Source organism: Solimicrobium silvestre (assembly GCF_002976435.1).
Taxonomy (GTDB): Bacteria; Pseudomonadota; Gammaproteobacteria; order Burkholderiales; family Burkholderiaceae_D; genus Solimicrobium; species Solimicrobium silvestre.
Window position 1 is genome coordinate 57,672 of the sequence record NZ_PUGF01000013.1, and the last position, 57,671, is coordinate 115,342.

A 57,671-nucleotide genomic window follows, 5' to 3' on the forward strand; every position below is an offset into this window, starting at 1 on the left:
AGGTAACGTCATCCATGCCTGAAATCGGTGCCGCCGCGTAGGTTGCAGATTACCGGCACGGAAGATCCGCGCCGGAATTAACCCATTAATTAATGCAGCAACGCATTCACTTGCGCTAAATCTTCTTGTTTCAACGACGACGCCGCCGCTTTTAAACGTAAGCCGTTCATGATCGTGTCATAACGGGCTTTAGATAAATTCTGCTGCGTTGTATATAACTGCTGCTGCGCGTTGAGCACGTCAATATTAATCCGCACGCCAACTTGGTAACCCAGCACATTCGAATCTAACGCCGATTGGGAAGATATTTCTGCCGCCTCATAGGCTTTAACTTGCGCCAAGCCGCTATTCACACCTAAGTACGCTTGCCGCGCTGCCAATGCTGCGCTACGTTTAGCGGTCTCAAAGTCATTGCCGGCTTTATCTTCTAAAGCAATCGCTTCTCTGACTTTACTGGTTACTGCAAAACCGGAAAATAACGGTATGTTTAACTGAATACCGATATTGCGTGAGGTATCTACAAAGGCCGGTTGCTGTTCAATCGGAATCGCCGAGTTATTGGACCGGTTAACGTTGGCGACTAAATCCAGAGTTGGTAAATGTCCGGCACGGTTTAATGAGATCGTGCGCTTGGCAATTTCTTGTGTGACTTGCGCGCCGACTACACCATAATTATTGAATTCTGCTGCACTTACCCAATCATTAATATTGGTAGGTTCTGGAGCACTTAATTGCACGCCTTTATGTAAGGGTGCCAAGCCATCTGGCTCATGCCCGATGATTTGTTGTAAGGTGCTACGCTTGATTTCCAAATCATTTTCTGCGGCGAATTCTGAAGCTACCGCCAAATCGTAACGCGCCTGCGCTTCATGTTGATCGGTAATGGTGGTCGTGCCGACTTCAAAATTACGCTTTGCAAACGAGAGTTGCTCGGTAATCGCGGTTTTATTGGCGCGCACCGACTCTAGAGTATCTTGCGCGGATAACACATCAAAATAAGCCTGGGAAACACGCACCATCAAATCGAGTTGGGCTTGCCCAAATAACGCTTCACTGGCTAAGACTTGTAATTTACCCTGCTCATATTGCTGCCAATTTTCCCAATGTATTAAGGGCTGGGTTAATTGCAAGGTATAGTTGCCGTTGGTGCTTTTTACGCCATTCACAGACACACCGCCGCTTGAATAATTGGAGCTTGAAGATGTGGTGCTACCAGTAATGCCAATTGTCGGCAACAAGAGCGCACGGCCTTGCACCGATTTTTCCTGGCCTGCTGTTAATGAAGCACGGGCGCTGGCGTATTGCGGATCATTTTGGAGAGCTTCCTGATAAGTTTGCAGCAGATCAGCCGCCGAGGCTGGTGCGGCAAAAATGCCACTCGCTATAAGTGAAGCAAATAAAACTGAGTAAATTACGATTTGATTTTTTTTACGCTTAGCGTTATTCATAGATTCGTTCATAGTTTCATTCATAGCAGCTACTCCGCAGGAGTTGTTCACCAACATGGATTTAAAAACGACCTTGGCCGGACAGCCCAAAGCGAGTGCAAAAAAAGCTCCGAGGAGCTTTACATTTAAATTTAAATAATCTACGCAGCACTGTAATGAAACTCGCATTCGGTCGCCATGAAAATGCGACCAATTGCATTATTTAAGGGCTGAGATGCAGAAAATACAGGGCAAAGCACCGTAACACTGAAGAGCGATACTTAATAAGTTTCCATTGTCGTGTCAACCTGCACGGCCCAGGCATGGATGCCGCCGGTAAGATTAATGACATGTTCAAAGTCATGCTGCTTTAAAAACCGGGCGACTTGCATGCTACGAGCGCCATGATGACAAATACAAACAATAGCCGCGGCACTGTCCAATTCATTCATCCGGGGCGGCACTGAATGCATAGGTATATGTAGACTTGCGGGTATCTGACAGTGTTGCAATTCAGAAAGTTCCCGCACATCCAACAAAACCGGTGGCTGGCGATTAGCATCTGCTAACCAGTTGGCTAATTCGGGAGCACTGATACTAATCACGTCCATAATTACCTTTTAGAATGAAAATGTTGAAGGATGCTCAGCATGCGGTACCGCAGCAATGCTGGTTTCAAACAACGGCTTGGCAACGAACTCGGTTTCGCTACTGCGTGTATAAATGAACGCCGTCATGATTGGCGCAGAACCCAAAATGACAAATAAACGGCCGCCTACTTTAAGCTGCTGCTTTAATTCTTCCGGCAATACTTGCAAAGAACCTGTCATCACAATCACATCATAAGGAGCCGCTTTAGGCCAGCCCTTGGCTGCATCGCCTAATTCCAGACTCACATTGGCAACGCCTTCGTGATGCAAATTTTGTTCTGCAACGAGATGTACTTCAGGAGAAGTTTCTACACACGTGACGTGCCTGGCATGGAAAGCCAACAACGCTGGCAGGTAACCAGAACCTGCGCCAACAATTAAGGCGCTCTCATGTTTTTTAACGGCGACTTCCTGCACAATACGTGCTTCCATTTTTGGGCTGAGCATCAAACTGCCGTCTGGCAACGGAAGTTCCGTATCCATAAAGGCTAAGGATTTTTGATTTGTAGGCAGAAATTTTTCACGTTTTACAATAGTCAGCAGCTCTAAAACACCCATATCCAATACATTCCAAGGGCGGATTTGTTGCTCTATCATATTAAAACGGGCTTGTTCAAGTTTCATTGTAGGTACTCGCAATCGGGCAAAAACGTTATTCTAGCAAAGGCCGTGCTTAGGCGGCAGATAGTATTGCAGTTAATTAATTTTTTAATAAACCAGCAAGGATGACTTCAATATATGACCGGACATAATCGTCTCTCACAATCGCATGTGGTTCGCAGCAGCTAAATGTATTACTCCAAAGCATTAGCATAACGATGGGGGCAGTGACAATTTTGGGCATCACACTTAAATCAAGCTGCCTGAATTCACCGCTTTGCATGCCACGCTCTAATAACTGAATAATCATCAGTTCATTTCGATTAATGACTTCTGCATAGTAAAATTCGGCTAGTTCTGGGAAATTACTGGCTTCTGCAAACATCAGCTTACAAATTCCAGCTAAATTAGGTGCGCTAATTTGCTCGCACCAATGCGTAATCAATTCGATAAACAGCTCTTTGGTACTGCCTTGGAATTCACTAATCAATTGTTCGGCTTGAGCAATATTGGGCACGATGGTGTCACGCACTACCGCTTTAAATAGCTCTTCTTTATTTTCAAAATACAAATATAAAGTGCCTTTAGAGACGCCCGCTTTACGCGCCACTTCTTCTAAACGCGTAGCAGCATAACCGCGCTCCACAAATATCTCCAATGCCGCAGAAAGTAATTCTTGCGGTCTTGCATCCTTACGGCGCGCCCAACGTGGCTTTAAACAGATTGACATGGCTCATTCTTAAAAAAACTAACTAACTTATGAGTCATTAATGTAACGACCTACGCTGTACAGGTCAAGTGATGGCGTACTTGTTATGTCGGAATAGAATCTTATTTGGATTTTTTAAAAGTAAATTCACACATAAGAAAAATTCAAGGTGGGAAATGATCCAGATTTTTTGGTTCAATAATATCTAAATCATTATGTTCGGCACGAAATTTTGCCGACATTTCGTAAGCAGCCTTACGAATGCGCATGATTGAACCAATGGGGCGATGCGCAATGATGCCGTGCCAGGGACTAAATAATATTTTATCGTCAACTGCTTTGGAACGTTCAGCACTCCACGCAACCTGTGGCCCGGCAATAATGCGGGCAACGGTCAGATAGGGGCTGCTTTCTTCGGGCCAGGAAACTGAGGCATCTTCAATTGGCATACTTGCCAAATCTGTGCATAACTGAACCCGCAAATCCCATTCGGCGGTATCGTGCGCAAATAATTCGACTACTGCGTCGCGTAGGCCATTTGGCTTGCCATTTACGTTGAGTGGCGTGTCGGTGAGTTTTTTGAGATTGGCAGAAGTTGGCACAATTGAAATCTTTGCCATATACGGGCCGAACAGGATTGGTGCCTTGCTGAAGAATGTTTCTCCCAGTATGTGCGTTTCAGGATGTCCACCTAAGCCGATAACCGTGGCACTTTTACCGCCAAGCGATTCAATCACTTTTTCTGTCCCGCGCATCACCGCGGACAACGCTTTTTTTAATTTTGGCACTTTATCGGTGGTAGAAGCCAGCAGCTTCAGCCCCCCGAGAAATTTTTTTGCATTCGGTGTCGAAAATTCCGCCCCGCAATTAACTAGAATAAAATCTTGGGTGACGTCATTTTCACTGCCTTGTAAACGGGTACCTTCAACGCCGATAACTTTGAGGGCGAAGCCGCGTGGTGTTGAAACACTGTCATCGAGCATATCGCCTGGCACAGTAGAAAGACGAATCAGCACCGGCCAATCGCCGGCTTTGGCGAATATTCCCTGTGCCAAAACCGCAGGCAAGCCATCCAACACGTGCAGTTCGCCGCGCAATAAACCATGACTTTTTGCATGTACGCTACGTGTTGCATGCCCTGAATCTTTCAATGTTACTTCCGATATGTGCTTAAGCGTTTTCAATAATTCGTTTTGTGTTTCGGTTTCGCCATCTTCAGGGACTTCAAAACTTGCTTCGTATTTTATAGGGGACTTGGGAGCGCGGTTAGGTGAGTGCATGACAGATCCTTCGTTTCGTTTTGATTCGTTGCGTAAACTGAATTTATACAGCCCGGCAAAGATTCTCCGTGCGGTGTCACACACAAAGGCAACCATTTTTGTGATAACGCAGGTCGAATTGAGTGACGCGAATGTTTTCAAGTAAGGTGCGATAGCGCACAGATCAACGCGATTCTTGAAACTATAGTTTGTCTTCGCATAACCGGGATAGGTAACGGTTTAGATATTGCAAAGGAGTTTCGATGTACGCACCGCCACCTCCCTGTTCACGTTACGACATAACAACCCTGTATGAAATTGAGCCGGAAGCGCAGATCGGCTCTCTGGCACCGGATTTTTACCTTCCAGAACGATTCCAACATCGCCATTTCAGCGAGCTGCGCGGTACGCCGGTGATCATGGTTTTTTCGCCTTCTGTCTGGGATCCATCTGCGGCAGAGCAATTATCTTTCCTGAAAAATCTTCTGGCTTACTGTGCACCGACCTACGTCAATCTACGTGAGCTCAGTTTTGAAAATGAAAACTATTTCCTGAAATTCGATTTGCCGCAAGCCTCGACGATGATTGCTGTATTGCATGACTTTGACCCAAGCGGCGGCATCGCCCATGCCTATGGTGTATATGGTGAGCGCGCCGTGATCGTGGTCGATGCAGAAGGCTTCTTGCGTGAACGCTATGTGATTCCTGTCGGGACGATGCCGCGCATAGATCCTCTGAGGCAAGCGCTCGAAATACTGGGCAATGATTACGGCAGTGTGGCAACGGGGAGTACAGGCCAGATCATGCAGGTCAATCGCCGTCAATTTCTGGCGTCGGCGATTGCTGCATCATTGACGCTCTGGATCTGGCCGAACATTGCACTGGCCGATACGCCAACTGGCAACCCCAAATCGAAGAGCAATGCGCTCATCCCACCAACATCGCGCGCATTGACACTAAAAATTAACGGTGAATTCCACACACTTAATCTCGATACCCGCGTCACCCTTCTCGATGCTTTGCGTGAAAATCTTGGCCTGACCGGAACCAAAAAGGGTTGCGATCAGGGAACGTGCGGTGCCTGCACAGTACTGGTCGATGGTCGTCGCATCAAAGCCTGCCTGACACTCGCAGCGATGGAAGAAGGTAAGCAGATCACCACCATCGAAGGACTTGCGGAGGGCGGTCAGCTACACCCAATGCAACAGGCCTTCATTGATACCGATGCGCTGCAGTGCGGCTACTGCACGCCAGGTCAGATCATGTCGGCGGTTGCGTTGATGCACGAAGGGCATGCGGGCAATGACGATGAGATTCGTGAATGGATGAGCGGCAATATCTGTCGGTGCGGCGCCTATGCCGGAATCGTTGCGGCAATCAGCAATGTGGCAAAAGGAGTCAAGACATGAACCCGTTTCAGTACAGCCGCGCACAGTCGATAGATCAGGCAATTCAGTCAATCCGCGCAGCAGATGGCGGCAATGCGCGATTTATTGCAGGCGGCACCAATTTGCTCGACCTGATGAAAATGAATGTCGAGCAACCTGGCCAATTGATCGACATCAATTACTTGCCCTTGTCCGAACTCCATATCGACAACACCATGCTGTCCATCGGTGCATTGGCGCGTATGAGCGATGTGGCTGCGAACACCGAAGTTGCGCGCCGGTTTCCGGTGATAGCGCAATCGCTGCTGGCCAGCGCATCGCCGCAGTTACGCAACATGGCCAGCATCGGGGGAAATATGATGCAACGCACACGCTGCAGCTACTTTCGTGACACCGCTTGTGCATGTAATAAGCGTGAACCGGGCAGCGGCTGCGCAGCGCTGGGCGGCGACAATCGCCGACACGCGATTCTTGGCATCAGCCCGCACTGCATTGCCACCCATCCTTCTGATCTGGCGGTGGCGTTAATGGCATTAAGTGCACGCATAAAACTGCATGGGCCGAATAGTGATCGCACTGTCCCGATTGATGATTTTTTTCTGGTACCCGGATCGACGCCCAATTTGGAGCACAATATACAAATCGATGAGCTGATCGTCGCGATTGAGGTTCCTGCATCACCACTCGCAACACGCTCTTTTTACCTCAAAGTACGCGAACGGGCCTCGTTTGAATTCGCTCTGACTTCGGCAGCGGTTGCGCTGGATATCCGAAATGGCGTGATAGCAGAGTCGCGCATCGTATTGGGTGGTATTGCAACCAAGCCGTGGCGCGCCCGGGATGCAGAAGTTTATCTCGCCGGAAAGCCGGTACAGGAAAGTCATTTTGTTGCCGCGGCACACATTGCGCTTGCGCAAGCGCAACCGGGCAAGGACAACAAGTTCAAGGTCAAGCTGGCGCAACGAACCGTGGTACGCGCGTTGACGACGTTAGCTGCGGGAGAGATCGCGTGATGAAAAATATCGGCGACCCTATCGCCCGCGTCGATGGTCGACTTAAAGTAACTGGTGCGGCGCTGTATTCAGCTGAAATTCCTTTGCTTAAAACGGCATACGCAGTGCTGGTCACCTCAACCATCGCAAGCGGTCGTATTACCGTGTTGGATGAAGATAGAGCGCGCAGCATAGCAGGCGTAATTGCCGTATTTTCCTACAAAAATGCGCCGCGCCTGAGTCGACCGAAAATGATGCCCGCCGGACAAAGCATACCCATCTTGCAAAGCCCCGATATCTATTACGGTGGGCAAGTTATTGCAGTGGTACTGGCGGAGTCGCTGGAAAGCGCAACCCATGCCGCGTCACTGGTGACAGTGAGCTACAGCACGAAAGTAGCCGCCATCGACATGAACGCCCACCTTGCCAGCGCCTTCGTTCCGGCCAAGCGTCAAACCGGTGAAGATCCCTCGTCGAAACGGGGTGACACTACTGCCGGGTTGGCACAGGCCGACATCAAACTTGATTTGCTCTATACCACGCCGGTGGAACATCACAATCCGATGGAGCCGCATGCCACCACTGCAGTTTGGGAAGGCGACCAGCTGACGGTGTACGATGCCACGCAGGCCGTCACTAATTCTGCCCATTCGCTCGCGCAGATATTGGGAGTACCAGTGGCAAATGTGCGCGTCATCTCACGTTTTCTTGGTGGTGGGTTCGGTTGCAAGGGAATGAGTTGGCCGCATGTAGCAATCGCGGCAATGACCGCGCGTGAAATCAAGCGCCCTGTTAAGCTGGTATTGACGCGCCCGCAGATGTTTACCAGTAACGGGCACAGACCAACTACCCGGCAGAGTATTCATATCGGCGCAAACCGTGACGGGAAGCTAATGGCAATCAACCATCACGTCGACAATCACACATCTGCACTGGATAATTTTACTGAAGCGTCCGGCAGTCCGACTGAATTTCTCTACGCATGCAACAACGTGGAGATATTGCACCGGCTGGTGCGTCTCAACACCGGCACACCGACATTTACCCGCGCACCCGGCTTTGCATCGGGATCGTTTGGATTGGAGTCGGCCATGGACGAGATGGCCTGCAAACTCGACATCGATCCGGTGGAATTCCGCCTACGCAATTTCGCAGCGCACGACCAAGCAGACAACCTGCCTTGGTCCAGTAATTCATTACGCGAATGCTACGCAGCCGCCGCCGCACGCTTCGGCTGGGAGAAACGCAAAGCGACAACCGGCTCACAACGTGACGGGCGCTGGCTTATCGGATATGGAATGGCGAGTGCTACTTATCCGGCGCATTTCCAGGCTGCGTCAGCCAACGCGACGATCTTCGCTGATGGCAAGGTGCTGGTTCAATGCGGGACTCAGGACCTTGGCACCGGCACCTACACAGTGATGTCGCAAACCGCCGCTAGCGTGTTGGGTGTTGAGGTAGAGCAGGTACGTTTTGAACTCGGCGATACGCGTCTGCCGCCGGCACCTGGCTCCGGCGGTTCTACAACGGCTGCCAGTGCCGGATCAGCTGTTTTCAATACCGTTCAAAAATTGCGTGACCGCTTGATCCAACTCGCTGCGACCGATACGAGTTCGCCGCTTCATGGTATTGATGAAAAACTGATTGTGATTCGCGACGGACGTCTTTCGTCAACTGGCGTGCCAGGACGTAGCGAAACATTGATCAAATTGCTGTCCCGACAATCGCAGCCCAGTGTCAGTGTCACATCCAGTACCGGCCCTGGCCCGGAACAAGGTTACCCAACAGCGCAGACGCCGGGCAATGTGCCGGGGGAAAAGCCGAAAAGCCATCATTCATATAAAATTTTCGGCGCGCATTTCTGCGAAGTACGGGTCGACCCTGAATTGGGTGAAGTGAAGGTAACGCGGATGGTTAGCGCCTTTGCCGGCGGTCGAATTCTGAATGCACGTACCGCACGCAGCCAATTGCAGGGCGGTATGATTTGGGGAATCGGCATGGCATTGATGGAAGAGACGCGTATCGATACGCAGCGCGGCTTTTTTTCCAACGCCAACCTGGCCGATTATTTATTGCCGGTGAATGCCGACATACCATCCATCGAAGCATTGCTGGTGGAGGAAGTCGACCCGTATGTCAATCCGATTGGCAGCAAGGGCTTGGGCGAAATCGGTATTGTCGGGGTTGCAGCCGCCGTTGCCAACGCTGTTTACAATGCGACCGGCAAGCGGATTCGCGATCTGCCTATCACTGTCGACAAGATCATCTGACCGTAGCAGGACATCACCGAAATTGATATCACGCTATGTACTTTTCCCAGTATCGATACTCGAACTAACGTCATCAGCAAAAAATATCAATCTACAATTTTATTTAAGGAGGGTATGCATGATGGCACAACGCGAAGAATGAGTAGTACGAATCAAATGGTGAACAGTAAAAACTTAATGACAAAAAAGGAATTAAATCATGAATAAATACAACTATCAAAATCACGTTACGTCGATGTTAAAGATCTTGCTACTGGGTTGTTTTCTGGCAGTCGGGGTAGGTGCTACCAATGCAGCAACAACGCAATTGACACTAGTCGGTGCAGCAGAGACGCCACCCGTTAAAACTTCGGCGACAGGCACCGGTAGCATCACCGTCAATGCCGACAAAACGGTAAGCGGTTCGGTGACAACGACAGGGCTGGTAGGAACAGTAGCGCATATACACCTGGGTGCTGAAGGTAAAAAAGGCCCGGTAATTATTCTTTTAACCAAGTCTGGTGAAAATAGCTGGTCAGTGCCAAGTGGTTCAATACTCACCGATGCCCAATTTGCCAGCTATAAAGCTGGAAATCTTTATGTGAATGTCCATACTGCAAAAAATATGGATGGAGAAATTCGCGGGCAATTGATGCCTTAATTGAATAGAATCGGCGAAAACCGCTGAAAAATCGGGGGCTGCTTTAGCAGTCACCCTGTCATTTTCCACATGACACTTCTATTCGACAACAAACATAGGACCAACATAATTCACTTACTGGGTGCGCTGCCGTACTGACTTTATTTATTTATTCCGTCATTCTGATATCTAGGTTAATCCTTGAAAGAAATCCAATGACTTACGGTGAAATCGACGCGTTAGAAAGCGTTAAAAGTATTGGTAAACATGGGTCACGTCATGTCTTAATGGGCGCAAATAAATTAATCGGCAATAAAGTAAACAATGTCCAAGGTGAGCCTTTGGCCGACATTATGGACATTATGTTAAACATGGAAAACGGGAATATTTCCTATGCAATATTGGTGAAAAAATCTGTGATATTGATTGATGAAAAATTATTCGCCGTACCTTGGAATTGGCTGAAGCTAGATACCGTAAATCATCAATTTATTCTCAATGTTGATAAAGCTCAATTCGACAATACACCAGGATTCGATCCAAAACATTGGCCTGACACGGCGGTTCAATCGTGGATCGATGATATTCAACGTCATTTCTGATTAGTGAAAAGCTATGCGCCGTCCCTTGGAATAGGCGAAAACCCCAGAAATTGACCGACCTTTGTGTTGACGCAATTCGTCAACGGCACTACTGATAATTATTTTTTTGGGGAAAATTATGGCTACCATCATCGCATCGAGATTTCAGTTGAAGGAACAGGCTGAATTAGTTGTCGAACAATTGATTCAAGTAGGTTTCGCAGCGGGAAAAGTCACTTCATTCTATGTAAATCCAGCAGGCCAGCACGATGCCTATCCGATTGGAGGTGACCGCTATCAATCTCCGGGTATGACTCAGTTTGGAAAGAACTTCGCAGTGGTGGAAGCCGTTATTGGTGTAAGCGCACCTAAAGAAAATCACATGGGAAATCATCCGTACCAAAGAACTGGTCAAGCTAGCAGTGAGCATGCTACTGTTGCTGACAACTCTGTCCATCCAGATGATATAACCCCGATACGTAAGGCCGGCATGTTGGTGGCAGTCGAATTAGAAGATCAGAATTTCCAGGACCGGGCAATTTCTTTTCTAAAGAGACTTGGCGCAGAGAATATTGAAAAATTAGAAGGTGAAATTATTGAAGGTGAATGGCATGATTTTGATCCATTGAGTGAGCCGTCTTATTTATAGCCATTTTTAGGGTTTGATGCCGGGCTCTATGCAGTAAAATTTAGCAAGCTTGAGCTTTTCATAAGTCTATACAAATTGGCATTTGCGTGACACAGTTCATCATTCAAAAAAAGAAATGTGATGGCATGGATTTGAACCGCGTTATTACAGAAAGCTGAATTTTAAATGAATAAACAAGATGAATACGCCGTCAGTGCTGAGGAAACTGATAAAAACTTTAGAATTCAAGTAACCGGTAACGAATATCTGCCACAAAATCTACCCGCCCGAAAGTTGACATTGATCTGTGAGGGAGGCGGCCAGCGCGGGATATTTACTGCCGGCATTCTTGATAGTTTCATGCAACAAAAATTTTTTCCTTTCCACGCCTTACTTGGTGTTTCATCCGGGGCACAAAATCTAATTTCCTACGCTTGTGAGCAATCTGGTTATGCACGGGATGCCATTTTTCATTACTCCACTAACAAGAAATTTTACAACCCATTGCGTTTTGCGCGCGGTGGGCATTTAATCGATCTGGATTGGTATTTCGACGCTTTAAACCAGGATATGCCGTTAAATATTGAACATGGCTTACGTAGGCTTGCGGGCCGGTCATTTCACATGTGCGCCAGTCGTCGTGAGACATTGGAGCCAGACTATCTTTCGTTCCATTCCAATGATGTGGTTCAGTCTCTCAAAGCCTCCTGCGCGATACCGCTATTTTATCGTCGACCCGTGGTATTGGATGGCGTGGATTATTGGGACGGCGGCGTGGCGGATTCATTGCCGGTGCAAGCCGCACATAGTTGGGGTAGTGACTGTATTGTCGTCATTCGAACTCAGCCGCGTGAATCTATAATTCCTCTGAACAGGTTGCCCCGGAATTGGCGTCTGAGGGGATTGCAGAAACTGGGGAGCCTGGTAGAAAGTTATGTGGAAAATTATAATGCCGCGATGAATTTTATCGAGAATCCACCTGATGCAGTAAAGGTCATTGATATTGCCCCGATCAAGCCACTTAAAAGTCGTTTGCTGGGTAGTAGCTTAGAAGTGCTTCGGCATGATTATCAGTTGGGTCGACTGTGTGGAGGATACTTTTTGGAAAACTATGCCTCGCGGTTTTAATTTAAAATTTACTTTTATGCACAATAATTTTTATGCTTACCAAGTCCACTGATAACCAAGGTACAGTGAGCGCTGATTAGTTTGATTTATATTGGTAATGCCTTTTCCAATTGAAAACAGCAAATGATTATGTTCATCAAAATTATAATTTGCGCCCACATTGAACCCCGAACTTGCGCCTCGGCCTTGAACTTGTTCGGTGTTATAGAAAATCTCACCACCTAACGTGAGTTGTTCCGAAATCTCCTTTTGTAGTTGCCATCCGTAAAACCAATGATTTTTTGCATCAGGGGCATGATTAATCCAATAGCCACCGCCGCCATAAGTTTGCCAACTGCCCCATTTTTTTTGCAGCCATATGGGTAGGAATACTTGAGTTTTACCATTACCCAACCCCTTTTCGGCATCGCCGCTAGGCGTTTCAATCAGTGGGAAAACCCCAATCATCGGCATGCTGTCTGTTTCCTGTATAAACCGATATTTTGCACCAAGTTCAATATCGCCTAAACCGAGTTGTCGTGAACCATTGTTAGGGCTATTGAATTCGTATGGAATAATAATATGCAGTTGTAAATCAGGTGCAGCGCCGTAGTTGTATTCAATGTGGGGAAGAGTTCCTGTGGTGCCATTGCTTGTTTGAGTTTGCATTGTTGAAATGTAGAGCTCGGAATGCTGATATTCAACTGGCTCAGGATCGTCCGTGAGAAACGGCGGTCCAGCATTAGCCAACAAAGACGCAAATAGCGAAATCCAAAACAAAAAGAGGGCAATAAAAACTCGGGGATAGTGGGTCATTCATCACCTGTATCGATAAGCATTGCCATTGATACGCGTTTTAACGTAACTTTCGCGTTTTATTCATTTGTCGCGGATCGAAAGTATGGCTTCTTTTACCCGCGCCAGCCCAAATCGCCATACTTGATCAATGTGAATATGCGGCATAGAGGGCAATTCTGCTGGATCAATAAATACATTCAACACCGCAGGGCCAGTTACTGCAAATAATTGATTTAACCCGCTTTCTAGGTCACCTGAATTCTGTACCGTAAATCCTGATACGCCACAAGCTTTTGCAAATGCGGCAAAATCGATATTAGGGAATTTGCTTCCTTTATGTGCGGGTAAGCCAGCCACTTCCATTTCAAGGTGGACGAGACCCCATTCTTTATTATTGAAAACAATCACTTTCACTGGTAAGTGATGTTCTACGCTGGTCATAAACTCACCCAGCAGCATGGTAAATCCACCGTCACCTACCGCAACAATGACCTGCTTGTCGCGATTAAGTGCCTGTACGCCATTTGCCTGCCCTAAGCTGGTGCCGACTGCCGCATTATTGAATGACGCTAAAATCCGCTGTTGACCGGACTGCTGTAACCAATTGCCGCACCACAGCGTCACGATCCCGGTATCGACGATGAAAGTGGCGTCGCTTTGCGCAAAACGACTGATGCCTCGTACCAACGCCTGTGGATTGATATGTTCCAAACTCTCCCTCAACAGCGCTTTTTTATCCAGCATCTGGTCCCATTTTTTGCGCGCAGCAGTAACTTTCTGCAAAAAATCACCATCTTTCCGTTGCGGTAATTGTTCAAGCAATTGCGTAATTGTCGGTTTTATCGCGCCGACAATGCCCAATTGCACCCCGGTGCGACGTCCAAGAACTTCCGGTCGCAAGTCGATTTGAATGACTTTGCCGTTTTCGGGTAAAAACTCGGTATACGGATAATCCGATCCCAGCATCAGAACCAACTCCGCATCCTGCAGGGCGTCGACACCCGGTGCCCCACCAATTAATCCGACCCCTCCTATCCAGTGAGGGTGGTTGTAAGCCACCATATCTTTGGCACGGAATGTATGCATGATGGGAGACTGCAAACGCTCTGCCAATTGCAGCACTTGCGGTATCGCAGAGCGGCAGCCGGCGCCGGCAAAAATTGCGATGTTCGCAGAGTGACCGATCAAACGGACTGCCTCGGTCACATCCTTCGGATCAGCCGCCATTTCGGGAGATTCACGCAATGTGGCAAGGCTCGCCATTTTTGCACCGGTTTTTGCCGCAAACACTTCCGGTGGAATATTTAAATGGGAGACCCCGCGCATGCCGTAAGCATGGGCGATCGCCTGATGAAATACATGGGAAGCCTGATCTGGGTTAGCAAGCGTTTGCGTATAGACGGTGACGTCACGAAACAGCAAATCGGGGGTATTTTCCTGCAGATAGTCGTTGCCCCGTTGGGTAGCCGGTACGCCACCGGAGATTGCCAGTACCGGAGCATGATCTTTGTGCGCCTCATATAATCCCGCGATCAGGTGGTTGGCGCCTGGGCCAGTGGTACCGCAACAAACCGCGAGCTTGCCGGTCAATTTAGCTTGGCCTGCGGCAGCGAGCGCGGCTCCCTCTTCATGTCTTACACCTATCCATTGCATTCCCCCATGTCGTCGTATGGCGTCGGTCAACGGATTAAGTGCGTCACCCACCACACCAAAAATCTGACGGACACCAATTTCGTGTAGGGTAGCAACCAAAAGCTCAGCGACGGTTTTTTGCATTGTATTCTCCAGGTCTGGAACGACTACACTATTCGGTCGATGTGTCGCCTCCCTTTATGAGGTAAAAGAATGGCATATATTTATACGCAAGTAAGTACGTCAGCACACATAAAGAAATTTAATTTTGTGCATTTTCACTGCATAAAGCGTCTTGTGAAAGCGGCTATTGATAGCCAATGCGATGTCGTCATATCACAATAATATTTAACGCAAGGATAGTTGTAAGCGCCGGGCTCCAACCCACTAATCGACACTCAATAACTGTTAAATCGAACGTTCATTGTTTAGAAACGCCAATCTTTGCTGAAACAGGCTCGTTCTTTCGAACAGCCCTTAAATTCAGAAAAAACAACCCGATCTGTAATCCAATGAGCGCATAGGCACCATCGTGCCAACCCCAAAGCACCCATAATGCATTGCTCAGGATAAAACACCAAAACCCTAAACTTCGCTTTCGTTTCGACTGAGACGCAACAAGCCATGCGGCAATCAGCGTTGCAACCATAGCGATCCATGGCAAAGTAATTAGAGCAGAATCAAGCAAGCGAGCTTCTCCTGATACTTATTATTTTTTACGGATACGGTAGTCGAAATGCACGAGAATCAGTCGCAAATTAACCAGTCACCAACAGCGGCAATAGCCAATGCTTTTTGGTCAAGCTCAAAAGTTAAACTCAAGATGTTGCACTGATTCTTTGCCAATTCTAGAATGACACCCTTTACATGCAACGGAAAATGCTCGCTGCCATGCACCAGATCAGCTATCGAATTCGTCGTTATACAGCCTTGCATCAATTTCCCATCGAAGACCGCAAGCCTTGCGTTTGGTAGGGTAGCAATACATGTAATTTCGAACGCGTAGGCCACGATATCCCTCCTTCTTGTCGGTGACGGGCTATTGCAAAGACTGAGCGCAAAAAAATATCCCGTCTGTTCGCTACCGTACCGTACTTGCGAGAACACCTGTGTTGTACTCGCATACTTACACTTTCATGACTGCTCGCTCAATCACGCTAGCATGGTCATGCCTATTGCTCACAATAAAGGCCAGGCTTATCGGACGGCAACAGAAAAATATGGAAACGTTAAGCAGGAATTTTTGACGCTTTCAATTACCCAACAGCTCTGTAATGGCTTCCATCCCCTCAATATGCTCCGATACGACCTTGACCAACACGATGATAGGTATGCCGAGCAACAAGCCCCAGGCTCCCCATAGCCAGCCCCAAAAGAGCAGTGCGATAAATACGCCGGCAGGATTCATTTTGGCGATTCTCCCTGTCATCCATGTAGTAACGAACACGCCCACAAAAGTAGTAATACCCAGAGAAACGCCAGCGACCATGAAAGCAGTTGAGAGCGAATTGAATTGCATAAATGCCGCGAGACCCGTAACAACCGCGATCAATACAGTACCGAAATAGGGAATGACATGCAAAAAACTGCTGGTGAGCGCCCATGCGCCGGCGTTGTCTACGCCAATTATTTTGAAGGCAATCCAGCTGAGAATACCGACCAGCGAATTGGTCACCAGAAGCATGAACATATATCGCTGAATGGATGTATTGATATGGTTCAAAATTAATACGGTTATTTTTTTCTTATGCAAAGTTGGCCCGGCCAACTTAACCAGTTTACGTTTGAACATATCGCCGGACAACAATAGAAAAAATACCAAAAACAAGACCATCGTTGCTTGTCCAAGAAAACCAAGCAGACTCATTGAGCCCAGGAACAGCCACTCTCTCAATTTGATAACGGATTGATCGGTTGGCGCTAATCTGCGCAGCTCCACCTTATTTCCGGCAGCCTCGGTGGTGGCCCTCTCTAATTCCGTCGCTGCGTCCTGCACCTTTTCAATTAACGTCGCTTGACCATATCGACCGTTTGTCAGTTCGACAGATAGCCTGTGTGTTACGGCGGGTAATTGCACAAGTATTGAATCGAATTCCGCAATCAACAAATTAACATGCATACCTGTCGCCAGCATGATGCCGCCGATTAGCATCGATGTCGCCACTATGCGAGGCAATTTAAGACGTTCAAGTGCGCAGACTAGCGGGTTTAACGTATATGCAATAAAAATTGAAAAAATTAAGGGTATTAGAAATTTTTGGGAGAAACTCAAGGCAAATACGAAGGCGACTATACCGACAGTTGTCAATGCCCAGCCATGCTTTAAAAGATGTATGCGCAAAGTGCGCGGAGAGAAATTCTTGTTGTGCACTTCTTCCGCTTGCGTATTTTCCGTCTCGCTCGCATCGTTTGGTGGAGAGATTGAAGCCAACCTTTCCATCTCCCTTGACTCAACCACAGAAGGCGGCGGTTTTTGCATGCTAGGCACTTATGCTCACCTTTAGCCGGTAGAGATTGAATCCCAGAACAACAGGGAGTAACGACGATAACTCGCCACAAACGTTCCGACTATGCGGCGAGATAAGGTTTAACAGGAACATAATGATCATTTCTTGCAAGCGCACATACATCAGGTTACAAAACGTTCATTTTTCTCAGTAATTTATCGACCTCTCTAAGCCAAGCTTGCAATTTGTCTTTTTCGCTTATAAAGGTAATATCAATTCATATTCGACGACTCCCGACGACTGGTGATTCCTTTATATTCTTCCAAGCAAAAATAAAATCAATACAATCACCAATATCAAGCCAACCCCACCGCTTGGACCGTAACCCCATCCTCTGCTGTGAGGCCAGGATGGAATTACGCCCACTAAGGCCAGCACCAAGATGATTAGAAGTATCATTCCTATGCTCATTTTTCTCTCCCATTCGTTTCAGAAACTGTTTAAAACACGATTCACAACACTGAATTTAAACAATAACGCAGCAAACTTCCGTACGGCGCCACACATAGCGGTGTGTATTTTACGAAAATGAACTTTCGTGATGAATGGGTCTTCATGTAGATCGTTTGGTCGTCACACTTTAAAAATTCAAGTCATTAATTTGGATATAAAAAGAATCAACCCTTTTGATTCTTTCTACTAAATCTTGCGTTAATCCAGTCACCAATCGTACTCAACGCATTCGGCTCGAAAGTCTTCTTGATCTCTTCGTATTCTGCGATTGCGCCGCTCTGGGCGATTGGCCGCTGACGTGATTACCTTCAAGCGACAGCAAAAAGCACCTGAATGGCTATGCAGCACCATCATAAACAGGGAGTGATACGCCGGACTGCAGCAAAGCTGCCAGAGCTGCTGCTACAACCGGCCGACTCAAATAGAAACCTTGGCCTTCATCACATTCCTGGGCCAACAAAAATTCGTACTGTTCTTGCGTTTCGACGCCCTCTGCAATGACTCGCTTGTTAAGGCTCTTGCCCAAACTAACGACAGAGCAAACGATGGTGGCATCGTCCTTGTTACTAGTAATATGGTTTACGAAAGATTGGTCGATCTTCAAGGTATCGATCGGGAACCGTCTCAGATAACTCAGGCTGGAATAGCCCGTTCCAAAGTCATCGAGCGCAAGTTTGGCCCCCAAGTCATGCAGCGCAAGTAGTGCAGAATTGCTTGATTCAGCATCTTGCATGAGAACACTTTCGGTTAATTCGAGTTCCAGGTAACGCGGCTCCATGCTCGTTTCAACTAGGGTTGCGCGGATATTTTCAAGGAAATCCATCGCACGTAATTCGAGCGCCGAGGTATTGACTGCGACAACAATCGGACGTAAGCCGGCCTGCCGCCAAGCTAAAGCCTGAAGACAAGCTTCGCGCAGCACCCAGCGACCAATCGGCAAGATCAATCCACAGTCTTCTGCGATCGACACGAATTGCTCCGGGGATAGCAGCCCTCGTTCCGGATGTTGCCATCGGATGAGTGCCTCGCAACCGACAATGGCGCCGCTGCGCAAATTTACTTTCGGCTGGTAATACAGTACAAATTCCTGCCGCTCAAGTGCAAGTCGAAGGCTTGCTTCGACGGATTGCCTTTGAACCGCCCGATCATTCATTTCCTGTTTAAAAAATTTAAAATTCTCACGGCCACCTTCTTTGGCATGGTACATCGCAGTATCCGCACTCTTGATCAAGGTTTCTGCATCGAGACCGTCGTCGGGGTAAATGCTGACGCCGATACTTACGCTGATATGAAGGTTATGCTGATCAATCGAGTGAGGCAATGTAAACGCCGTAATAATTTTTTGTGCGCAATGTGCTGCGTCATTTACGTGCTCGATAGACGGAAGCAATAAGACAAATTCATCTCCGCCCTGGCGACTTACTGTGTCTGAATTGCGCACGCAAGCAACGAGTAGATGCGCAATCGATTGCAACAATAAATCGCCAACCGTATGGCCCAATGAGTCATTGATGTATTTAAAATGATCCAGATCTAAAAACATTACCGCGAGCTGTTTTCCTTGACGACGGGCCAGCTCAATCGCCTGGGTAAGTCGATCCAGCAGCAATATTCGATTGGGTAAATCAGTGAGGACATCGTGATGTGCCAAATGATCCAGCTCCATTTTCGCTGTTTGAACTATTTCGACTAATTTCTGCGATTCAATGGCAGCAATAACTAGATGTTCGTTTGCTTGTCTCAAGACAATCGAGTGGTCACTGGATGGCCCGGGTCCGCAGATTTCCTGTTCACGCAACGTTACCGCACTTTCCCGAACACGGGCTTCTCTTTCACGCGCTAGTGCCGTTCGTTCGCGCATATGCGCAGCGTCTTCCCGCAAACCGATCGCATTTTCTCGCAAATGAGCGGCATCTTCCCGAGAGGAAGCCAATTTCTCCCGGTCTCGAACAGCAATCTCGTCGTCAACGACCGCACTTTCCCTGCTCGTGATATTTTGCTCATCAACGGGTGGCGAGGCACCTTTGTGCAGGCTTGTCACATTTGATTGGTCTGAGTGTTCGCGATGAGAGGTCAGGCCATTGTCATCGATGCTCATCGCCGTTTTCCACCATCTGGCTGCACTAGTTCCGAAGTAAGCCTGGGACGGCCCGTCATGATTCCGGCATAGTCAGATAAAGGAGCTCCAAGCATAATGCCATCGTCTGTAACGTCAAACAACCGAATCTGCTTACTGTGCTGACTGCCACGCACCTTAACCACTGAAATGGCGCGTTTGAACTCACCTTCGATTTCAATATAACGCTGCACGATAATCGCGTCGGCTAGAAACGCACTCCCAAAGGGACTGAAGCGCAAATCGGTGTAGCGATCTTCGAGTTCCGAAGTCATGAATATGGTCACGCCCAAACCAGTCAATTCAGCAATCATCCTATACAGCGATCCGCGAAAATCTTCCTGGAATTCCGGTGCGAGCGCTAATTCAAATCCAGACAAAGAATCAATGACGACACGTTTGGCCTTCATTCGAGTAATCATGGCAATCAAATCATGCAAAGTTTGATCAATCGATAAATCCAGGGCACGCGTTTCGATTACACCAACTTGCCCGGCCTTGATCAGCGCATTGAGCTTATTGCTGAGCAGTTGACTCGGGCTTTTCTCAAATGCCGCGATCACGCTCGTTTCACCCTTGCGTGCACCCTCAGCAATAAACTCCGTCGCCAATATTGTTTTTCCAGAACCAGATGGCCCTACCACAAGTAGTGAATAGCCTGTCGGTAAGCCGCCGCCAAGCATGTCATCCAGACCGGGTACGCCCATCGTGACACGCTCCTCTTCAGCCGGTACACCGGTTGTTGAGTCAGTCGCTGCACCGGCATTCACAATCGCTCGTGGATAAATCTGAACTCCATCATTATTAATACGAAACGTATGCAGACCTGGCGCCTGGGCCTGGCCTCGAATCTTGACCACTTGAATCTTGCGCACGAGTGAATTGCGGTGTAAATTCTGCGCCAGCCATAAAATACCATCGGCAATAGTAAAGACGGGGCTCGACTCTGATTCTGGAATTAAATATTCACCGATTAAAAAAGAGGTAGCCTGCCAAGTCGCCAAATGCACACCCAGCTGCTGTACGAATCGCTCCAATGCTGCTTCTCCTTCCGTCTTGTTCATCACAGAATGAACAATGGAACGGAATGAATCCACAAAAACAAGGCCGGGAGAATAATTCTTCACTTCTTCAATAATTCGCTCTAAAACGCGATCAAAATTACCATTCACGAGCTCTGTCGACAAGTTGAAGTAATGGATGGATTTTTTGATTTTTTCGGGATCAAAAAAAGGAAATTGCTGCTGATATCGAAGCATCTTTAACGTTGGTTCGCCGAGCACTGTAAAGAATAATGCCGGACTGGCGGGAGTTGCCAACGCGAACATAATCTGGTGAGCAAGCGTAGTTTTGCCACTTCCGGGGGAACCTGCAATCAGGTTAAACGAAAATTCCGGCAGACCTCCGCCCATCAAATTATCCAGACCGGGTACGCCCGTTTTAAGTCGGCGTATTTTTACCTTCTCATTCATTTTCTAACTCCTTGGTACTATTATTTTCGGTTTTACTATTACCCATAGCAGTATGTAAGATGACTACAGTTATCTGCTCACCAATTAGTGAAGCCAGAAGGTCCGTAAACGTGATTAGAAGCTGATTATTTGCCGCGTTGGTTTGCGCGATCGATTGTTCTTCAAAGCGCAATCGTAATTCGACGAAGCGGCGACCATTCTGTGGCAAAGGTGGGCCGACCACTAGCCAAGGGAAAGTTACCTGAGTAAGGCTGATACATCTTTCATAAAGTAATTTAAAACCACCTTCGCCAACGAGAGCAACGATTTCAACCGCCATCATCTCCCATAAAACAATCAAACCATCTACGTCTTTTTTGGCGTACAGAGCTACGTAGTTTTTAATTAGTTCGTACCGAAACAATTTGCTCGATTCCATTTTTTATTTCCATATAACCGGTCAACGACTTCGCCTTTAGCGACAATATCCATTATTAAAACGTTACGACTAAAGAAAGCAGCGTTAGTTTATTTTATGAATTGGCACAATCATCTTTGCGGGTAGCACTTAGTTAATCACTATCTGTCTGATACTTTTTACACGGATAAATCCCGCACATCTGTACGACAACGCACAGATGTGCAGCTAATATTGAAACAACAAAGTAAAGATGTGCTTAACTCAAACAAATTCAACATGGGAGCATGCGATGACTATCGAAGCCATTCTTTTAATTGCTTGGGTTTGGTAGGTGCCATTCCAACTTGGCCGCACAGTCGCGGGTTGGAGTTATGGTCTGATTGGTGGTGTCCGCCAGGTATGAATAATCGTATTGATTTTATACTGCCAGTTTTTCCTGATTTTGCTTCTCTTTCCAACAATTAAGATACCGGACTTTCCCTGAAATTTAGTCTTCCATAGTTAATGTTAAATTAATTATTAAAGACAAGGAATGAAAAAGAGACCGAAAGAATCCTGCACTGCAAAGTTCAAGTAACGTGCGGATAAACGAGCAACTGTTGGGGCACTCATTCAAGAATTTATTCTTTAGGGGTGCGAAACTTTACTGGATTTGCTTCTTATTCAAGAATTTGCAGAATACTTTCACTTATGGAGCCGCAGGTTCTGGAGCGCATGGTTGAACCATTTTTTAAGACCCAAATGGGGCAAGGCACCAATGGACTTGGGATGACAATCGCCTACAATATTGTCACGGGTATATTCGGCGGGCAGATCAACGTAAAGATGGCATCGCCACGTGGCACCATTATTGAAATCATCGTACCCAAAGTGGTTCTAACGCCTTAGCACGCGTGATACTAATTCGGCGCATAAGTTATTGCATTCCATTTATCTCCGGCTTGAAAATCAAACTAAACTTATGTCAGCTTCATAAAAAATCGCAACATTTCAAAGCTGGCATCCGGTCCCTTTGGGTCAGTAAAATTACCGTCAACGCACCCACCAGACCAAGCATGACCCGCGCCATGAATTATCCATTTTTCAGCCAGGTCTGCGCCATTCGCATCCTTATAAATCGTGCGCGTATGGCTGTAATTTTTTTCGGACTCGTGATGACTGTGTTGCTTAAAAAATTCTTGCTGATGATGATACGCCATCAAGTCGATAGCGTTTTGCGCATGGACTACCTGATCATTATCGCCATGAAAAATAATCAAAGGCTGAGTGATGCGTGGGGCTAATTCTTGCTCAGTTATTTCACTAGTTTGACCGGCCTGCTCAGAACCTGCTTTCATCGCTGCCAGCGCCGAAAAAATGTTGTTCACGCCACGATATAACAAACCTGAATGTACACCAATGGCAGCAAAAATATCCGCATACACACTACCCACAATATAGGCCATTGCCGCGCCTGAAGATAGGCCGGCAATATACACTTTGCGTGAATTTATTGCATATTCCCTCATGATTTTTTTGGTCATCCCGGCGATTACTGCAGGTTCACCCATGTTTCGATATTGATTGGCTGACTTAAACCAGTTCCAGCATTTATTTGCATTTGCCGCGCCCGATTGCGCTGGATACAGCACCATGAAACCGAGTTGTTCGGCATGCTCATTCATGCGCGTTCCAACAGAAAAAATTTCCGCATCTTGATTACAGCCATGCAGCATCACCAATAACGACATGCCAGCATGGTGATTTGACGGGATAAATAAATGGTAACGCAAGCTGCCGGAAAAATTCGTGAAAGAATCATTTAAGAATTGGCTTTGGCCCAAGTCGTCTAACTCATTCTTGCGCCTCAGCACCGTGTTGAAAAATCGTTGCTTGAGTCCCAGAAACGTGCCCAAGAACCGCGCTGCTGGCTTATTCCATGTGCGTCGCCATATAATTTGCTTAGCGTCTTTCAAGTTGTACGGCAACTTGCTACTTAAGCTATCTTTCATCATTTACCCCCAAAAGATATATCTAAATCAATTAAGCCTCGTGCGGTTTATGCAGTATCACACATATTATGCTGCATTGCACAATAATGGCTTGCGGGAGTGAGACGGCAGCGAGAGCTGTACTCAGAATAAAAGATCGCCCAGAGATGATCTTTTACTCTGAGGCAAATTGCTGTTAAGAGAATAATCGCTGAGATAATCATCGCGCTCGAGGTTTCGGATGAACACGAGCTCACACTGTTCAAGCTCCGATCTTGCCGTTGATCAGGTGATTTTTACATTCCGAATTTTTAGCTTTACCCTGCTATCAGCGATCAAATCCCATCCTAAGCGACGGCGTATTTCAGCCGTAGATGGCGGTGGTAACTTTTCAATCTGTCGTTCTTGCATATAAAAACGAATTTGTTCTTTTGTTGGCATGATAGCCTCCAATTTAGCTAACTAAAAATTGATCCACAAGCTCACTTTGCAGCACCGGGATATTTATAGTTAGCTTAATTGGTTGGATCAGCGAGTTCTATGCGTTAGCACACATAAAAATAATAAATCACTTACGGTGTATTAATCCACTCTTGGCACCAGCAACGCCAAATGATGTTCCTCTAAATAACACCATTCACCCTCTTCCAAACCAAGCTCAGCCAGCGTTAAGTTACCAACGGCAACCCGCTGCAGCGCTGCACAATGGTTGCCTGCAGCGGCTAACATGCGCTTTACTTGATGATATTTACCCTGCTCCAACACGATCTCGCACTGGTTTTCAGCTACTTTTTTGCAGACCAACGCCATCAGCGGCTCAGGTTCGTCGTGTAATTGCACGCCAGCTAATAATTGCGCAACCAATTCATCGGTAACCGGCTCTTGGGTCGTTGCCAGATACACTTTAGGAACATGGCGTTTAGGGGAAGATTGCGCATGAATGAACGCGCCGTCGTCCGACATCAACAACAAGCCAGTCGTGTCATGATCCAACCGCCCGACGGGCTGCACGTCACGCCAACTGCATTGCTCGGATAATAAAGTGAGTACGCCTGGGTGATGGCTAGGCTTGCGCGAACATTCAAAATTGGCGGGCTTATTGAGCGCAATATAAACGTGCTCACGATAACGCCACACTTCATCAAACAGCTCAAATTCCAAGCCGGTCGGATCAAAACTAGTGCGGTAATCGGTAATTACTTGTCCGCCGATGCGAATTTCGCCATCAGCAATTAAGCTCCGGCACCATTTTCTGGTACCAAAGCCCTGCGATTGCAGGATACGGTCTAGGGTTAATTTAGTCATGGGGCGAACTTTAGCAGATGCATAGAGTGCCGCCAAGTAATCTGGGAGTGGTTTTAATCTAGCAAATACGCATTCTTATTATTTATTCACTAGTCGAATACGCAATTTTAAATAAGCCAGACAAGCCATTAATCGTCGAAATAAAGGGGTAAATTCTCATAAAAAATAAACCAAGCTAAATCAAGCCAACGCCACACCTTCTTCGTCACTATATTCCGGCACTGCAGCCGATATTGGTTTGCCGGCAAACACTTGATTTCGGCCATTATTTTTAGCTTGATACAAAGCTTGATCGGCCTTGGCAACCAACTCTTCAAAACTTTGCTGTACGCCTTGACGCTCTGCTACGCCAATACTGACGCTGAATTGGCGCGGCAGTTCTGGTAGAGCCATATCAGCGATTGCGGCGCGTATCCGTTCCGCCACTTCACAAGCGTGTTTTAAACTGGTGTCTGGCAACATTACCAAGAATTCTTCCCCGCCATAGCGCGCCAAGATATCTTCGATCCGCAACCCTGCTTGAATTTTATTCGCCATCGCCACCAAAACGGCGTCACCAATAGTGTGGCCAAACGTGTCGTTAATATTCTTAAAATGATCTGCGTCGATCATTAAAACGCTAATTAATGTACCGCGCCGATTACTGCGGGCAATGTCGCGTTCCGCCATTTTAGCCAGAGCGCGCCGGTTAAAGGCATTGGTAAGAGGATCACGCGTTGCTTGTTGCTTCAATTCCATTTGCAAACGATGGCTGGTAATAACCAGCAACATAAATGTTTGCGCAAAACTTAACACCATGTTGACGATTAAAGCGCCGCTGTGCCACATGGAATTTTGTAGGGGATTACTTAAATCGGCTGGAGACGCGCCGAGTAAATGAATATATACGCTAATTAAATAAGCGCCGCTCATCACCGCAACCAACAACAAACTAGCGCGTAATTCGTCGCGTTGCGCGGTATAGCAGCAGTAAATCGAATAGCCGTAAAAAATGCTGGCGGCGATGGTAAATAAAACAATTCCGCCCACGCCTTGCATACCAACAACATAGGCCAGTAAATAAGCCAGGTAGAAGATGCCGCAAATTATCTGAAACAGACGCCGCATAGGGCGCTTCCCGGAAACCAGCGCCACACCAAAGGCTATATGCATCGTGCCCCAGATGATGAGCAAATAAGATAACGTGGAAAGTAAGGCTGGCGCAACGATTTCGCTCACGACCACTAAACACAATCCCAATGCAACCAGCGCATTACCGCGCGCCCATTCAGCAACATAGCTCGAATTATTATGTACTTGACGCACGTAAAACATGAGCAAGGCTTGAGTAATACTCAGCACAGCAAGCACTAAATAAATGGTGCGTACATCTAAATTTACAAACATCTACTTGCCTCCACACATCACGGAATTGTTATGACGCGCGATTACCATACAGCTATGTCACCTAATAATTTGAACTTCTAAATTACGCCACATAATACGCGATTGATTTTTCCTCGCGACAACTACTTTATGAAATTCAACATTTTTACAAATATTTATAAGAAACACACTATCGATAGTTAAAAACAATCAACTCAATTCAATTAATCAATTTTACTAATTTAGCCGAATGTCCTACTATTCTTACTCCTCACCACAACTTGAAAAGGAATTCATCATGTCTTTAATTAACACTGAAATCAAACCATTCAATGCAACCGCATACCACAATGGCAAATTCGTTCCAGTTAGTAATGAAACATTAAAAGGTAAATGGTCTGTTTTTGTATTTTATCCAGCCGATTTCACCTTTGTTTGCCCGACTGAATTGGGTGACTTAGCAGATCATTATGCTGAATTCCAAAAACTGGGCGTAGAAATCTACAGCGTTTCAACTGACACGCATTTCGCCCACAAAGCATGGCACGACACTTCCGACACTATCCGCAAAATTAACTACCCAATGGTGGCTGATCCAACTTTGGCGTTGTCACGCAATTTTGAAGTGCTGATTGAAGAAGAAGGTTTGGCTCTGCGCGGTACTTTTGTTGTGAACCCTGAAGGCCACATTAAAGTAATGGAAGTGCATGACAACGGTATTGGTCGCGACGCTAAAGAATTGCTGCGTAAAGTACAAGCTGCTCAATACGTTGCCAGCCATCCAAACGAAGTTTGCCCAGCTAAATGGACACCAGGCGCGCATACATTAACGCCTTCATTAGATTTGATCGGTAAGATTTAATCAGTAAAGTTTGATCTGTAAAACGCAATCTCGCAGCAAGATGTAATTAAGTAGCGCGATGAAATGGGCATGCAGCACTGCATGCCCAGCAACCCCGCAGGACTAGTAAAAAAAGGAGCACATTATGTTAGATAGCACTCTGAAGACTCAATTAAAAGCGTATCTGGAAAAAGTAACGCAACCTATCGAGCTAGTGGCAACCCTTGATAACAGCGATGTTTCACGCGACATGCGTGCTTTGCTCGACGACATTGTGAGTTTATCCAACCAAATTACGCTAACGATAAGCACTGACGCCACCCTGCGCGCACCGTCGTTTAGCATTAACCGCCTGCATAAAGAACAAGGCGAAGTCGGCATCCGCTTTGCCGGCATCCCGATGGGGCATGAATTTACCTCGCTGGTATTAGCCTTGCTGCAAACCGGCGGACATCCACCTAAAGTGGATACGGCTGTGATTGAACAAATTGTGCAATTGGATGGCGACTATCAGTTTGAAACCTATATTTCCTTAACCTGCCAAAACTGTCCGGAAGTGGTGCAGTCATTAAACTTGATGGCGGTATTAAATCCACGGATACGTTCGGTTGTGATTGATGGCGCGTTATTTCAAGAGGAAGTGGAACAACGCCAGGTTATGGCCGTGCCAACCATTTTCTTAAACGGTAAAGTTTTTGATCAGGGCCGCCTCAGTATCGAAGAAATTTTAGCTAAATTAGACAGCGGCCTAGAAAAACGCACTGCTGAAAAACTTGATGCGAGCGCATCGTATGATGTATTAGTCGTCGGCGGTGGCCCGGCCGGTGCTGCAGCTGCTATTTATTCAGCCCGCAAAGGCATACGCACCGGCGTGGTCGGTGAGCGTTTTGGCGGTCAGGTATTAGATACGATGTCGATTGAAAATTTTATTTCAGTCACTGAAACCGAAGGGCCTAAATTTGCCGCCGCATTAGAGCAGCACGTTAAAACCTATGACGTTGACATCATCAATTTGCAGCGCGCTGAAAAACTCATTCCAGCCAGCGCAGCTAATCCACTGACTGAAATCAAATTAGCCAGCGGTGCGACCTTAAAAGCAAAAACCGTGATCATCGCCACCGGCGCACGCTGGCGTGAGATCAACGTGCCGGGAGAACGTGAATATCGCAACCATGGCGTCGCATATTGCCCGCACTGCGATGGCCCGTTATTTAAAGGCAAGCGCGTGGCAGTAATCGGCGGCGGTAATTCCGGCGTAGAAGCCGCGATTGATTTGGCAGGTCTGGTTAGCCACGTAACGCTCTTGGAATTTGGCGCAGAATTACGCGCTGACGAAGTATTACAGCGTAAATTACGTAGCTTAACTAACGTCACCGTTCATACCAGCGCACAAACCACTGAAGTAAAAGGCGACGGTAAAAAAGTAAACGGTATTGATTTTAAAGACCTAACTTCCGGCGAATTAAAACATGTCGAACTCGAGGGTGTTTTTGTGCAAATTGGCTTAGTGCCGAACACCGAATGGCTCAAGGGTACGCTGGAATTATCACGGCACGGCGAAATCATTGTTGATGCACGCGGCCAAACTTCGTTACCGGGCGTGTTTGCAGCAGGCGACGTCACCACTGTACCGTTTAAGCAAATTGTGATCGCGGTTGGTGAAGGTGCTAAAGCGGCATTATCAGCGTTCGATCATTTGATACGGTCTTAAAATGCGGTCTTAGTAGCATGTGAGCTTATTGCTCACTCAGCCAAAGCCCCTCTTACTTTTCATCAGTAAGAGGGGCTTTTAGTTTATATGGCCAAGCTCCTAAAAAATGCCCTATTTAGGGTATAGACAAACAATGAGTATTACCTCACACTCACCGGCGATTCTCAATAGAACGTCAACAAACTCACTAAAAGGTTCTGACTATGCGCTTACTTATTTCCCTGATACTCCCTTGGCTCACCTTCTTCACAATCGGCCGCCCGATTGCAGGCATTATCTGCCTTCTTTTGCAAATAACCCTCATCGGCTGGATTCCTGCAACGATTTGGTCGGTGTATGCATTAAGCCAATATACGACCGATAAGAAGATTGAAAAAGCGTTAGCGCAACGGGGTTAATCTGTAACCGACTCATCAATCATGCGTTACCGGGTAATTATCAATAATTAATTCAGTATCATCAAAAACGATTGGACTAGTGCCTTAACTAACCCAATCGTTTTTTAGCAAACTATGAAATGCTTAGGGCATTAACTGCATTGGTAATACTCATTCAGCACCGCAACAAACTGCTGCGCAAAAGTATGCACATCCCCCGGCCAACGTCCAGAAACATACGTCCCGTCACGCACCACCCATGCAGCTTGTGAATTATTAAGTCGATCGCGCACCAACCCGCTGGTTTTCAGAAAGTGGTGCTGGGTACCCTTGGGTACATCCAAAAAATCGCCCTCTTTTGCCAATGCACGTTTTATTTCTTGCTCGACACTCCAATAACCGACCGCCTCATTGCCTGATTCTAAATAAGTGCGGTAATAATTAGGGTCCCAAAAACGAGCCAGGTATTTGGTTAAATTCCACGCCGAGCTCTCCAGCTTCCAAGTAAGTGCCGTGGTCTTTTTCCCATACAGTGCCGATTTATTAGTCTTCTTGGAAATCGATCGCGCTGCCAATAAAACTCCGTGACAAATAGCGGCAATTGGTTTGTGTTGTCCTGTCGCGTCGCATGTGTCGAAAAAATCGGCGACAAAGTTCTGCAGCCTGGCATTTTCAAGATAAGGCTTCATGCCTTGCGCATGACCGCCGGGAAGTACTAACGCATCGTAATCAGCAACAGCCAGCTCTTCAAAACGCTTGGGTTTTAAAAATCGGGCATCTGCTTCTAATTCGCGATAAGCCTCTCGACCAAAATGATCTGCCCGCAGAAACAACCCCACCAAACGAATCTTATTGAGCAAAGGGATCCAGCCCCAAGGGTCGAGGCCCTGCCCGCTAATCATCAGCGGGTCTGCATAGCCGCGCTTACCATCCACAGTAGCGAAGTCAATTTCACAACCGGCGTCGCGCAGTATTCGCCATGTCACCGCTACTTCAGTGGGATCAAAGTCATGCTGAGGAAGTGGAATAATGATGTGGCGCTTTTCCATGTTCAGATCTGCATCAGTTGTCGCCGCTGTCTATCCAGGTCAGGTAAAAATGCAGCCAGTAATCCAATCAATGGCAGGAAAGAACAGACGTGATACACGTAATTAATGTCGGTCATATCAGCTAATTTGCCGAGTGCCGCCGCGCCAAGTCCGCCCATGCCGAAAGCAAAACCAAAGAACAGACCGGATACTGTGCCGACTTTTCCGGGTACGAGTTCTTGTGCAAAAACCAAAATGGCAGAGAACGCGGACGACAAAATCAATCCAATAATTACTGTCAACACGCCAGTCCAAAACAGATCTGCATAAGGCAGCATTAAGGTAAACGGCGCGACACCTAAAATCGACACCCAAATCACCAGCTTACGGCCAATCCGGTCACCAATTGGCCCGCCTAACAGAGAGCCGGCAGCGACTGAAAACAAAAATATGAATAAATGAATCTGCGCCGCTTGTACTGATAAGTGAAATTTACTGATCAGATAAAACGTGAAATAACTAGACATGCTCGCCATGTAAAAATATTTTGAAAAAATTAACGTCAACAAAATGCTAATTGAAAAAATAATTTTCTTACGTGGCAAAACAAGTTGCTGATGCTGGGCTTTGGCCGGTTTGTTTTTAATTTCCAAACGCTTGCGCTTGTACCAGTTACCGATCTGCAATAACACTACAATCGCTAATAAGGCGGCTAGTGAGAACCAGGCAATACTTGATTGTCCGTGCGGAATAATAATATTGGCTGCCAGCAATGGCCCCATCGAGCTACCCGCATTACCGCCCACCTGAAAAATCGATTGCGCCAAACCGTGCTGCCCACCAGAAGCCATACGCGCAACCCGCGAAGATTCGGGATGAAAAATCGATGAGCCAGTACCCACTAAGGCCGCAGCCAATAGCACCATGCCGTAATTAGGCGCAACGGATAAGAGTAATAAACCAACCAGCGTGCATCCCATGCCCAGTGCCAGAGAGTACGGTTTAGGGTGTTTGTCGGTATAAATACCGACCAGCGGTTGCAAGATGGATGCAGTCAGCTGATAAGTCAGCGTGATTAAACCAATCTGCGCAAAATTAAGGTGAAAATCGCCTTTTAATAAGGGATAAATAGACAGTATCAGCGACTGAATCATGTCATTTAAGAAATGCGCAAAACTAATTGCACCTAAAACACGGAAACCGGTTTTTTCGTTGTCGTGTGCACTTTTGGTGGGGGAAAGCTGATCGATGGCAGTTTGCATAGGGATGTCTTAAAAATGAAGCAGTGAGTGTGTTTATCTACGTGATGAGATAAAGAACTGTTTCAAAATAGAAAGACATATTTTATCGTGATTCCGAAAATCAGGTTGACGACCAAGCGAAATGCGGTAGCTAGCGTGCCTGAATACAGGTTGCTAGCTACTTATTTACGAGGGGAATTACTAAACAAATTAATGCACGCCATGCATATTTTTCAACATCCATTTATTCAATAACAGCACGATTAATCCTGCTGTTATAGGAATGGTCGCAAAGATTAAAAAGAAGCTGGCCAGTGAATAAGTGGTCGAAATATAATCAATATAACTACCTAATGAACCAGCCAATTTATTGGCGATGGCGGCATTAATAAACCATACGCCAAACATCAAACCCAACAGCCGCGATGGTGCCAGTTTGCTGATGTAAGACAAACCGACGGGCGATATACACAGCTCGCCCATCGTATGTAGTAAATAAGCCAGTACCAGAAATGCCATGCTCACCGAAGCGGTGCTTGCACCACTGGGAATACCTAATGCGCCATAGGCTAATACAGCAAAACCCAATCCTAATAAAATCAAGCCGACGGCAAACTTAATCGGGCCACTCGGTTGCCAGTATTTCTCCCACAACGTCGAAAATAACGGTGCCAGAATAACGATAAAAAAAGCGGGCAACACGCCGAACCAGGAAGCTGGAATGCTGGATTGGTCATGTGAAAAATCGCGTTGCAGCATCCAGATCAACAAACCCCAGATTATGGTAAAACAGGCGAGTAATAACAGGCTGGAGAATAAATACCGTTTCACACTGATCATCACCAGCTTCATCAATACCCACGACAAAATCAAGGTTGGCACGATGCTCATCAAGCTGTTAACGACTTTAAACACCATGCCGCTATTACCCGCTAAAACTCGATCGGTATACGACGCAGCGAAAATCGTCATGGAACCGCCGGCCTGTTCGTAAGCCAGCCAAAAGAAGATAGTGAAAAAAGAAAGCACGCAAATTACTTTTAAACGATCCGCCACAATGTGCGGTGTTTCGTCAGGTGGTATGAGCGTTTTGTTTTTTGTGAGTACGCCAATATTTCCAAAAATATCTTGAATAAAGTAAAACTGAAGCGCGCCCATCATCATAAAAATACCTGCCAGTGCAAAGCCATAGTTCCAGGCTATATTTTCACCAATATAGCCGCACAATAAAATACCGAAGAAAGCACCGGCATTCACACCCATATAAAACAAGGTATAGCCGCTGTCACGCAGAGCCTGATTATCTTTGCCGTATAACTGACCGACGATGGTAGAAATATTCGGTTTAAATAAGCCCGTGCCTGAAACGATCAAACCCAACCCAATATAAAACAGCACGGGGGTATTGAACAGCATGCAGGCATGTCCTGCAGCGATGATAAAACCGCCCCACACTACCGCACGGCGACTACCAAGAACCCGATCAGCCAGATACCCACCGAGAATGGGCGTTAAATACACCAGCCCGGTGTACCAGCTATACAGTGTCAACGCTTCGGCACGATTCCAGCCCCAGCCACCTTTGGTCGTTTCCGAAATCAGGAATAGCACCAGCAAGGCGCGCATGCCGTAGTAGGAAAATCGCTCCCACATTTCAGTGAAGAATAAAGTAAATAAACCTGCCGGGTGATCGAGGATGGTGGTTGTTGTTATTGTTGTTGCGCGCTGCATTATGTCTCCTGTTTTATTATTGTGGTTAGCGCTTAAAGAGAAGGGATATCTCCCTCCAGCATCCCAAGCAAACGCCACATGATGTGTTCGCCGTCAGTGTGAATCCCATCGTGAGCAAATTCGCTGGTGATCCAGCGTTTGATGCCGCCCAATCGATTTGCGAAGTCGATTGAATAGTCAAAGCCGCAGCAAAGGTCGTCATAATAAACCACAGCGGCAATCGGAATGGTGTTGGCTTGTAAGCGACTGGCATCGTAGAGCGGTTCCCAATCTGATTTTTTCGCCAAAATTTCCGCTACCTCAGCTAATTGCGCACTACCGGGAAATTCATCGGCCATCCACGGATACATATGCTCAGCGGTGAGTAACAAGGTAGTGCCGTCGAATTGATCAAACTGGGGAAATTCTTTTCGTATCCGCTGTGCAGACCAATTGGTAGCTTGCCCTGCTCCGTCGGCATAAATTGCCTCATGCAGAAGTAGAAAAAACGGATTGCTCGCAAAAGTGGCGAGTAACGGTGTAACGGCGCTAAGAAACGCATCGGTACAAACTGGTGCCTGATCGCTCCCGTTTGGGAATGCCCGTTCCAACAAATACGCCAACGTATACGCACCTTGCGCCCGATACAGTTGCAGGCCAAGTGACTGCAAGCCTCGTACCGTCAAAATTCCACCATTGGGTAATTTTGCAGGTTGCCTGCTCAACAATTCTGCCAGCCTGGTAAATTGAATTTGAAGCGCCGGAATGCGTTCATACAAATGCAAACTTGCCCGTTCTGCCAGACGATAGGTAACGCGATACACATCATCAATCTGCCAGCCAACCGGAGGTAACGCTCCGGTTAAAATGACTGCAGCGATACCTTCCGGCGCGTGCGATAAATAGGTAGCGGCGCAAAAACCGCCAAAACTTTGCCCGATCACCAACCACGGTTTTTCTTTAGTTAAGTGTTTGCGAAACGCCTCAGCATCGCGCACGATATTGTCTTGCCGATAGTGGCGTAACTGTTCGGCTTGCTGTTGTGGCGTGCCAATAGCCGCGATCTGTTTGGTAGAGAGTGCCGAGGAGCGTCCGGTGCCGCGCTGATCCAGCAAAAAAAGTCGGTGTCCTATCAGTATTGGAGTAAGCCAACCGGCTCGCCCCATGGGACGCGGACTTTCAAACCCTGGGCCGCCTTGTAAAAATAAAGCCCAGGGTAATTGTGGAATGTTGGCCTGTAAACGTAACACCAGTTCGCGGCCATAAATTCGAATTTGCGGCCCGTTAGGTTGCGCATAATCAAGCGGCACAGTAAGCCAGTGATCGATACAAACAACATCGTCCATGCGGAATGAATCTGACATATTACATCCTCTTATTCGGCAAAAAAATGAGCGCGGTACTCCACCGGCGGCATGCCGATCAAAGCTTTAAACTGGCGACTGAAGGCGCTATGGTCGGTGTAGCCGCAGGCATAGGCAATATCGGCAATGCTACGCTGATCACCTGATTCGATAATGGCGAGCGCCGCATTTAAGCGCGATTGCAATAACAATTGACGTGGGCTGAAATGGAATACTTTCTGGAATAATCTTTCCACCCTTGCTAACGGCATTTTGGCATTTTCGGCGAGTTTGCTAATTGAAATATCCTGATGATAATTTTCACGAATGGTGTCGGTAATGCTGGCAATCTGACGATATTCAGGATGGGTTTTATCCGGCAAACCCAGGTCTTGTGAAATACCGACCAAACCCACTACCGCGCCGGACGTGTCACGTAACGGGATTTTATGGGTTAGACACCAACCGCGTTCACGCGTTTGATACAGATGCAGTTCCAGATGTTTTTCCAACGCGATGCCGGTAGTAATCACCATCTGATCTTGCGCATTAAAGGATTCGGCCAATGGTTTGGCAAAAACACTGTCAACCATTTTTCCGATCATTTCTTCCTTGCTACGCAAGCCGCAGCGTCGCACCAAGGTGTTATTAACAATCAAATAACGGCCTTGTTTATCTTTGACGAAAAAAACCACATCCAGCAACGCATCAAATAACGACTCTACAAAACCAAGGTCGGCAATACGAATCGACGGCTCGCACCCCAACAGACTTTGCAACATGGTTGATGAAGGACTATTTTTTGCCGCGTTTGCATGATTGATCATTGCGCCAGCCTTTGAGAAATGAAGGGTATAAAAATAAAATAGAAACTACCATAGCATTATTGGATTCGTCTTGCAGGTGAATAGTTACTTCCTCGATGAAATCAGCACAATCAAAAATAAAACTATCCAATGCTATGCTGTTTTTAATCAACATTTTCACTAAAATCGTCAAGACTGAATTGCTTCCTAAACGTATCCTCTGTACTAACCCATCCCTATAAGATAAGCACAGGAGTTACCATGCAAACCATTCAAATTATTGATTCCCATACCGGCGCCGAACCAACCCGTTTAGTGTTGCAAGGCGGCCCAGAATTAGGGAAAGGAAGCATGGCGGATCGACTAAGCAATTTCAAACAAAATTTTGATGCCTTCCGGCGCGGCGTAGTGTGTGAGCCGCGTGGGTCTGACGTGATTGTCGGTGCCCTGTTATGCACTCCGTTTGACCCGAGCTGTTCGTTGGGCGTGATTTTTTTTAATAATACCGGCTACTTAGGTATGTGCGGCCACGGCACGATAGGTTTGATTGCGTCGCTGGCATATAAAGGCATGCTGCAAATCGGAGTACACCGAATAGATACACCTGTAGGCGTTGTGCAAACAACATTACACGAAGATGGCTCAGTTACCGTAGTCAATGTTCCGGCCTACCGTTATAAAAAAGCAGTCGAAATTAATGTCCCCGGACTAGGCGTCATGGTGGGTGATGTTGCTTGGGGCGGCAACTGGTTTTTCCTTGTGAATAATTATCCGGCACCGTTGCAGTTTAAAAATGTGGCGGAACTAACCCATCATGCGGAAAACGTTCGGATTGCCTTGGTTGCTGCCGGTGTTACTGGCGCAAATGGTGCCGAGATTGATCATATCGAATTCTTTTCCGCCAGCGACACGCCAGGCTGCGACAGCCGCAACTTTGTACTGTGCCCCGGTCTGGCTTACGACCGTTCACCGTGCGGCACGGGTACCAGCGCCAAATTAGCTTGTCTGGCAGCAGACGACAAACTCGCGGAAGGTGCGCTCTGGCATCAGGAAAGCATCGTCGGTAGTATGTTTGACGGCAGTTACCAGCGCATCGATGCAGAAAAAGTACAGCCCAGCATACGTGGCCGCGCTTATGTTATGGCCGAAGCGACATTGCTCATTGACCCACAAGATCCTTTCCGCTGGGGCATTGCTGCGTGAGCACGGATGTACTCGTAATTGGTGCCGGCATCGTCGGTGCGGCGTGCGCCAGAGCCTTGCAGCAGCGCGGCCTGTCAGTCGCCTTAGTGGATGCTACAACACCCGGCGCAGGAGTAACTGCGGCAGGCATGGGGCATTTAGTGGTTCTAGATCACGACGAAACTGAGCTGTGTTTATTCTCGATGCGACTGTGGCGCGAATTTAATGACGCACATCCTGAAATCGGCGAATTCAGCCGTTGCGGCACCTTATGGGTGGCAGAGAACGAAACGCAATTGCAAGAGGCGCTGCAACGTGCAGAACGCTATAGCCAACGAGGTTGGAATGCCGAATTCATCCAGGGGAAAAACATGCGTCAACTGGAACCGCAATTACGTTCCGGTTTGTGCGGCGGCGTGTTGGTAAGCAATGATGCTGTGGTATTTCCGCCCAAAGTGGCACAATTTCTAGCTATGCAATGCATGCAATTCGGCGGCAAAGTACATCTCGGACAACGCGTTGTTGCATTGACGGATGGTGCAGTCGAGTTAGCCAATGGCGTGAGTTTAACTGCCAAACATATTGTGCTGGCTACCGGCGTAGAAACAGCGCAATTACTGCCGGAGGTGCCAGTATTTGCCCGCAAAGGACATCTGGCGATTACCGATCGCTATCCCGGACTATTGCAGCACCAGATTGTGAACATGAATTACGGGCAGATTGAAAGCGGCTCAGATAATCTTGCCGTCGCTGCTAACGTGCAGGCGCGCCCCAATGGACAATGGCTGGTCGGCTCTTGTCGGCAAGATGGGCAACTGGATACCAAACTTGATTTTTCCGTGCTATCCAAGGTACTGCTTTCAGCGATTGAACTACTTCCGTGTTTGTCCGAAATGCGTATTCTGCGCGCCTGGGCTGGCATGCGCCCCGCCACGCCGGACGGCCATCCGCTAATTGGGCCACATCCGTTTCGCCCTGGGTTATGGCTGGCAACCGGTCATGAAGGACTGGGCATAACAACCGCTTTTGCTACGGCAGAAATACTGGCTGATCAAATAATGCGACAACCCGGCTCCTTCGATGCATCGGCGTATTTACCCAGTCGTTTTTCAATGAAGGTAGACCATGCCGCATGATGCAACGATAACGGTCGATGGAAGAGTAATCTTAGCCGATACCCAAATGAGCGTAGCAAGTGCAATTGCCTTGACTGACCGATTATTAACGCGCCGCTCCGTCACTGGCGAAGCCCGTTTTGCCGTGTGCGGTATGGGTGTTTGTCAGGAATGTCGGGTGACGATTAATGGCGTTCCGCATCGGTTGGCCTGCCAAACCCGCTGCCTGCCAGACATGGTGATTTTAACTGGCCGCGAGGAACAACGATGAAGCAGATCCAACAACATACAGACATTCTGATTTTAGGCAGCGGCCCAGCCGGATTAGCGGCAGCAGATGCCGCAGCAAGTTCAGAGCAATCTGTAACGGTATTGGATGATAATTTTGCCCCCGGCGGGCAAATCTGGCGCGGTGGCCCAACGCAGTGGAGCGACGCACGCGCCAAGGTTTTATGGCAGAAATTAATAACCTGTACGAACGTCCATTTTTTATATGAAGTCAAAGTAGTAGCTGCGCCTCGCATCAACACCCTGCTGCTAGAAACACCTCAAGGCGCTTGCAGCATTACTTATAACCGCTTAATTATTTGTAGCGGCGCACGCGAGTTGCTGTTACCGTTTCCCGGCTGGACTTTGCCCGGAGTTACCGGAGCGGGCGGCTTACAAGCCTTGATCAAAGGTGGTTTGTCAGTTGCCGGAAAACGGATTGCCATCGCTGGCACCGGCCCTTTATTACTAGCGGTTGCGGCAACTGTGCAGCGTCAGGGAGGACAAATTGTGCTGATTGCCGAACATCGCAGCACAATGGAATTAACGCGATTCATACTAAACCTGGCGCGCTCACATCGCGGCAAATTGATGCAGGCGATTCCCTTGCTCGCACGCTTGTGGTCATGCTCATATCGCCACGCAACTACGGTGCTTCAGGCACATGGTGATAATCAATTACAGAGTATTAGTTACCTGCAAAATGAAAAAACAGTACAACTCGATTGCGATTATTTAGCCTGTGGTTATGGCCTGGTCCCAAATTTAGAATTGGCGAAACTGCTCACCTGCGAGGTGCAAAATAACCGCGTAGTCGTTAATGATAATCAGCAAACTTCACAAGCGCATATCTGGGCGGCAGGTGAAGTTACCGGCATTGGCGGTGTTGATAAAGCGCTTGCAGAAGGCCGGATAGCTGGCCTGTCAGCGAGCCATCAAACCGCTTCAGATAAAGAGCAAAAAACACGCAACCACACCCGGCAATTTGCGGCATTACTGGAGCACAGTTTTGCACCAACAGACGCATTGCGCCTGCTCTGCCAACCCACTACCTTGGTGTGCCGCTGTGAGGATGTGGGAGCGCAGCAGCTTACGATACATCCAGATTGGCGCAGCGCAAAATTGGCAACGCGCTGCGGCATGGGCGCTTGTCAGGGGCGAATCTGTGGAGCTGCGTGTGAGTATTTATACGGATGGCAAGCACCCGGTTTGCGGGAACCGCTTTTCCCCAGTACAGCAGCGACGTTGGCGTATGAGCCAACATGCCCTTGATAATTAGCGACGTGTACCTTCGGCAGTCCAGCCATTTACACGGCAGTTCATGTTGCAAATCAACTGAACTGCCAATACATATAAGCCTCACTTCCCCCCTTAAAACAACCTGAACACTGGTAAATCTACTTAGCGACCAAGGTATATTTCAGGATTGTGTTTGCTTAATCGAAAAACCACCATGCAGAAGCACACTACTTGCGGCTCGATCTTATTGCTGCCTTATGTCGCTCAGGGAAACAATATGTGATCTCCACAAATGATGTGCATCGGTAGTTCAATCTAACTGCAACCAGTAAGGGGAGAAACGATGAAGCTGCAAAATAACAAGTATGAAAGTGCTCACAGGTATGCGCCTGAAAAATTTCACATCAAGATCGGGAAAGTAATCGGTTTTTGCATGTTATGCGCGGCATTACCGGCGTGGGCAGTAACAGGCTATTTGCGTATCAATCAAGTCGGTTATGAAACAGACGTCGCAGCACAAGCCTACCTGATGACGTCATCACCGGTGAGTGATGTAAGTTTCCATGTAATCAATTCAAGCGGCGACACAGTAACCAGCGGCACCGTCGGTGCAAAAACAGGAACGTGGGGAAGTTACACTGTGTACCCTGTCAATTTCACCGTAGCCGACTCCGGCAAATATTCAATCTCAGTGTCCGGGCCAGTCAGCACGTCTTCTCCCGTTTTTACTGTTGATACCTCAACTAATCTGTATTCACAGGCATTGGTTAATACGCTCAGTTTTTATCAAAACCAACGGGATGGCTCCAACTTCATCCCTTCCGCCTTGCGCACAGCTGCGGGACATCTCAATGACGCCAACGCAACCGTCTACAAAACACCACCGATTACTAACGACAACATCACCGCAAAACTTTCGCCTACCGGCCAAAAAATAAACGCCGAGGGCGGATGGTGGGACGCTGGGGATTATCTTAAGTTCGTGCAAACCCACAGCTATACCGTCGCACTAATGCTGACAGGAGTCAGGGATTTTCCCAATCAGATGGGAGCCGGATCAGCCAAATCCAACTTTACTTCTGAAGCCGAATTTGGGCTGAACTGGCTACAACAAATGTGGGACGACAGTACCCAGACTCTTTACTATCAAGTTGGTATAGGAACTGATTTCACCGTCAACTCCGATGTCAGTGACCATGATCTTTGGCGTCTGCCGCAGGTGGACGATAATTACGTCCCGCCCTCCGCAACCGGTTTAACCGTGGCGCAGATTCCGTACATTCGCAATCGCCCAGTATTCGTCTCTGGCCCGGCAGGTTCAAAAATCAGCCCGAATCTGGCTGGCCGGCTGGCTGCTGATTTTGCGCTGTGCTATCAAGTTTTTAAACTCAGCAATCCAAGCTACGCCAATAAATGCCTGCTGGAAGCCGAGCATGTTTTTGCGCTAGCCAATACATCACCAGGCACACTGTTGACAGTAGCTCCCTATGATTTTTACCCAGAAACAGAATGGCGCGACGACATGGAATTAGGCGCAACAGAACTGTACTTTGCGCTGCAGGCGGGTAGCCTGCCAGCGGGATTACCCGTGACTAATGCCAGTTACTACCTGACTCAGGCTGCAAATTGGGCACATGCTTATATCACTGGCCCAAACGATCAGGCCGACACCTTAAATCTATACGACACCTCCGGCCTGGCGCATTTCGAGCTATATCGTGCAATAGGTATGGCGGGCAAGCCGACACTGGCCGTTACGCAAGCGGCTCTACTCAGCGATCTGTCTAGCCAAATGAGCACTTCGGTATCGCAGTCAGGTGATCCTTTTGGAAGCCCGATCGGCTGGAAAAATGGCGACACCGCTTCTCACGTGTCCGGACTTTCGGTGATGGCTAGTGAATATGGCTATCTGACCAATTCAAGTAGCTACACCACGGATGCAAATCGTTGGGCCGGTAATTTGCTTGGCGCCAATGCCTGGGGCGTTTCCTTCATCGTTGGCGATGGAACCACCTTCCCTAACTGCATACAACATCAGGTGGCCAATATCTCAGGCTCGATGAACGGAAAAGGAAATGTCTTAGCCGGTGCCGTTGTCGAAGGGCCGACCAATACAGCAAGCTCAGGATCACTGCCCGGCATGGTTGCATGCCCGGCGAATGGCGTCGACATTTATGCGAAATTCAATGCCAGTGGCGCCGTCTATCGCGACAATATGCAGTCCTATGCAACGAACGAGCCTGCCATCGACCTCACCGCCGCATCGATGTTGATGTTTGCATGGCAAATTGCAGGTGCGCCAAACGGTACGCCTTGATTAGTTAATCGTGGTATTCGGTGTAATAAGCGCTTATTACACCGAATTTGATATAGCAATAAGCTTTAGTTCATCACTCATTCCACGGCCCACATTCCCAATTTTCCCAGGCTGGCCGCAAGTTTAATCCTGGCACTACGCCAATTAGATAAAACTGAAATCTTCTGCTGTCGCGCATTGATCAATACGGTTTGTGCGGTCAATAGTTCGAGAATATTACCAACGCCGTATTTATATCGACCTTGCGATACGTTGAATGATAATGAGGCACTGTCTTCTAATTCTGCACTCAGCTTAAGGTTTTCGGTTTCCATCTCCATCGCGTAATAATCTTTCCAGACTTCGAGTGAAATTCGTATTTCTAGATTGGCGAGTTCAGCGGCTTTGCTTTCATACTTTGCTTTTGCAGCTTGAACCCGATAGGAATGACTGACTCCGTCAAAAAGAGGTATTGCCGCCGACCGAAAATTGACCCAACGGCGAAAGCGGCTAACCCACAACGCTGGAGTGGTGCTACGCGGAATTGGACGCGAACGGCTATTGTGCATTTAAATCCAGACAAAATAACTAGGGAAGAATCAATTTATGAGGAGGTGTATCAGGAACTGAAAATAGCAGCTTAAAAAATAGCATTTAGGCGACAACTAGCTTGAAAAATTCCGTAAAGCACTCTGTTATGCAATGCCGAGTTATTTAAGCAATTGCACATGCATACCGCTTTTCGTTATTAGCGCCAACATACCGTCGCATTGAGCTGAGTCATGATCAACATTAAATAGGTGGGCTGCCCCCAACACATAAAAGTGAATTCCTCCGTCATTGATGCCCGCCATTTCCTGCATCCATTCCTTGTTACGCTGACAGGTAAAAGTGTGATCAAGATCAAATACTTGATTAATGCTATTTGGCGGATATTTACCGTTAGTAATTAACTCGCTAAATTCAAATTCAAGCCGTGGAATTTTGGCTGTGAATGAATCCGAAGTAAGCAATTCCTGATTGTTGATCTGACTCTCAAAAAAATGAATGCGCTTCGGCCCAGAACTGCAATAGGCGCGCCGTGCCCCGTAAAAGGAGTCAACATCGCTGACTGAGATTTCCGGCCGGATTTGTCTTAAATGGAAAGCGATGTTGCCACGAGCTTGTGGGCTTAACGGCTTAGAAGATGATTCGGCAGTGCCGGAATCGGTCGAGTTGGTTGCCAAAATAATGACATCGGATTGGTACTTCGTAATCAGTTCGAATTCATCGAGATCTCTGACATAGGCACGCGATAACATGGCACGTTGCGGTTCACTCAAAGGGACTGACACTCCCTTCAGTAGCATTTGCTGATAAACAAATTCACGTTCACGCACGGCCAAGTCGGCAATTTTCTCGCGAATTTCTGCCAAGATTTTTTTTCCGTTTTCGTCTAACACATTTGGATCACAAACCGGCCTTGCTTCCGGTTCTCGCCCGCCTGCTCCTTCATAGGATAAGGTGTTGGCTGTCTTAAACGCGGGAACAACTACTTTGTCGAAATAACTTCCGAACTCGGTAGGCAAACCATAGTGCGTCGCCCCCAATAGATAGAATGTGGTTTTTCCATCAACAGATGTGGCCTGCCACAGTCTGGGGGGCGCTTCGTTGTCGGCACTATGCACAGTGTGTGACCATAAAATGGCGTTAAGTAAAATGATTATTCGAAAAAATAACGTCGAGTTGGGGTGAAAATTCATGTATTTTTTAACCTATATTCCATCAGAATTGGTAACGATCAACGGTCTTCTTACAGCCTCTTTAATTAACACTTCCTGCCCTACTTTACGGATATAGCGCACTGTTTGATGCGTTAAAAATAAGCTGTCACGTAATGCACGATACACATAATTCATATTTCCAAAAGGAGCTAAAAGTTCAATAATCCAAAGACTGTTTCCTTCATTCCATTCGGATTCATGCAAGGAAAATTCTCCTGTCTGAATTACTCTGTGCTCGACATCTTCTGCCAGCAGAGCCCAGATCACACATGCCACGACATTGCCATCTTCATTAAAATAAAACTTAATCGTCTTGTGGGAAATTGCGGCCTCAATGATTTTGTATAACTTACTTAACGGCTGATCGCGGTGTGCTGGGCTCGCGCGCATTAATATCAGCGCATAGCCAAATAATTCACTGCGATTTTTCAAGCTATCGGATGGCGCATCGAACCCCACCGCCATTATTGACAATGCGTTGACCGCCGTACCTCTCCGCGTTAAACGTGCGCCACTCGTTGCGATAGACGGTATCCCTATCAGCAACATGGGGCAGGCAATAATCAAAGGAAGACAGATCCACATCACGGGCAATTGCACTATTGCGCCAGACAAGACGTGCGCTAGATAAGCGCGATACGGAAAATGGAATGAATGAAGTTGATGGCAGTCCATCTAACGTTTTATGAAAATCCAGATCAATTGGAAACGGATTGGTAGCATGACTCACCTGAACTTCATCATCCGCCGTTGTTGAATACATCATCGTCGCATCCACACTTTGTGATTGAATTCTTCGCCTGATTTATCGGAAAATATTTTGTTTTTTCGAGGTGCTAATTTATTTAATTAGTAAATTCTTAAATCTGGATTTAATTCTGAGGGTTGCGAAAGTGAGTGTGCAACTGGTTTCTAAAAGTAATTTTTGATTTAATATCACTTGATTTTTTGAGAGATGAAAATAACTATTAGCCGTGTCAGCTAAACCTCAATAAAGTCCAATACCAATTTGTTGTAAATACGAAGTGGTATTTAAATTTGACCTTCTCAATTTGGCTTAACTGTTTCCCCGATCGTGCCCGCCAACCCCATTTTCAGCTCTAAAATGCCCTATTTTGGGCATATTCAACAAATTGGAATTGAGGTAAAGTCTGGTTTGTTTCCTTGCCGCAATTTGATAAATGAGAGAGAACAACATGAATGAATTGTCTGTATTTATCTGCTTGGCCTTATTCATCTTCGTGATGGCCGGATTTCGCGTTGCAAATCAATACCAGCGTGCCGTCGTTTTTCGGCTGGGCAAACTGCAAGGGCTTCGTGGGCCCGGCTTGTATTGGATCATTCCCTTTTTCGAATGGCAAAAAATTATCGATATACGTACGATCACGATCTCGGTAGACCAACAGGAAACGATCACTAAAGACAACGTTCCGGTCAAAGTTACGGTTGTAATCTGGTATGCAGTCACTGACCCGATACGCTCTGTAGTTGAAGTGCGCGATGTCGACAAATCGGTAATTCAGGTCGCACTTACTTCGATGCGCAACATTATTGGACGCCATACTCTGGATGATGTACTCAAGGAACAAGAAAGACTGGGTGCTGATATGCGTCAAACAATCGACTCGGCTACTGAACCTTGGGGTGTCAAAGTCACTCGAGTAGAAATGCGTAATGTGGAAATTCCAGAGTCAATGCAACGTGCCATGGCGCAGGAAGCAGAAGCCTTGCGTGAAAAACGGGCGCGCATTATCAAAGCCGAGGCTGAACTGGAAGCTGCTGTCAAACTGCGCGATGCGGCGAAACTGATTATGGAAAATCCAGCCGGGCTAGAATTGCGCCGCATGCAGATGATTACGGAGGTAGGTGCCGAACAAAACACCACCACCATCATCATGATGCCGAGTGAGTTTGTCTCTATGGCGAAGGGAATTGCAGATTTCACGGCAAAACTCAGCAATAAAGATGCCTAAAAAAAATTCCCTGTTTTTAATACCGAAATGAAGACACGACACTAACCAATATGGCTAGAATCTAAATTGACTACTACTTCTTTTGCTCAAACTGACAGCGCATTTAATCCTTCAAATTATTCGCATACGGATCTGACTTCAAGGGCAAACAGGGTCGCCGTCATATATCGCTTGAAACAACAATTTCTACATGTAGTAAATACGAAAATTAGGGAGAAATGAATCAATGACTGTGATCAATTCAAAAGTGGCCAATATAGGCGAAATGAAGTTAGAGCATTTTGAGAAGGGCGATACGTTTGAAAGTAACTCCGTGCGTATTGGGACACTCCTCGGAGCGAAGGACTTAGGTTATTCCTACGATGTTGTGCCACCTGGAAAGCGCTCTTGTCCATTCCACAGCCATCGCGGTGAAGAGGAAATGTTCTTTATCGTGAAGGGTTCCGGCACGCTTCGCTACGGTAGCGAAACACGGAAAATTCGTGAGGGCGATGTTATATGCTGTCCGACTGGTGGGCCGGAAACAGCCCATCAAATCGTTAACGATTCCGACGCTGATCTTGCCTATCTCTCCGTCAGCACAAAGATGGCGGCAGAAGTTTGCGAATACCCCGATTCGAATAAGATCGGCGCTTATGGCGGCAATCTGCGTCATTTGACACGCATCGAACACGATCTGGACTATTGGACTGACGAAGTGCCGTAGTTGGGTTGAAATCACTACTTTGATAAGTGGAATGTATAAGCTGGGATTTCATCCCAGCTGACTACGAGCATGAATTTGGCACGGTTGATGTTGAGGATTATTTGGATGCATCGGTGGAGAGTTTGCGGGAGAACGGCTTTGTGGGATGAATTAGGGGGGCGGAGGCAGGTAACGACGTCCCTATGTCAAATTTGAAAAAGCGATCTCTATTTGAATCTATTTGGATCTAGTAGCTCGGCACTTAAGGTGCTATATGCGTCTTGAAGATCTTGATATTGATCATATAACCCGCTGTCAAAAATCGTCTTGTTTCCCCATATTTTTGTAGGTTCGATAAATTTACCATCCACAGCATCGGTGATAATCGGCAAAAATCGATCAAGCAAAAATAACATATTTCCATCAGTCGTTGAATGTTTGAGGATTACTTCCTTGAGTCGCCTGGCTGCCTCTTTAATCCGCTGCTGATCCATGGTGTATCCTTTTTAGATTCTAGTGATTTGGAGTTTACCATTTGGTTTCGCAATATGAGGAATAATTTAAATTTCCGCTAATTAAAACATAGGGATAAAAAAGCCCCCATCGATGACCGAATTAAATATGCTAGTCAGAAAAATTTTTCCTGAAGAACTTGCATGGGCTAATGAGCAGTATTCAGAAATTAACTTCAAATTATCGACAGAATCAGATCTTATTGCGATTGCCGAAATAAATGGTGTTAAGGCCGGGCTTGGACGCCTCTGTGCAGTTGATAATAAGGCTGGCGAACTAGGTGGCATGTTCGTATTGCCTGATTTTCGGGGGCACGCCATTGCAGCGAATATTGTCGATTTTTTGTTAAAAAATTCTAATTATTCCACTCTATATTGCCTCGCGTTTGCACACCTTGAGGTGTTTTACAAACGATTTGGTTTCTTGCCCGTTGATGAAACAAAAAGCGTTCCCAAAGAAGTTACAGATAAATTTTTATGGTGCAGGGACACATATGATTCATCAGTTCTTCTCATGTGCCGTGAAGAATTTTTTACTGACTGAATCCGGCAAAAAGCGGAGCATCGACGATATAATGCGTTCCTAGGGCGTTTTGGCTTAGACATCTCCCCAAAAATGAATGTCAACACGCACTGGCACACCACTAACACAAATGACAACATCCAAAAAGCAAATTTCTACATCACGTGCATATCGAACTCGCCAAAAAATGTTCGACGCTACCGAGCAAATACTGAGTCTTGAAGGTTATGCCGCGTGGAACGAAGAATATTTATGCAAGCTATGCGAATGTTCACGCGGTGCACTGCGCTATCAGTTCCCTGATGGAAGATACGACCTTTTACCTAGCTTTATAGAGGCCGTCATTGAACAGGATTCAAAAATGGTTGAATCCCTTGGTGATTTGACTCCGGTTGAGCGGATGTATCTGTTTCTGATGAGCATGCGCTTCAAACCGCCGTCACAGGCAACAAGAGCTATTCTGGAAATTTCAATGGCGGCAAGAGGCGATGCAAAATTACTCAGTCGTATCGAACCTATTATGGAAAGCGCCAACGCGCGTGTACTTGGTATGGCGGCTGGCGAAACAGATCCGGAAATACTTGCTTTGCGCTGCCTGTTGCATGGAGCAAGCATGTATAGCCTCCATAAAGATTTCACGCCTCTTGGTTTAAACCAGTCACTGGGATGGATTCTGGATTTATTACCTATCCCGCCTGCGCTCGCAGCGCGTGTGGCCGAAATGGTTAAAGCACGCCAGGTTGCTTAGTGTATCCAACTTTTGTATCCGGCTTTTTAATACCGTGCTGGACAACATAATAGCTACGGTTCATTTTTACAAACTGATTCCGTTCAGCGCCATTCATCAGGTTTACTGACTACCCGAACTCACTCCTGTTTTCAACCAACCTGTCAGTCGATCATCCTAATTTTTTTGATGGGTTTTCGAGCCAGCGTCGTCGTCATTTAACCACCCACAAAACATACATAAATGTTTGTTGTCACGAAAAAGACATATTTGTATGTTTCAATGCGTGCGAGTTATTCATCCGTCTTTGCCTATTTAATTTCACTCAACAGGAGTAAAAAGCACATGTATTCTTTTAAAAATTTAACATCGCTCGTTGCCGGATTCATCATCCTGTGCGGAGTTGGGCTAGTTGCCGGCTGTAATACGCAAAGTACGCCAGTTACGACAACTGCGCAAAATTCAATTAAACACGTATTTGTGATTACCCTGGAAAACAAAAATTTTTCCAGCACTTTCGGCAACAGTACACAAGACACTTATCTTCAAGGAACGTTAGTGCCTATGGGGGCATTGCTCACACAGTATTACGGTACAGGTCACGTCAGTTTAGATAACTACGTATCGATGATCAGCGGCCAGCCGTCCAGTCTGGCTACTCAGACCGATTGTGCTGAGTACCAGGATTTCAGCTTAAGCAGCACGGATTCAAATGGCATCGCTACAGGTACTGGCTGCGTATATCCCGCCAGTGTTAAAACCTTGCCTGATCTGCTAACGGCAGCCAATCTCTCATGGAGAGGTTATATGGAAGATATGGGCAATGACCCAACACGTGAAAGTGCAGCGTGCGGACACCCAGCGTTAAATACACGTGATCTGACACAATCGCCAGAAGCACCAACAACAGCGGTACCCAATGGCGACCAATATGCAACACGACATAACCCGTTTATGTATTTTCATACGATCATCGATTCGCCTTCGTGTGCAACCAATGTCGTTGCATTGCCACAGTTGAAGAAAGATCTTGCGGCGGCATCAAGTACCCCGAATTTTGTATTTATCACGCCCAATTTATGTCATGACGGCCATGATGGCGACGGCACCGGCACTGCTGGCAAGGGCTGTGTTAATGGTGAACCTGGTGGGCTGACTTCCATCGATGCCTTCCTGAAAGAATGGGTACCATTGATCATGGCTTCACCGGCTTATCAACAGGACGGCATGATTGTTATCAATTTTGACGAAGGCGCGCCGCCGACACCAGCTGTTACGATGGTGAGCGGAATACCGACACTAACATTGACTTACCCTGGCGCGCCATGCTGCGGCCAGCAAACCGGCCCTAATGTCACTCGCCCTTACATCACAGACTATCCGGCGTCTGCTGCAACAGGTGGCATGCCTGTGCAACTGTCCTACGCCGGTATCGGTGGCGACCAAACCGGTGCCGTTTTGATTTCACCATTCATCAAACCCGGCACCGTTTCTAATACGCCTTATAACCATTATTCGTTATTGAAAAGCTTGCAAGATATTTACAGTGTCACTCCGTATCTTGGCTATGCAAGCCAACCTGGTTTGGTCGGATTTGGCTCGGACGTGTATGTTAAATCCAATTAAATCTAATTAAATATCAGCTAGGTTTTGGCCATGATAAATTTTTTAAAAGCTGAAACCAGCCCTATCTCACCATGGTCACGTAGTGCAATAGTATTTGCATGCGTGACCCTGGCACTAGCTGCCTGCCAGCCATCAACAGATCAAGAAAAATCCAAGTTAATCAATCACAGGTCAGTTACAGCGCAAGATGCGCAAGCATCTTCATCTGGATTATCTGAGTTGGCACTGCTAGGAAAAAAATTATTTTTTGATCCGGCACTATCCGGCTCTGGAAAAATGTCATGCGCTACCTGTCATGACCCGGCGAATGCCTATGGACCGCCTAACAATCTCGCCGTTCAACTGGGTGGCGCCGATCTAAAGACCCAAGGTCTGCGCGCAGTGCCGTCACTACGTTATGTGTTAAATCGAACGCCATTTTGGTCTAAGCAATTTGTATCCAATCCGGTTGAACGGCTTATTGAAACTGACTCCCCACCCGTTGGTGGCCTAACTTGGGACGGTCGTTTCAACACCTTGCACGAACAAGCAAGTGCACCTCTGCTGGCAGCCAATGAGATGGCAAATGAAAGCCCGAATTCAGTAATAAGCAAGGTTGCAAAATCTGCTTATGCAACTGATTTTGCACATGCCTTTGGCCAAAATGTCTGGCAAGATCCGGCTCGTGCCTTTAACGGTTTGCTGCTGGCAATTGAACGATTTGAACTTGAAGATGCCAGTTTTCACCCCTACACAAGCAAGTTCGATCAGACGCTTAAAGGCCAGGCAACATTATCGGCAAGTGAGTTAAAAGGCCTTCAATTATTTAGCGCGCCTGACAAGGGCAACTGCGCCTCATGTCACTTAGCGGTATCTGGTGCAGATCATTCTGCGCCGTTGTTTACTGATTTCAGTTTTTCAGCTTTAGGTGCGCCACGCAATCCCCAAATTATCGCTAACCGCAATCGACAATTTTACGACCTCGGCCTGTGCGGGCCATCGCGTATTGATCAACAGAAAAAACACGAATATTGCGGCATGTTTAAAACGCCAGGCTTGAGAAATGTCGCTAATCGGCGTGTTTTTATGCATAACGGTGTCTTTAATGATTTGGAAAGTGTCGTTCGATTTTATGTGGAACGGGACACAAAACCAGAAAAGTGGTATCCAAAAAACTCCGATGGCAGCGTCAATAAATTTAATGATCTGCCAGTGAATTTACGAAGCAATGTCGACACTCTTGACGTTCCGCTAAATCGAAAAAAAAGTGATAGCCCAGCGTTGAGTGATGAAGAGATCAAGGATGTGGTGGCGTTTTTAAAAACGCTATCTGATCAGTAAATCTAGTTTTCATCACTGAGGCAGAATCGGTTCGACCCACGCTAGCGGAGTTTCGTCACAGTGGCCGCCACGCTACAGCCGTGCACCGCCATAATCCTTCCAATAATTTTTACTACAAGGAGGCACCATGTTAACGATAGACCGCAACAAAAACGCACTAATCTTTTTACGCATCCTCATTTCCTGCCTAATCGCCGTACACGGCTGGCACCGCCTCATCTATTCGGACCCGGCGGATCTGGGCGGGGCAATTACCGACTTTGGCTTCCCAGTTGGGCTAGCTTTAGGTTGGTTGATTACACTCGTCGAAGCGTTTGGTGCACCGCTATTCGCAATGGGCTGGTTAGTGTTTCCGCTGGGGGTGTTTTACACATTTGTCTATGTGATGGCGATCATTTTTTATCACGCGCCGCATGGCTGGTTTTCATCCGGTAGCGGGGCTGATGGCTGCGAATATGCGGTGCTGCTGGTGGGTGGCCTGCTATGTGTGAGCACGCAGCATGTTCCAACGTGGATAACAGTGCGCGGGCTGAAGTTTTGGCAACGGGCATAGCGACGCGACGAGCAGTAGAATGTCGATCTATGCTGACGTTACGCTGCTCAACGAATCGATGAAACCTGAGGTGCAACGATGAAATATAACAATGAAATACAGCGATGAAGGACAGAGCCACTTAGTTGTAATAGTCGCTGCTATACTGCTCCGCTATGAAAACCGAAAATAGAAATGCTCCCAGCTTGCCAAAGTTGAACTTGGCTGCCTGGCAAAAACTGTCGAAAATTTTCGCCCTTAATCTAGTGGCATGGCTGACCTTTACCTCGATAGGCGCACTAACTTCATTCAATGACGATTTACGTTCAGGTTTATTGCCTGATTATTGGGAAATATTCAAGGATTGGGGCAACAGCGCCATTGCACTAGCGCTACTCAGTTTCGTTATCTATGCTATTTTCTCGCGCTGGCCGCAAGTGATTGCAAACGGCAAAAAAATTATTTTAAGCTATGGAGTTTTGCTACTTTTTCTCTTGCCGTTGAATTTGTTTTATGTCGTCAAATTCCTTCTAAGCGAAGCCAATCAAAGCATGAATTGGGTTGAGAGTTGGAATGCAAGTTGGGATGTGATTCAGACCCAAATTTTAGTGATTGACGACTACTCCTCTTTATTACGCTTATCCTCAGTCACAGCGGTTTTCTTCGCCGTAGTCATTGTCAAAATCTGGCAACGCAGTCAGGCGCGCGACAAAGCTTGGGAACAAGAGCACGCCCACAACCTGAGCCTGCGTCTGGAACTGGAGGAGCAAAGACTATCCGCTTTACGCGCACAACTTGAACCGCACTTCATGTTTAATGCACTCAACGCGATTAGTGCCTTAGTGTTGACTGACAACAAAGAAAATGCGCTAAACGGAATTCATGGCCTGAGCGAATTATTGCGCTATGCCTTAACCGTTAGCGAGAAAAATAGTGTCAAATTATCAGAAGAACTGGCGTTTTTAAACGACTATATCGCGCTACAAAAACTGCGCTATGGCTCTCGCCTGCAGATAACCATTGACGGCGTGGATGATGTCATCGGCGAGGTAAATTGTCCGCCTTTGCTGCTGCAACCATTGGTTGAAAACGCACTGCGTCACAACTTGGATTGCCATCAACATGACAGCGACATTCACCTTAGTTTCAGCCAGCAACAAACAAATATACTCATTCGCATCAGCAATCCCTTGCACGACACAATAAAGACAACAGGCAGCAACCCTGGCGCAGGTCTCGGTTTACGTAATACACGTGCGCGGCTGCAACTTGCGTACGGTGCGTACGCTTCATTACAAACCAGCGTAGTCAACGGCCGTTTTCAGGTTGATCTGCTGCTACCCGTATCTTTAAACGATTATTTAAACGATTAGGTCATGATAGACAACAACCACACTACAACTGATTTTGCTATCAATCGCGCCATCATTGTCGATGATGAAGAGTCTGGCCGCATCATGCTGCGCTATGCTTTGTCCGCGAAAAAAAATTGGGTAATAGTGGGCGAATTTAACAATGTCGCAGCAGCCCGTGAATTTTTAAAAACACAAGAAGTCGATGTGATTTTTCTTGATATACAAATGCCCAGAGAAAATGGCACCGGCCTTGCTCGCAGTGTCAGTGATATGGAACGGCCACCCTTAATTATTTTTGTCACGGCCTTTAACACGCATGCCATAGAGGCCTTTGAAGTGCATGCCTTAGATTACCTGCTTAAACCGGTTGGCCCGGCGCGCTTTACTCAAGCCCTCAGTCGCGCTGATGAAATCCTCACGCAAAGGCGTGGTTACGCCAAAGCGCTACGCAGCTATGTTGACAGGGAGGAGCAGGCCAATGACACAATCACCAACGCAGGCAACTATTTACAACAGATCGTTGCCCGCTCGGTCGGGGAGATGGAGTGCATCGCACTCAGCGAAGTTTTATGGATGTCCAGCGCGGGAAATTATGTAGAGCTACATTTAGATAAGCGCGTGGTACTGCATCGTATGGCACTGAGCGCAATAGAAAAACTCATCAATCCAAAAGACTTTATCCGCGTACACCGCAGTGCCATTGTCCGCACTGACCAATTTCAACACATCAAAGTGATCGGCGATGGCTCGTATCGCCTCACACTTCTCTGCGGCGCAGAAGTTACGGTTAGCGAGCGCCATATTGAACAGGTGCGCGGCTTCTTTAAAGAGCTACAGGGATCTGAATAGGCTTACTTAGCGAGCCATTAAAGGTAATTGTGAATCATCAAAACTCGGTCGAACGATGGTTTTTTGTTTTTCTCTGTCGATTGCGGCCATGAGCAAACACATGACGCACAAAGCGACACTATACTCACAACCACCTTCACCCCATTCGCCGACAAACCAACCGAGGCGCGCATGAATGATGATGATACCTCCGGCACTAATACCGAAAAAACTCATTGCGACCCAGCGGGAAAATTTATTAAAAATTAAAAATACGCCACCGACCATTTCAATCGCCGTCGCGATATAAGGAACAGCATGTGCAAACGGAACACTACGCTGGGCGAGAAAATCGCCAAAATCATGAAAATAATGTGGCTCAAAGAATCGCATCGTGGCGTGCGCCATAAATAAAGCGGCAAGTGTCAGGCGGAAAATCACCAAACTCTGATCCAAAGTTAAATAAGGAAATTCATCAATGTATTTTTTCATGAACGACTCCAAAAGTAGAGTCACGATTATGTAATTGAATACGCAACTTGTGGAGGTTGCTGTGACGAATATCCGTTCCGGTGTGACTAGTGGCTATATCCGATCGCGTTTTTATCCGGCGTAGGCATGCTGAAATACGAGCCAGCACGCCGCACACAAAGCAGCACAGATCAAGACCGGTTTCATTGCTTAGTTAAACTCACCCTAGTTAAGTCCACCATGTTTAAATCCACCTTATATATCGTTAACCCAGTAAGCGGATCACTGCTCAGCACCGACAAATTACGCATGCCTACGCTACTTGCCAGAGCCAGTTTGCCTTGTGGCGCGGTATACGTTACGTTACCGAGCGTCGCCACTTTGGTGAAGTGCCAGCTGCGGTCCGATCCGTTACTGCTCAGGCTTAAATTGGATTTTTGCGCTTTAACATACGCTGCCAGCACAGCACGGTTAGCATCCTCCGAGCTGTAAATTGTCTTACTACCGTCCAAACCCGGAAAATTACCACCGCCGCTGGCACGGTAATTATTGGTCGCCACAATGAACTGCTGGCTGTCAGCGACTGCTGCGCCCAGGTAAGTCAAGTTCTTAATCCGCGCGCCGAGTGGCTGGGTCACATCAATTTCATAACTAATATCTTTAGATGTAAAGGTGTCAAAGTTGTAGCCGTAGGAATTGGGATTGATCAAGGCTTGATCTGTCGTTAAGGTCGGATTAATTTGATTAAACCGATAGGCCGATTTTTCCAGCCAGGCGTGCAGATCGGCGCCAGAAATTTTGACTGCCGTAATCGTATTGGCGAAGTAATACAGATCAGCGGTATTACTTAAAACCAGGTTCCCAGCAGGTACATCGGTGTAATCATGGGCACCGCCGCGGCCGCTTTTAAACGGCGCGCTGACCGACAATACCGGCAAATTAGCCAGTTGCGGAAAATTGGTTTTAACAACATTACTTACATACTCGGTTTGTGCCTGATTAACGATCTGAATAGCTGTTGGATCACCGAGATCAGCAAAAAAACTGGACATTTCAAAATCAGTCCGACCCACCGGCGTCTTCATGTAAGCAATCGTTGCTTGGTGTTCCGCCTCGATAATCGGAGCAATAGTTGGGTCGGCCGCCACCGTAGTTGCCGCCTTATTTGCATCCAACGTCGTCGTGCCACGGGTCTGCACCACTGTTTTAGTTTTATCGACCACCCAGTGTGTTCCGTTGTATGTCAACGCCAACTGAATCACGCCCAGATGTTTTCCCCAATAATTCGCCATCACCGTAGGTACGCCGTTGACCAGACCAGCTACTTTATCCACGCCGGGCAACTGGAATTGCGGCACTGTACTGCTTGCATTCGGAAAAATCTGGTGTACATGTCCGATCAGCATCGCATCTATACCGGCGACTTGAGACAAGTAGTAATTACCGTCTTCCATTGACGGCGTATAAGGTGAATTGTCCAGCCCGCCGTGCGAAATAGCGACCACGATATCCGCACCCTTAGCGCGCATTTCTGGAATGTATTTCTCTGCTGTTTCCTTAATTCCTACGGTAGACACTTTGCCGTTCAGCCAGCGGCTGTCCCAACTGGTGATGGTCGGCGGAGTAAAGCCGATCACACCGACTTTGATCGTCGCGCTAACAGTTTTGCCATTCGGGTCGGTGGCCGATACCACTTTATCCAAAATGACGTAAGGCTTAAACAGCGGTTGTTGATCTCGGTTGCTGACAACATTAGCCAGTATTTGCGGAAAATTAGGGCCGGCACATTGTTGCTGATCTGCGACTGCCGGCAAGCCGTCCACATTGAATTTACTACCGGTCACTTGCGCCAGATAAGGCAGTCCAAAATTAAATTCATGGTTACCGATCCCTGCGGCGTCGTATTTGGTTGCATTCATGACCTTGTACACGGCCAGTGTCTGATCACATTTAATTGGGTTGGCAATGGCCTGATAATCAGCCAAAGGCGTACCTTGAATAGCGTCGCCATTATCGAACAACATGGAATTACTGAATTCGCTACGGGCAGCGCGTATCAGGCTCGCGGTACGCACGAATCCAATTGAAGTATCTTCCGCCGCCTTAAATTAATCATAGCTGCGCAGATTGGCATGAATATCGGTCGTTTCCAACAGGGCCAGCCGAGTATTCGTACCAGTCGCTGTAGTCGAGGTAACTGGTGTGACAGTGGAGCAGGAAGACAACACTAATGCAGAAATGACAGTTAAACACGGCAGTTTCATCGCAGTTCTCAAAAAAATTTAAAAGCCTGACTGTAGCGTCACTATGTGACTTTGCGATGACGCTGCTTTAATCAAAGCAGGGCTTCCATCATTAGCATTCCCAACTAGTTTTTTGAGATGTGGCAATATTGACATACAGCATGTTAATGGGCATTATCGCCCAACGTTGGACAATTGCACGCTTCGCAAATTAGATGCATCACCACTTACTTTATTGCTTGGCGCATTCGTAAATACTGATTTGAAAGTTAGTTAAATTTATGATTTTTTCGAAAATATTCTCTCCTAAAAACTTACTTATTGGGATTGCGCTCGCAATATCTTCCCAATTTTCCGTGTCCGGCGGCGTCAATGCAGCCGAGTTATTACATGCCGCCAATTCACTGCCGCCAGCATCGATTCAAACGGAAGCGTCAATCAAATCAATCGTCACTGCCGCCGCCCAAGAGTATCTTAGCGACCCAAACACAGCGGGTATATCGATTGGCATAGTGCGTGGAAATCACAATTACGCATATCACTTCGGCACAGTCGATAAGACACTAACGCAGCTACCGAACGACAGCACCGTTTATCCAATTGCGTCTATCACCAAAACTTTTACCGGCACGCTTCTCGCTCAAGCAGAGCTTGATCACAAGCTCAAAATTACCGATGATGTCCGCTTATACCTCAACGGCGACTATCCAAATCTCGAATTTGCTAAACAGCCGATACAACTATTCCATTTGCTAAATCACCGCTCCGGCCTGCCTTTTATTTTGCCCAACCCACCCGAAGCGGCACCTGACTTTGTTGATGTTGTTCCGTATCCACTGCGTATAGATAAAATTGTGGATAGCAGTAACAAGAACGGCTTTTATACGGCTCTTCACCAGATTACGCTTAGTGCCGCGCCCGGCACACATTTTCAGTACTCGAATGCAGCGGCCCAGTTAGCTGGGTACATTGTTGAGCATGTTTATGGCGAGACGTTTGAAACATTGCTGCACGAAAAAATAACCGGACCGTTGGCAATGCATGACACCGTAATCGAACTTGCGCCCTCCCAAGCAAAAAGGCTGGTGATCGGCTATGACGAAAATGGTGCGCGCTATCAGCCATCGTCCAACAAATTCCAGGGCGCGGCCGCGATCAAATCGACTCTCCCAGACATGCTGAAATACGCGCAATGGCAGCTTGACGCGCACGCGCCGGAAGTAAAGCTCTCTCATATCCCAACATATTCCAACGACGATTTTTCCATCGGCCTGAATTGGCAGATGCTTAGTGCCAACGGGCGCAAAGTCCTTTGGCAGGATGGCGCGACGCCCGGCTTTGCCAGCTTTTGTATTCCGCAGCCGGATGCCAATTTAGCGCTGGTCATTCTCTCTAATGAACTAGGCCCAGCCACGCTTGGACGGCTTTCGGCAATGGCCAACAAGATCATGAAGGCTATTGATGAACGTAGTATTACCAAGCCTTGAGATTGTTTATTTATTTGCTGGCTGCGATTGATGCTTTGCGGTGAAAAATGAGTCCACTCAATTTCCCTTTCATGTATCCAAATACCCTATTTACAGCACCATACGCCAACGTTTAATTTGCTAATGCTTAATATGAAAATTTGTGAAATTTGTGGATCGATTCTGGAAGAATGTGGGACTTGCCTATTTAATGTGCCGGAAGACAAAGCGCCTTGCCTTGCA

General features: G+C 47.1%; 57 protein-coding genes and 2 pseudogenes (2 of these 59 cut by a window edge). 29 read left to right on the forward strand and 30 right to left on the reverse strand.

Annotation, left to right across the window (positions count from 1 at the left end; all coding sequences use genetic code 11):
* On the forward strand, positions 1-41 hold the end of the coding sequence (locus tag S2091_RS14005; RefSeq protein WP_207769712.1) for a RimK family protein. Its footprint begins 1,603 nt before the window's first position; the window shows 41 of its 1,644 coding nt (coding positions 1,604-1,644); its start codon lies beyond the left edge, outside the window; its stop codon occupies positions 39-41.
* A 48-nt stretch (positions 42-89) separates the two neighbouring features.
* Here the strand turns inward: S2091_RS14005 and S2091_RS14010 are convergent, their stop codons facing one another.
* From S2091_RS14010 to S2091_RS14030, 5 genes are all read right to left on the reverse strand, one after another.
* Positions 90-1,472 carry a TolC family outer membrane protein gene (locus S2091_RS14010; RefSeq protein ID WP_243405425.1) on the reverse strand — a complete coding sequence of 461 codons (1,383 nt, stop codon included), beginning with the start codon at positions 1,470-1,472 and terminating at the stop codon, positions 90-92.
* A 236-nt stretch (positions 1,473-1,708) separates the two neighbouring features.
* Positions 1,709-2,032 carry a rhodanese-like domain-containing protein gene (locus tag S2091_RS14015; RefSeq protein WP_105532654.1) on the reverse strand — a complete coding sequence of 108 codons (324 nt, stop codon included), beginning with the start codon at positions 2,030-2,032 and terminating at the stop codon, positions 1,709-1,711.
* Between the two features lie 15 nt (positions 2,033-2,047).
* Entirely contained in the window at positions 2,048-2,701 is a 654-nt protein-coding gene (locus S2091_RS14020; RefSeq protein ID WP_105532567.1) for a protein-L-isoaspartate O-methyltransferase family protein, read from the reverse strand.
* Positions 2,702-2,777: 76 nt separating this feature from the next.
* Positions 2,778-3,407, reverse strand: a complete 630-nt coding sequence (locus S2091_RS14025) for a TetR/AcrR family transcriptional regulator (protein WP_105532568.1) — start codon at positions 3,405-3,407, stop codon at positions 2,778-2,780.
* 143 nt (positions 3,408-3,550) lie between these two features.
* A complete protein-coding gene (locus S2091_RS14030; protein WP_105532569.1) occupies positions 3,551-4,666 on the reverse strand; it encodes a catalase family protein in 1,116 nt (371 codons plus the stop codon).
* 242 nt (positions 4,667-4,908) lie between these two features.
* On the opposite strand from S2091_RS14030, the pseudogene S2091_RS24495 reads away from it, so the two are divergent.
* From S2091_RS24495 to S2091_RS14065, 8 genes and pseudogenes are all read left to right on the forward strand, one after another.
* Positions 4,909-5,325, forward strand: a pseudogene (locus S2091_RS24495) (redoxin domain-containing protein); the annotation flags it as partial.
* 123 nt (positions 5,326-5,448) lie between these two features.
* Positions 5,449-6,054 (forward strand): (2Fe-2S)-binding protein, encoded by a 606-nt coding sequence (locus tag S2091_RS24500; RefSeq protein WP_243405433.1) that lies wholly within the window; start codon positions 5,449-5,451, stop codon positions 6,052-6,054.
* Positions 6,051-7,046 carry an FAD binding domain-containing protein gene (locus S2091_RS14040; protein WP_105532571.1) on the forward strand — a complete coding sequence of 332 codons (996 nt, stop codon included), beginning with the start codon at positions 6,051-6,053 and terminating at the stop codon, positions 7,044-7,046. The genes S2091_RS24500 and S2091_RS14040 overlap by 4 nt, the downstream gene beginning before the upstream one ends.
* Positions 7,046-9,295: a xanthine dehydrogenase family protein molybdopterin-binding subunit gene (locus tag S2091_RS14045; RefSeq protein ID WP_207769716.1), complete on the forward strand. Its 2,250-nt coding sequence runs from the start codon at positions 7,046-7,048 to the stop codon at positions 9,293-9,295. Before S2091_RS14040 ends, S2091_RS14045 begins: the two co-directional genes overlap by 1 nt.
* Positions 9,296-9,494: 199 nt before the next feature.
* The gene (locus S2091_RS14050) at positions 9,495-9,935 is read left to right on the forward strand and encodes a CHRD domain-containing protein (protein ID WP_243405426.1); all 441 of its coding nucleotides are present in this window, start codon (positions 9,495-9,497) and stop codon (positions 9,933-9,935) included.
* A 194-nt stretch (positions 9,936-10,129) separates the two neighbouring features.
* Positions 10,130-10,516 (forward strand): PRC-barrel domain-containing protein, encoded by a 387-nt coding sequence (locus tag S2091_RS14055; protein WP_105532573.1) that lies wholly within the window; start codon positions 10,130-10,132, stop codon positions 10,514-10,516.
* A gap of 118 nt (positions 10,517-10,634) precedes the next feature.
* The gene (locus S2091_RS14060; RefSeq protein WP_105532574.1) at positions 10,635-11,144 is read left to right on the forward strand and encodes a hypothetical protein; all 510 of its coding nucleotides are present in this window, start codon (positions 10,635-10,637) and stop codon (positions 11,142-11,144) included.
* Between the two features lie 165 nt (positions 11,145-11,309).
* The gene (locus S2091_RS14065; RefSeq protein WP_105532575.1) at positions 11,310-12,251 is read left to right on the forward strand and encodes a patatin-like phospholipase family protein; all 942 of its coding nucleotides are present in this window, start codon (positions 11,310-11,312) and stop codon (positions 12,249-12,251) included.
* A gap of 36 nt (positions 12,252-12,287) precedes the next feature.
* Here the strand turns inward: S2091_RS14065 and S2091_RS14070 are convergent, their stop codons facing one another.
* The 9 genes from S2091_RS14070 to S2091_RS14110 form a co-directional block, all read right to left on the reverse strand.
* Positions 12,288-13,046 carry a transporter gene (locus S2091_RS14070; protein ID WP_105532576.1) on the reverse strand — a complete coding sequence of 253 codons (759 nt, stop codon included), beginning with the start codon at positions 13,044-13,046 and terminating at the stop codon, positions 12,288-12,290.
* 63 nt (positions 13,047-13,109) lie between these two features.
* The gene (locus S2091_RS14075; RefSeq protein WP_105532577.1) at positions 13,110-14,804 is read right to left on the reverse strand and encodes a thiamine pyrophosphate-binding protein; all 1,695 of its coding nucleotides are present in this window, start codon (positions 14,802-14,804) and stop codon (positions 13,110-13,112) included.
* Between the two features lie 277 nt (positions 14,805-15,081).
* Complete coding sequence (locus S2091_RS14080) at positions 15,082-15,348, reverse strand: hypothetical protein (RefSeq protein ID WP_243405427.1); 267 nt, start codon at positions 15,346-15,348, stop codon at positions 15,082-15,084.
* Between the two features lie 59 nt (positions 15,349-15,407).
* Positions 15,408-15,596: a hypothetical protein gene (locus S2091_RS14085; protein ID WP_105532578.1), complete on the reverse strand. Its 189-nt coding sequence runs from the start codon at positions 15,594-15,596 to the stop codon at positions 15,408-15,410.
* Positions 15,597-15,912: 316 nt separating this feature from the next.
* Positions 15,913-17,139 carry an AI-2E family transporter gene (locus tag S2091_RS14090; protein ID WP_243405434.1) on the reverse strand — a complete coding sequence of 409 codons (1,227 nt, stop codon included), beginning with the start codon at positions 17,137-17,139 and terminating at the stop codon, positions 15,913-15,915.
* Between the two features lie 280 nt (positions 17,140-17,419).
* Complete coding sequence (locus S2091_RS14095; protein WP_105532580.1) at positions 17,420-17,578, reverse strand: DUF3309 family protein; 159 nt, start codon at positions 17,576-17,578, stop codon at positions 17,420-17,422.
* 379 nt (positions 17,579-17,957) lie between these two features.
* Positions 17,958-19,718, reverse strand: a complete 1,761-nt coding sequence (locus tag S2091_RS14100) for a putative bifunctional diguanylate cyclase/phosphodiesterase (protein ID WP_105532581.1) — start codon at positions 19,716-19,718, stop codon at positions 17,958-17,960.
* Complete coding sequence (locus S2091_RS14105; RefSeq protein WP_105532582.1) at positions 19,715-21,208, reverse strand: ATPase domain-containing protein; 1,494 nt, start codon at positions 21,206-21,208, stop codon at positions 19,715-19,717. The genes S2091_RS14100 and S2091_RS14105 overlap by 4 nt, the downstream gene beginning before the upstream one ends.
* A complete protein-coding gene (locus S2091_RS14110; protein ID WP_105532583.1) occupies positions 21,201-21,626 on the reverse strand; it encodes a hypothetical protein in 426 nt (141 codons plus the stop codon). The genes S2091_RS14105 and S2091_RS14110 overlap by 8 nt, the downstream gene beginning before the upstream one ends.
* Positions 21,627-22,298: 672 nt before the next feature.
* On the opposite strand from S2091_RS14110, the gene S2091_RS14115 reads away from it, so the two are divergent.
* Entirely contained in the window at positions 22,299-22,496 is a 198-nt protein-coding gene (locus S2091_RS14115; RefSeq protein WP_105532584.1) for an ATP-binding protein, read from the forward strand.
* 71 nt (positions 22,497-22,567) lie between these two features.
* On the opposite strand, the gene S2091_RS14120 is transcribed toward S2091_RS14115, so the two are convergent.
* The 4 genes from S2091_RS14120 to S2091_RS14130 form a co-directional block, all read right to left on the reverse strand.
* Entirely contained in the window at positions 22,568-23,602 is a 1,035-nt protein-coding gene (locus S2091_RS14120) for an extracellular catalytic domain type 1 short-chain-length polyhydroxyalkanoate depolymerase (protein ID WP_105532585.1), read from the reverse strand.
* A 261-nt stretch (positions 23,603-23,863) separates the two neighbouring features.
* Positions 23,864-24,019 (reverse strand): hypothetical protein, encoded by a 156-nt coding sequence (locus S2091_RS24050; RefSeq protein WP_165794991.1) that lies wholly within the window; start codon positions 24,017-24,019, stop codon positions 23,864-23,866.
* A gap of 141 nt (positions 24,020-24,160) precedes the next feature.
* Positions 24,161-24,883: a pseudouridine synthase gene (locus S2091_RS14125; RefSeq protein ID WP_105532586.1), complete on the reverse strand. Its 723-nt coding sequence runs from the start codon at positions 24,881-24,883 to the stop codon at positions 24,161-24,163.
* A 180-nt stretch (positions 24,884-25,063) separates the two neighbouring features.
* On the reverse strand, positions 25,064-26,269 hold the full coding sequence (locus tag S2091_RS14130) for a GGDEF domain-containing protein (RefSeq protein ID WP_105532587.1): 1,206 nt from the start codon (positions 26,267-26,269) through the stop codon (positions 25,064-25,066).
* Positions 26,270-26,546: 277 nt separating this feature from the next.
* Here S2091_RS14130 and ahpC point away from each other — a divergent pair, with 277 nt between their 5' ends.
* The 3 genes from ahpC to S2091_RS14145 all read left to right on the forward strand — a co-directional run bounded on the left by ahpC (position 26,547) and on the right by S2091_RS14145 (position 29,198).
* Positions 26,547-27,110 carry an alkyl hydroperoxide reductase subunit C gene (gene ahpC / locus S2091_RS14135; protein WP_105532588.1) on the forward strand — a complete coding sequence of 188 codons (564 nt, stop codon included), beginning with the start codon at positions 26,547-26,549 and terminating at the stop codon, positions 27,108-27,110.
* Positions 27,111-27,234: 124 nt separating this feature from the next.
* The gene (gene ahpF / locus S2091_RS14140) at positions 27,235-28,800 is read left to right on the forward strand and encodes an alkyl hydroperoxide reductase subunit F (RefSeq protein WP_105532589.1); all 1,566 of its coding nucleotides are present in this window, start codon (positions 27,235-27,237) and stop codon (positions 28,798-28,800) included.
* Positions 28,801-29,003: 203 nt separating this feature from the next.
* Entirely contained in the window at positions 29,004-29,198 is a 195-nt protein-coding gene (locus S2091_RS14145; protein ID WP_105532590.1) for a YqaE/Pmp3 family membrane protein, read from the forward strand.
* A 131-nt stretch (positions 29,199-29,329) separates the two neighbouring features.
* On the opposite strand, the gene S2091_RS14150 is transcribed toward S2091_RS14145, so the two are convergent.
* The 5 genes from S2091_RS14150 to S2091_RS14170 form a co-directional block, all read right to left on the reverse strand.
* Positions 29,330-30,226 carry a type 1 glutamine amidotransferase domain-containing protein gene (locus S2091_RS14150; protein WP_105532591.1) on the reverse strand — a complete coding sequence of 299 codons (897 nt, stop codon included), beginning with the start codon at positions 30,224-30,226 and terminating at the stop codon, positions 29,330-29,332.
* A gap of 2 nt (positions 30,227-30,228) precedes the next feature.
* A complete protein-coding gene (locus S2091_RS14155) occupies positions 30,229-31,467 on the reverse strand; it encodes an MFS transporter (RefSeq protein WP_105532592.1) in 1,239 nt (412 codons plus the stop codon).
* A gap of 189 nt (positions 31,468-31,656) precedes the next feature.
* Positions 31,657-33,177 carry a peptide MFS transporter gene (locus S2091_RS14160; RefSeq protein WP_105532593.1) on the reverse strand — a complete coding sequence of 507 codons (1,521 nt, stop codon included), beginning with the start codon at positions 33,175-33,177 and terminating at the stop codon, positions 31,657-31,659.
* Between the two features lie 32 nt (positions 33,178-33,209).
* Positions 33,210-34,520 carry an alpha/beta fold hydrolase gene (locus S2091_RS14165; protein WP_105532594.1) on the reverse strand — a complete coding sequence of 437 codons (1,311 nt, stop codon included), beginning with the start codon at positions 34,518-34,520 and terminating at the stop codon, positions 33,210-33,212.
* Positions 34,521-34,531: 11 nt separating this feature from the next.
* Entirely contained in the window at positions 34,532-35,326 is a 795-nt protein-coding gene (locus S2091_RS14170; RefSeq protein ID WP_243405428.1) for an AraC family transcriptional regulator, read from the reverse strand.
* 240 nt (positions 35,327-35,566) lie between these two features.
* Between S2091_RS14170 and S2091_RS14180 the strand changes: the two genes are divergently transcribed.
* The 5 genes from S2091_RS14180 (at position 35,567) to S2091_RS14200 (ending at position 41,425) form a co-directional block, all read left to right on the forward strand.
* Positions 35,567-36,508: a 4-hydroxyproline epimerase gene (locus tag S2091_RS14180; RefSeq protein WP_105532596.1), complete on the forward strand. Its 942-nt coding sequence runs from the start codon at positions 35,567-35,569 to the stop codon at positions 36,506-36,508.
* Complete coding sequence (locus S2091_RS14185; protein ID WP_165794992.1) at positions 36,505-37,623, forward strand: NAD(P)/FAD-dependent oxidoreductase; 1,119 nt, start codon at positions 36,505-36,507, stop codon at positions 37,621-37,623. The genes S2091_RS14180 and S2091_RS14185 overlap by 4 nt, the downstream gene beginning before the upstream one ends.
* On the forward strand, positions 37,613-37,873 hold the full coding sequence (locus tag S2091_RS14190) for a 2Fe-2S iron-sulfur cluster-binding protein (RefSeq protein ID WP_105532598.1): 261 nt from the start codon (positions 37,613-37,615) through the stop codon (positions 37,871-37,873). Before S2091_RS14185 ends, S2091_RS14190 begins: the two co-directional genes overlap by 11 nt.
* Positions 37,870-39,141 (forward strand): NAD(P)/FAD-dependent oxidoreductase, encoded by a 1,272-nt coding sequence (locus S2091_RS14195; RefSeq protein WP_105532599.1) that lies wholly within the window; start codon positions 37,870-37,872, stop codon positions 39,139-39,141. The genes S2091_RS14190 and S2091_RS14195 overlap by 4 nt, the downstream gene beginning before the upstream one ends.
* A gap of 310 nt (positions 39,142-39,451) precedes the next feature.
* Complete coding sequence (locus S2091_RS14200) at positions 39,452-41,425, forward strand: glycoside hydrolase family 9 protein (RefSeq protein WP_105532600.1); 1,974 nt, start codon at positions 39,452-39,454, stop codon at positions 41,423-41,425.
* Between the two features lie 77 nt (positions 41,426-41,502).
* Here the strand turns inward: S2091_RS14200 and S2091_RS14205 are convergent, their stop codons facing one another.
* The 4 genes from S2091_RS14205 to S2091_RS24055 form a co-directional block, all read right to left on the reverse strand.
* A complete protein-coding gene (locus S2091_RS14205) occupies positions 41,503-41,973 on the reverse strand; it encodes a TolC family protein (protein ID WP_105532601.1) in 471 nt (156 codons plus the stop codon).
* 141 nt (positions 41,974-42,114) lie between these two features.
* The gene (locus S2091_RS14210) at positions 42,115-43,146 is read right to left on the reverse strand and encodes a hypothetical protein (protein ID WP_105532602.1); all 1,032 of its coding nucleotides are present in this window, start codon (positions 43,144-43,146) and stop codon (positions 42,115-42,117) included.
* Between the two features lie 12 nt (positions 43,147-43,158).
* Entirely contained in the window at positions 43,159-43,632 is a 474-nt protein-coding gene (locus S2091_RS14215) for a toxin-activating lysine-acyltransferase (RefSeq protein ID WP_165794993.1), read from the reverse strand.
* On the reverse strand, positions 43,601-43,933 hold the full coding sequence (locus S2091_RS24055) for a hypothetical protein (RefSeq protein WP_165794994.1): 333 nt from the start codon (positions 43,931-43,933) through the stop codon (positions 43,601-43,603). The genes S2091_RS14215 and S2091_RS24055 overlap by 32 nt, the downstream gene beginning before the upstream one ends.
* Before the next feature lie 430 nt (positions 43,934-44,363).
* Between S2091_RS24055 and S2091_RS14220 the strand changes: the two genes are divergently transcribed.
* Together S2091_RS14220 and S2091_RS14225 are read left to right on the forward strand one after the other, a co-directional pair.
* Positions 44,364-45,140, forward strand: a complete 777-nt coding sequence (locus S2091_RS14220) for a slipin family protein (RefSeq protein WP_105532604.1) — start codon at positions 44,364-44,366, stop codon at positions 45,138-45,140.
* A 226-nt stretch (positions 45,141-45,366) separates the two neighbouring features.
* Positions 45,367-45,846 (forward strand): cupin domain-containing protein, encoded by a 480-nt coding sequence (locus tag S2091_RS14225; RefSeq protein WP_105532605.1) that lies wholly within the window; start codon positions 45,367-45,369, stop codon positions 45,844-45,846.
* 206 nt (positions 45,847-46,052) lie between these two features.
* Here the strand turns inward: S2091_RS14225 and S2091_RS14230 are convergent, their stop codons facing one another.
* Positions 46,053-46,319 carry a hypothetical protein gene (locus tag S2091_RS14230; RefSeq protein ID WP_105532606.1) on the reverse strand — a complete coding sequence of 89 codons (267 nt, stop codon included), beginning with the start codon at positions 46,317-46,319 and terminating at the stop codon, positions 46,053-46,055.
* A gap of 112 nt (positions 46,320-46,431) precedes the next feature.
* On the opposite strand from S2091_RS14230, the gene S2091_RS14235 reads away from it, so the two are divergent.
* From S2091_RS14235 to S2091_RS14265, 7 genes are all read left to right on the forward strand, one after another.
* Positions 46,432-46,881, forward strand: coding sequence for a GNAT family N-acetyltransferase (locus tag S2091_RS14235; RefSeq protein ID WP_105532607.1), 450 nt, complete (start codon positions 46,432-46,434; stop codon positions 46,879-46,881).
* Positions 46,882-46,990: 109 nt separating this feature from the next.
* The gene (locus tag S2091_RS14240) at positions 46,991-47,608 is read left to right on the forward strand and encodes a TetR/AcrR family transcriptional regulator (protein WP_165794995.1); all 618 of its coding nucleotides are present in this window, start codon (positions 46,991-46,993) and stop codon (positions 47,606-47,608) included.
* Between the two features lie 324 nt (positions 47,609-47,932).
* Entirely contained in the window at positions 47,933-49,213 is a 1,281-nt protein-coding gene (locus tag S2091_RS14245; protein WP_105532609.1) for an alkaline phosphatase family protein, read from the forward strand.
* 30 nt (positions 49,214-49,243) lie between these two features.
* Complete coding sequence (locus S2091_RS14250) at positions 49,244-50,533, forward strand: cytochrome-c peroxidase (protein ID WP_105532610.1); 1,290 nt, start codon at positions 49,244-49,246, stop codon at positions 50,531-50,533.
* 127 nt (positions 50,534-50,660) lie between these two features.
* On the forward strand, positions 50,661-51,086 hold the full coding sequence (locus S2091_RS14255; RefSeq protein WP_105532611.1) for a DoxX family protein: 426 nt from the start codon (positions 50,661-50,663) through the stop codon (positions 51,084-51,086).
* Positions 51,087-51,241: 155 nt separating this feature from the next.
* Complete coding sequence (locus tag S2091_RS14260; RefSeq protein WP_105532612.1) at positions 51,242-52,438, forward strand: sensor histidine kinase; 1,197 nt, start codon at positions 51,242-51,244, stop codon at positions 52,436-52,438.
* 3 nt (positions 52,439-52,441) lie between these two features.
* Positions 52,442-53,269: a LytR/AlgR family response regulator transcription factor gene (locus S2091_RS14265; RefSeq protein WP_105532613.1), complete on the forward strand. Its 828-nt coding sequence runs from the start codon at positions 52,442-52,444 to the stop codon at positions 53,267-53,269.
* A 6-nt stretch (positions 53,270-53,275) separates the two neighbouring features.
* Here S2091_RS14265 and S2091_RS14270 read toward each other — a convergent pair whose 3' ends face one another.
* Positions 53,276-53,740 carry a DoxX family protein gene (locus tag S2091_RS14270; RefSeq protein WP_105532614.1) on the reverse strand — a complete coding sequence of 155 codons (465 nt, stop codon included), beginning with the start codon at positions 53,738-53,740 and terminating at the stop codon, positions 53,276-53,278.
* Between the two features lie 182 nt (positions 53,741-53,922).
* Positions 53,923-55,983 (reverse strand): annotated as a pseudogene (locus S2091_RS14275) (bifunctional 2',3'-cyclic-nucleotide 2'-phosphodiesterase/3'-nucleotidase).
* A gap of 260 nt (positions 55,984-56,243) precedes the next feature.
* Here S2091_RS14275 and S2091_RS14280 point away from each other — a divergent pair.
* Positions 56,244-57,449, forward strand: a complete 1,206-nt coding sequence (locus S2091_RS14280) for a serine hydrolase domain-containing protein (RefSeq protein ID WP_105532615.1) — start codon at positions 56,244-56,246, stop codon at positions 57,447-57,449.
* A 132-nt stretch (positions 57,450-57,581) separates the two neighbouring features.
* Positions 57,582-57,671 carry the 5' portion of a hypothetical protein gene (locus S2091_RS14285; protein ID WP_133166920.1) on the forward strand. The gene runs 168 nt beyond the window's last position, so only the first 90 of its 258 coding nucleotides appear in the window; the start codon lies at positions 57,582-57,584; the stop codon falls past the right edge of the window.

Coding starts and splice junctions, on each gene's coding strand:
- S2091_RS14010 (WP_243405425.1), bottom strand. CDS start 1,472: ATGAATGAAACTATGAACGAATCTATGAATAACGCTAAGCGTAAAAAA.
- S2091_RS14020 (WP_105532567.1), bottom strand. CDS start 2,701: ATGAAACTTGAACAAGCCCGTTTTAATATGATAGAGCAACAAATCCGC.
- S2091_RS14025 (WP_105532568.1), bottom strand. CDS start 3,407: ATGTCAATCTGTTTAAAGCCACGTTGGGCGCGCCGTAAGGATGCAAGA.
- S2091_RS14030 (WP_105532569.1), bottom strand. CDS start 4,666: ATGCACTCACCTAACCGCGCTCCCAAGTCCCCTATAAAATACGAAGCA.
- S2091_RS24500 (WP_243405433.1), top strand. CDS start 5,449: ATGCAGGTCAATCGCCGTCAATTTCTGGCGTCGGCGATTGCTGCATCA.
- S2091_RS14040 (WP_105532571.1), top strand. CDS start 6,051: ATGAACCCGTTTCAGTACAGCCGCGCACAGTCGATAGATCAGGCAATT.
- S2091_RS14045 (WP_207769716.1), top strand. CDS start 7,046: ATGAAAAATATCGGCGACCCTATCGCCCGCGTCGATGGTCGACTTAAA.
- S2091_RS14050 (WP_243405426.1), top strand. CDS start 9,495: ATGAATAAATACAACTATCAAAATCACGTTACGTCGATGTTAAAGATC.
- S2091_RS14055 (WP_105532573.1), top strand. CDS start 10,130: ATGACTTACGGTGAAATCGACGCGTTAGAAAGCGTTAAAAGTATTGGT.
- S2091_RS14060 (WP_105532574.1), top strand. CDS start 10,635: ATGGCTACCATCATCGCATCGAGATTTCAGTTGAAGGAACAGGCTGAA.
- S2091_RS14065 (WP_105532575.1), top strand. CDS start 11,310: ATGAATAAACAAGATGAATACGCCGTCAGTGCTGAGGAAACTGATAAA.
- S2091_RS14070 (WP_105532576.1), bottom strand. CDS start 13,046: ATGACCCACTATCCCCGAGTTTTTATTGCCCTCTTTTTGTTTTGGATT.
- S2091_RS14075 (WP_105532577.1), bottom strand. CDS start 14,804: ATGCAAAAAACCGTCGCTGAGCTTTTGGTTGCTACCCTACACGAAATT.
- S2091_RS14085 (WP_105532578.1), bottom strand. CDS start 15,596: ATGCAAGGCTGTATAACGACGAATTCGATAGCTGATCTGGTGCATGGC.
- S2091_RS14090 (WP_243405434.1), bottom strand. CDS start 17,139: ATGCAAAAACCGCCGCCTTCTGTGGTTGAGTCAAGGGAGATGGAAAGG.
- S2091_RS14095 (WP_105532580.1), bottom strand. CDS start 17,578: ATGAGCATAGGAATGATACTTCTAATCATCTTGGTGCTGGCCTTAGTG.
- S2091_RS14100 (WP_105532581.1), bottom strand. CDS start 19,718: ATGAGCATCGATGACAATGGCCTGACCTCTCATCGCGAACACTCAGAC.
- S2091_RS14105 (WP_105532582.1), bottom strand. CDS start 21,208: ATGAATGAGAAGGTAAAAATACGCCGACTTAAAACGGGCGTACCCGGT.
- S2091_RS14110 (WP_105532583.1), bottom strand. CDS start 21,626: ATGGAATCGAGCAAATTGTTTCGGTACGAACTAATTAAAAACTACGTA.
- S2091_RS14115 (WP_105532584.1), top strand. CDS start 22,299: ATGGAGCCGCAGGTTCTGGAGCGCATGGTTGAACCATTTTTTAAGACC.
- S2091_RS14120 (WP_105532585.1), bottom strand. CDS start 23,602: ATGATGAAAGATAGCTTAAGTAGCAAGTTGCCGTACAACTTGAAAGAC.
- S2091_RS24050 (WP_165794991.1), bottom strand. CDS start 24,019: ATGCCAACAAAAGAACAAATTCGTTTTTATATGCAAGAACGACAGATT.
- S2091_RS14125 (WP_105532586.1), bottom strand. CDS start 24,883: ATGACTAAATTAACCCTAGACCGTATCCTGCAATCGCAGGGCTTTGGT.
- S2091_RS14130 (WP_105532587.1), bottom strand. CDS start 26,269: ATGTTTGTAAATTTAGATGTACGCACCATTTATTTAGTGCTTGCTGTG.
- ahpC (WP_105532588.1), top strand. CDS start 26,547: ATGTCTTTAATTAACACTGAAATCAAACCATTCAATGCAACCGCATAC.
- ahpF (WP_105532589.1), top strand. CDS start 27,235: ATGTTAGATAGCACTCTGAAGACTCAATTAAAAGCGTATCTGGAAAAA.
- S2091_RS14145 (WP_105532590.1), top strand. CDS start 29,004: ATGCGCTTACTTATTTCCCTGATACTCCCTTGGCTCACCTTCTTCACA.
- S2091_RS14150 (WP_105532591.1), bottom strand. CDS start 30,226: ATGGAAAAGCGCCACATCATTATTCCACTTCCTCAGCATGACTTTGAT.
- S2091_RS14155 (WP_105532592.1), bottom strand. CDS start 31,467: ATGCAAACTGCCATCGATCAGCTTTCCCCCACCAAAAGTGCACACGAC.
- S2091_RS14160 (WP_105532593.1), bottom strand. CDS start 33,177: ATGCAGCGCGCAACAACAATAACAACAACCACCATCCTCGATCACCCG.
- S2091_RS14165 (WP_105532594.1), bottom strand. CDS start 34,520: ATGTCAGATTCATTCCGCATGGACGATGTTGTTTGTATCGATCACTGG.
- S2091_RS14170 (WP_243405428.1), bottom strand. CDS start 35,326: ATGATCAATCATGCAAACGCGGCAAAAAATAGTCCTTCATCAACCATG.
- S2091_RS14180 (WP_105532596.1), top strand. CDS start 35,567: ATGCAAACCATTCAAATTATTGATTCCCATACCGGCGCCGAACCAACC.
- S2091_RS14190 (WP_105532598.1), top strand. CDS start 37,613: ATGCCGCATGATGCAACGATAACGGTCGATGGAAGAGTAATCTTAGCC.
- S2091_RS14195 (WP_105532599.1), top strand. CDS start 37,870: ATGAAGCAGATCCAACAACATACAGACATTCTGATTTTAGGCAGCGGC.
- S2091_RS14200 (WP_105532600.1), top strand. CDS start 39,452: ATGAAGCTGCAAAATAACAAGTATGAAAGTGCTCACAGGTATGCGCCT.
- S2091_RS14205 (WP_105532601.1), bottom strand. CDS start 41,973: ATGCACAATAGCCGTTCGCGTCCAATTCCGCGTAGCACCACTCCAGCG.
- S2091_RS14210 (WP_105532602.1), bottom strand. CDS start 43,146: ATGAATTTTCACCCCAACTCGACGTTATTTTTTCGAATAATCATTTTA.
- S2091_RS14215 (WP_165794993.1), bottom strand. CDS start 43,632: ATGGCGGTGGGGTTCGATGCGCCATCCGATAGCTTGAAAAATCGCAGT.
- S2091_RS24055 (WP_165794994.1), bottom strand. CDS start 43,933: ATGATGTATTCAACAACGGCGGATGATGAAGTTCAGGTGAGTCATGCT.
- S2091_RS14220 (WP_105532604.1), top strand. CDS start 44,364: ATGAATGAATTGTCTGTATTTATCTGCTTGGCCTTATTCATCTTCGTG.
- S2091_RS14225 (WP_105532605.1), top strand. CDS start 45,367: ATGACTGTGATCAATTCAAAAGTGGCCAATATAGGCGAAATGAAGTTA.
- S2091_RS14230 (WP_105532606.1), bottom strand. CDS start 46,319: ATGGATCAGCAGCGGATTAAAGAGGCAGCCAGGCGACTCAAGGAAGTA.
- S2091_RS14235 (WP_105532607.1), top strand. CDS start 46,432: ATGACCGAATTAAATATGCTAGTCAGAAAAATTTTTCCTGAAGAACTT.
- S2091_RS14240 (WP_165794995.1), top strand. CDS start 46,991: ATGACAACATCCAAAAAGCAAATTTCTACATCACGTGCATATCGAACT.
- S2091_RS14245 (WP_105532609.1), top strand. CDS start 47,933: ATGTATTCTTTTAAAAATTTAACATCGCTCGTTGCCGGATTCATCATC.
- S2091_RS14250 (WP_105532610.1), top strand. CDS start 49,244: ATGATAAATTTTTTAAAAGCTGAAACCAGCCCTATCTCACCATGGTCA.
- S2091_RS14255 (WP_105532611.1), top strand. CDS start 50,661: ATGTTAACGATAGACCGCAACAAAAACGCACTAATCTTTTTACGCATC.
- S2091_RS14260 (WP_105532612.1), top strand. CDS start 51,242: ATGAAAACCGAAAATAGAAATGCTCCCAGCTTGCCAAAGTTGAACTTG.
- S2091_RS14265 (WP_105532613.1), top strand. CDS start 52,442: ATGATAGACAACAACCACACTACAACTGATTTTGCTATCAATCGCGCC.
- S2091_RS14270 (WP_105532614.1), bottom strand. CDS start 53,740: ATGAAAAAATACATTGATGAATTTCCTTATTTAACTTTGGATCAGAGT.
- S2091_RS14280 (WP_105532615.1), top strand. CDS start 56,244: ATGATTTTTTCGAAAATATTCTCTCCTAAAAACTTACTTATTGGGATT.